The organism is uncultured Paenalcaligenes sp. (assembly GCF_947630565.1).
GTDB lineage: Bacteria > Pseudomonadota > Gammaproteobacteria > Burkholderiales > Burkholderiaceae_B > Paenalcaligenes > Paenalcaligenes faecalis.
Genome location: NZ_CANRIC010000006.1, coordinates 1 through 57,671 on the forward strand (window position 1 = coordinate 1; position 57,671 = coordinate 57,671).

At 45.0% G+C, this 57,671-nt stretch carries 54 protein-coding genes (1 of these 54 running past the window's edge); 8 read left to right on the plus strand and 46 right to left on the minus strand.

Annotated features, from left to right (window positions below; translation table 11 throughout):
• Nucleotides 1-72: 72 nt before the first annotated feature.
• Nucleotides 73-891 carry a M55 family metallopeptidase gene (locus Q0Z62_RS02240; protein ID WP_298050433.1) on the plus strand — a complete coding sequence of 273 codons (819 nt, stop codon included), beginning with the start codon at nt 73-75 and terminating at the stop codon, nt 889-891.
• 630 nt (nt 892-1,521) lie between these two features.
• On the opposite strand, the gene Q0Z62_RS02245 is transcribed toward Q0Z62_RS02240, so the two are convergent.
• The 10 genes from Q0Z62_RS02245 to Q0Z62_RS02290 all read right to left on the minus strand — a co-directional run bounded on the left by Q0Z62_RS02245 (nt 1,522) and on the right by Q0Z62_RS02290 (nt 14,931).
• Nucleotides 1,522-2,514: an Abi family protein gene (locus tag Q0Z62_RS02245; protein ID WP_298050435.1), complete on the minus strand. Its 993-nt coding sequence runs from the start codon at nt 2,512-2,514 to the stop codon at nt 1,522-1,524.
• 879 nt (nt 2,515-3,393) lie between these two features.
• On the minus strand, nt 3,394-4,392 hold the full coding sequence (locus Q0Z62_RS02250) for an Abi family protein (protein ID WP_298050437.1): 999 nt from the start codon (nt 4,390-4,392) through the stop codon (nt 3,394-3,396).
• 49 nt (nt 4,393-4,441) lie between these two features.
• Complete coding sequence (locus Q0Z62_RS02255) at nt 4,442-4,795, minus strand: hypothetical protein (RefSeq protein WP_298050439.1); 354 nt, start codon at nt 4,793-4,795, stop codon at nt 4,442-4,444.
• A gap of 23 nt (nt 4,796-4,818) precedes the next feature.
• Nucleotides 4,819-7,626 (minus strand): SIR2 family protein, encoded by a 2,808-nt coding sequence (locus Q0Z62_RS02260; protein WP_298050441.1) that lies wholly within the window; start codon nt 7,624-7,626, stop codon nt 4,819-4,821.
• Between the two features lie 107 nt (nt 7,627-7,733).
• Nucleotides 7,734-8,138, minus strand: coding sequence for a hypothetical protein (locus tag Q0Z62_RS02265; protein WP_298050443.1), 405 nt, complete (start codon nt 8,136-8,138; stop codon nt 7,734-7,736).
• A gap of 1 nt (nt 8,139) precedes the next feature.
• On the minus strand, nt 8,140-10,164 hold the full coding sequence (locus Q0Z62_RS02270) for a hypothetical protein (protein ID WP_298050445.1): 2,025 nt from the start codon (nt 10,162-10,164) through the stop codon (nt 8,140-8,142).
• Nucleotides 10,165-10,168: 4 nt separating this feature from the next.
• Nucleotides 10,169-11,719 carry a site-specific integrase gene (locus tag Q0Z62_RS02275; protein ID WP_298050447.1) on the minus strand — a complete coding sequence of 517 codons (1,551 nt, stop codon included), beginning with the start codon at nt 11,717-11,719 and terminating at the stop codon, nt 10,169-10,171.
• The gene (locus tag Q0Z62_RS02280) at nt 11,712-12,962 is read right to left on the minus strand and encodes a site-specific integrase (RefSeq protein WP_298050449.1); all 1,251 of its coding nucleotides are present in this window, start codon (nt 12,960-12,962) and stop codon (nt 11,712-11,714) included. The genes Q0Z62_RS02275 and Q0Z62_RS02280 overlap by 8 nt, the downstream gene beginning before the upstream one ends.
• Nucleotides 12,963-13,115: 153 nt before the next feature.
• Nucleotides 13,116-13,625: a single-stranded DNA-binding protein gene (gene ssb / locus Q0Z62_RS02285; RefSeq protein WP_269901052.1), complete on the minus strand. Its 510-nt coding sequence runs from the start codon at nt 13,623-13,625 to the stop codon at nt 13,116-13,118.
• A 97-nt stretch (nt 13,626-13,722) separates the two neighbouring features.
• Nucleotides 13,723-14,931, minus strand: coding sequence for an MFS transporter (locus tag Q0Z62_RS02290; protein ID WP_298050452.1), 1,209 nt, complete (start codon nt 14,929-14,931; stop codon nt 13,723-13,725).
• 111 nt (nt 14,932-15,042) lie between these two features.
• Here Q0Z62_RS02290 and uvrA point away from each other — a divergent pair, with 111 nt between their 5' ends.
• Nucleotides 15,043-17,868 (plus strand): excinuclease ABC subunit UvrA, encoded by a 2,826-nt coding sequence (gene uvrA, locus Q0Z62_RS02295; protein ID WP_298050454.1) that lies wholly within the window; start codon nt 15,043-15,045, stop codon nt 17,866-17,868.
• 31 nt (nt 17,869-17,899) lie between these two features.
• On the opposite strand, the gene Q0Z62_RS02300 is transcribed toward uvrA, so the two are convergent.
• Genes Q0Z62_RS02300 through Q0Z62_RS02315 form a run of 4 tightly spaced genes read right to left on the minus strand, consistent with a single transcriptional unit; the run spans nt 17,900 to nt 20,870 of the window.
• Entirely contained in the window at nt 17,900-18,070 is a 171-nt protein-coding gene (locus Q0Z62_RS02300) for a hypothetical protein (RefSeq protein ID WP_298050456.1), read from the minus strand.
• Nucleotides 18,071-18,079: 9 nt separating this feature from the next.
• Nucleotides 18,080-19,210: a deoxyguanosinetriphosphate triphosphohydrolase gene (locus Q0Z62_RS02305; RefSeq protein WP_298050458.1), complete on the minus strand. Its 1,131-nt coding sequence runs from the start codon at nt 19,208-19,210 to the stop codon at nt 18,080-18,082.
• Between the two features lie 8 nt (nt 19,211-19,218).
• Nucleotides 19,219-20,289, minus strand: a complete 1,071-nt coding sequence (aroB, locus tag Q0Z62_RS02310) for a 3-dehydroquinate synthase (RefSeq protein ID WP_298050460.1) — start codon at nt 20,287-20,289, stop codon at nt 19,219-19,221.
• Nucleotides 20,289-20,870, minus strand: a complete 582-nt coding sequence (locus tag Q0Z62_RS02315; protein WP_298050462.1) for a shikimate kinase — start codon at nt 20,868-20,870, stop codon at nt 20,289-20,291. Before Q0Z62_RS02315 ends, aroB begins: the two co-directional genes overlap by 1 nt.
• A gap of 144 nt (nt 20,871-21,014) precedes the next feature.
• Between Q0Z62_RS02315 and Q0Z62_RS02320 the strand changes: the two genes are divergently transcribed.
• From Q0Z62_RS02320 to Q0Z62_RS02330, 3 genes are all read left to right on the plus strand, one after another.
• On the plus strand, nt 21,015-23,474 hold the full coding sequence (locus Q0Z62_RS02320; protein WP_298050464.1) for a penicillin-binding protein 1A: 2,460 nt from the start codon (nt 21,015-21,017) through the stop codon (nt 23,472-23,474).
• 154 nt (nt 23,475-23,628) lie between these two features.
• Nucleotides 23,629-24,897, plus strand: coding sequence for a diaminopimelate decarboxylase (lysA, locus tag Q0Z62_RS02325; protein ID WP_298050466.1), 1,269 nt, complete (start codon nt 23,629-23,631; stop codon nt 24,895-24,897).
• Between the two features lie 156 nt (nt 24,898-25,053).
• Nucleotides 25,054-27,546 carry a bifunctional diguanylate cyclase/phosphodiesterase gene (locus tag Q0Z62_RS02330; protein WP_298050468.1) on the plus strand — a complete coding sequence of 831 codons (2,493 nt, stop codon included), beginning with the start codon at nt 25,054-25,056 and terminating at the stop codon, nt 27,544-27,546.
• 40 nt (nt 27,547-27,586) lie between these two features.
• On the opposite strand, the gene ccsB is transcribed toward Q0Z62_RS02330, so the two are convergent.
• The 3 genes from ccsB to Q0Z62_RS02345 form a co-directional block, all read right to left on the minus strand.
• Nucleotides 27,587-28,948, minus strand: a complete 1,362-nt coding sequence (gene ccsB / locus Q0Z62_RS02335) for a c-type cytochrome biogenesis protein CcsB (protein WP_269901042.1) — start codon at nt 28,946-28,948, stop codon at nt 27,587-27,589.
• Complete coding sequence (locus Q0Z62_RS02340; protein ID WP_298050528.1) at nt 28,941-30,944, minus strand: cytochrome c biogenesis protein ResB; 2,004 nt, start codon at nt 30,942-30,944, stop codon at nt 28,941-28,943. The genes ccsB and Q0Z62_RS02340 overlap by 8 nt, the downstream gene beginning before the upstream one ends.
• A 230-nt stretch (nt 30,945-31,174) precedes the next feature.
• On the minus strand, nt 31,175-31,870 hold the full coding sequence (locus Q0Z62_RS02345) for a c-type cytochrome (protein ID WP_298050472.1): 696 nt from the start codon (nt 31,868-31,870) through the stop codon (nt 31,175-31,177).
• A gap of 163 nt (nt 31,871-32,033) precedes the next feature.
• Between Q0Z62_RS02345 and yihA the strand changes: the two genes are divergently transcribed.
• Entirely contained in the window at nt 32,034-32,657 is a 624-nt protein-coding gene (yihA, locus tag Q0Z62_RS02350; RefSeq protein ID WP_269901040.1) for a ribosome biogenesis GTP-binding protein YihA/YsxC, read from the plus strand.
• Nucleotides 32,654-33,670: a porphobilinogen synthase gene (gene hemB / locus Q0Z62_RS02355; RefSeq protein ID WP_298050476.1), complete on the plus strand. Its 1,017-nt coding sequence runs from the start codon at nt 32,654-32,656 to the stop codon at nt 33,668-33,670. Before yihA ends, hemB begins: the two co-directional genes overlap by 4 nt.
• 73 nt (nt 33,671-33,743) lie before the next feature.
• On the opposite strand, the gene dsbD is transcribed toward hemB, so the two are convergent.
• Genes dsbD through Q0Z62_RS02390 form a run of 8 tightly spaced genes read right to left on the minus strand, consistent with a single transcriptional unit; the run spans nt 33,744 to nt 40,954 of the window.
• On the minus strand, nt 33,744-35,636 hold the full coding sequence (gene dsbD, locus Q0Z62_RS02360) for a protein-disulfide reductase DsbD (protein ID WP_298050479.1): 1,893 nt from the start codon (nt 35,634-35,636) through the stop codon (nt 33,744-33,746).
• 42 nt (nt 35,637-35,678) lie between these two features.
• On the minus strand, nt 35,679-35,780 hold the full coding sequence (gene cutA / locus Q0Z62_RS10715) for a divalent cation tolerance protein CutA (protein WP_350339539.1): 102 nt from the start codon (nt 35,778-35,780) through the stop codon (nt 35,679-35,681).
• Nucleotides 35,781-35,783: 3 nt separating this feature from the next.
• Nucleotides 35,784-36,428 (minus strand): maleylacetoacetate isomerase, encoded by a 645-nt coding sequence (maiA, locus tag Q0Z62_RS02365; RefSeq protein WP_298050482.1) that lies wholly within the window; start codon nt 36,426-36,428, stop codon nt 35,784-35,786.
• A gap of 46 nt (nt 36,429-36,474) precedes the next feature.
• Nucleotides 36,475-37,800: a TRAP transporter large permease gene (locus Q0Z62_RS02370; RefSeq protein ID WP_298050484.1), complete on the minus strand. Its 1,326-nt coding sequence runs from the start codon at nt 37,798-37,800 to the stop codon at nt 36,475-36,477.
• The gene (locus tag Q0Z62_RS02375; RefSeq protein WP_269901035.1) at nt 37,797-38,336 is read right to left on the minus strand and encodes a TRAP transporter small permease; all 540 of its coding nucleotides are present in this window, start codon (nt 38,334-38,336) and stop codon (nt 37,797-37,799) included. The genes Q0Z62_RS02370 and Q0Z62_RS02375 overlap by 4 nt, the downstream gene beginning before the upstream one ends.
• 15 nt (nt 38,337-38,351) lie before the next feature.
• A complete protein-coding gene (locus tag Q0Z62_RS02380; protein WP_269901034.1) occupies nt 38,352-39,383 on the minus strand; it encodes a TRAP transporter substrate-binding protein in 1,032 nt (343 codons plus the stop codon).
• An 18-nt stretch (nt 39,384-39,401) separates the two neighbouring features.
• Nucleotides 39,402-40,415, minus strand: coding sequence for a fumarylacetoacetate hydrolase family protein (locus tag Q0Z62_RS02385; protein WP_298050489.1), 1,014 nt, complete (start codon nt 40,413-40,415; stop codon nt 39,402-39,404).
• Nucleotides 40,412-40,954: a VOC family protein gene (locus Q0Z62_RS02390; RefSeq protein WP_269901032.1), complete on the minus strand. Its 543-nt coding sequence runs from the start codon at nt 40,952-40,954 to the stop codon at nt 40,412-40,414. Before Q0Z62_RS02390 ends, Q0Z62_RS02385 begins: the two co-directional genes overlap by 4 nt.
• Before the next feature lie 161 nt (nt 40,955-41,115).
• Here Q0Z62_RS02390 and Q0Z62_RS02395 point away from each other — a divergent pair, with 161 nt between their 5' ends.
• On the plus strand, nt 41,116-42,018 hold the full coding sequence (locus Q0Z62_RS02395; protein ID WP_298050492.1) for a LysR family transcriptional regulator: 903 nt from the start codon (nt 41,116-41,118) through the stop codon (nt 42,016-42,018).
• A 77-nt stretch (nt 42,019-42,095) separates the two neighbouring features.
• On the opposite strand, the gene rplQ is transcribed toward Q0Z62_RS02395, so the two are convergent.
• The 21 genes from rplQ to Q0Z62_RS02500 all read right to left on the minus strand — a co-directional run.
• Nucleotides 42,096-42,479, minus strand: coding sequence for a 50S ribosomal protein L17 (rplQ, locus tag Q0Z62_RS02400; RefSeq protein ID WP_269901031.1), 384 nt, complete (start codon nt 42,477-42,479; stop codon nt 42,096-42,098).
• Between the two features lie 171 nt (nt 42,480-42,650).
• Nucleotides 42,651-43,634, minus strand: a complete 984-nt coding sequence (gene rpoA / locus Q0Z62_RS02405) for a DNA-directed RNA polymerase subunit alpha (protein ID WP_269901030.1) — start codon at nt 43,632-43,634, stop codon at nt 42,651-42,653.
• Between the two features lie 151 nt (nt 43,635-43,785).
• On the minus strand, nt 43,786-44,409 hold the full coding sequence (gene rpsD / locus Q0Z62_RS02410) for a 30S ribosomal protein S4 (protein WP_269901029.1): 624 nt from the start codon (nt 44,407-44,409) through the stop codon (nt 43,786-43,788).
• 11 nt (nt 44,410-44,420) lie between these two features.
• Nucleotides 44,421-44,816 (minus strand): 30S ribosomal protein S11, encoded by a 396-nt coding sequence (gene rpsK / locus Q0Z62_RS02415; RefSeq protein ID WP_269901028.1) that lies wholly within the window; start codon nt 44,814-44,816, stop codon nt 44,421-44,423.
• 14 nt (nt 44,817-44,830) lie between these two features.
• A complete protein-coding gene (gene rpsM, locus Q0Z62_RS02420; protein ID WP_269901027.1) occupies nt 44,831-45,196 on the minus strand; it encodes a 30S ribosomal protein S13 in 366 nt (121 codons plus the stop codon).
• Between the two features lie 36 nt (nt 45,197-45,232).
• On the minus strand, nt 45,233-45,346 hold the full coding sequence (gene rpmJ, locus Q0Z62_RS02425; RefSeq protein ID WP_003805360.1) for a 50S ribosomal protein L36: 114 nt from the start codon (nt 45,344-45,346) through the stop codon (nt 45,233-45,235).
• Between the two features lie 34 nt (nt 45,347-45,380).
• The gene (gene infA, locus Q0Z62_RS02430) at nt 45,381-45,599 is read right to left on the minus strand and encodes a translation initiation factor IF-1 (protein WP_077734070.1); all 219 of its coding nucleotides are present in this window, start codon (nt 45,597-45,599) and stop codon (nt 45,381-45,383) included.
• 6 nt (nt 45,600-45,605) lie between these two features.
• Complete coding sequence (gene secY / locus Q0Z62_RS02435) at nt 45,606-46,931, minus strand: preprotein translocase subunit SecY (protein WP_269901026.1); 1,326 nt, start codon at nt 46,929-46,931, stop codon at nt 45,606-45,608.
• 11 nt (nt 46,932-46,942) lie between these two features.
• Complete coding sequence (gene rplO / locus Q0Z62_RS02440) at nt 46,943-47,386, minus strand: 50S ribosomal protein L15 (RefSeq protein WP_269901025.1); 444 nt, start codon at nt 47,384-47,386, stop codon at nt 46,943-46,945.
• A gap of 10 nt (nt 47,387-47,396) precedes the next feature.
• On the minus strand, nt 47,397-47,582 hold the full coding sequence (gene rpmD, locus Q0Z62_RS02445) for a 50S ribosomal protein L30 (protein ID WP_135864109.1): 186 nt from the start codon (nt 47,580-47,582) through the stop codon (nt 47,397-47,399).
• 3 nt (nt 47,583-47,585) lie between these two features.
• On the minus strand, nt 47,586-48,107 hold the full coding sequence (rpsE, locus tag Q0Z62_RS02450; protein ID WP_269901024.1) for a 30S ribosomal protein S5: 522 nt from the start codon (nt 48,105-48,107) through the stop codon (nt 47,586-47,588).
• A gap of 11 nt (nt 48,108-48,118) precedes the next feature.
• The gene (rplR, locus tag Q0Z62_RS02455; protein WP_269901023.1) at nt 48,119-48,472 is read right to left on the minus strand and encodes a 50S ribosomal protein L18; all 354 of its coding nucleotides are present in this window, start codon (nt 48,470-48,472) and stop codon (nt 48,119-48,121) included.
• A gap of 21 nt (nt 48,473-48,493) precedes the next feature.
• Nucleotides 48,494-49,027, minus strand: coding sequence for a 50S ribosomal protein L6 (gene rplF, locus Q0Z62_RS02460; protein WP_298050503.1), 534 nt, complete (start codon nt 49,025-49,027; stop codon nt 48,494-48,496).
• A gap of 11 nt (nt 49,028-49,038) precedes the next feature.
• A complete protein-coding gene (rpsH, locus tag Q0Z62_RS02465; RefSeq protein ID WP_269901021.1) occupies nt 49,039-49,431 on the minus strand; it encodes a 30S ribosomal protein S8 in 393 nt (130 codons plus the stop codon).
• Nucleotides 49,432-49,441: 10 nt separating this feature from the next.
• Nucleotides 49,442-49,747: a 30S ribosomal protein S14 gene (rpsN, locus tag Q0Z62_RS02470; RefSeq protein WP_269901020.1), complete on the minus strand. Its 306-nt coding sequence runs from the start codon at nt 49,745-49,747 to the stop codon at nt 49,442-49,444.
• Nucleotides 49,748-49,758: 11 nt separating this feature from the next.
• Nucleotides 49,759-50,298: a 50S ribosomal protein L5 gene (rplE, locus tag Q0Z62_RS02475; RefSeq protein WP_269901019.1), complete on the minus strand. Its 540-nt coding sequence runs from the start codon at nt 50,296-50,298 to the stop codon at nt 49,759-49,761.
• A gap of 11 nt (nt 50,299-50,309) precedes the next feature.
• Nucleotides 50,310-50,627, minus strand: a complete 318-nt coding sequence (gene rplX, locus Q0Z62_RS02480) for a 50S ribosomal protein L24 (RefSeq protein ID WP_269901018.1) — start codon at nt 50,625-50,627, stop codon at nt 50,310-50,312.
• A 12-nt stretch (nt 50,628-50,639) separates the two neighbouring features.
• Nucleotides 50,640-51,008 (minus strand): 50S ribosomal protein L14, encoded by a 369-nt coding sequence (gene rplN / locus Q0Z62_RS02485; protein ID WP_269901017.1) that lies wholly within the window; start codon nt 51,006-51,008, stop codon nt 50,640-50,642.
• Nucleotides 51,009-51,269: 261 nt separating this feature from the next.
• Nucleotides 51,270-53,231, minus strand: a complete 1,962-nt coding sequence (locus Q0Z62_RS02490) for a LapD/MoxY N-terminal periplasmic domain-containing protein (RefSeq protein WP_298050507.1) — start codon at nt 53,229-53,231, stop codon at nt 51,270-51,272.
• Between the two features lie 19 nt (nt 53,232-53,250).
• Nucleotides 53,251-53,919, minus strand: a complete 669-nt coding sequence (locus Q0Z62_RS02495) for a transglutaminase-like cysteine peptidase (RefSeq protein WP_298050509.1) — start codon at nt 53,917-53,919, stop codon at nt 53,251-53,253.
• A gap of 89 nt (nt 53,920-54,008) precedes the next feature.
• Nucleotides 54,009-57,671 carry the 3' portion of a retention module-containing protein gene (locus tag Q0Z62_RS02500; RefSeq protein ID WP_298050511.1) on the minus strand. 1,098 nt of this gene lie beyond the right edge of the window, so the window shows 3,663 of its 4,761 coding nt (coding positions 1,099-4,761); its start codon lies off the right edge, out of view; its stop codon occupies nt 54,009-54,011.

The window sequence follows — 57,671 nt, forward strand, 5'->3', positions numbered from 1 at the left end:
ACAAAGGGGGTCACTACGTGACCCGTGCTATCCCTCCCCGCCACTCATCGCGGGGTATCTCGCACAATTTAGATGAAAATTCTTATTTCTGTTGATATTGAGGGCGTCGCGGGCGTTTCTCATAGTGAGCAGGTTCGTAGTGGCAATCCTGAATACGAACAAGCAAGGCGCTGGATGACCGCCGAGGCGAATGCTGCGATAGATGGGGCCTTTGCAGGGGGCGCGACAGAAGTTCTTGTGAACGACTCGCATGGTAGTTTTAGAAACCTAATCCTACAAGACATCGACGCACGCGCCCACATCATTACCGGAAAACCGCGTTACTTGAGTATGATGTCCGGCGTAGAACAACAATGTCAGGCTGTATTCATGGTGGGCTACCATGCCAAATCCCAAGAAGCTGGCGTATTGGCCCACACCATAAATAGCTTTGCCTTTAGGCATATCCGCATCAACGGCCAAGCCCTTGGCGAAGCCGGTTTATACGGAGCCTTAGCGGGCGAATACCACACCCCTGTTGCACTAATTACCGGTGACGATCAATTTATCGCCGAAACCGCGCCTTTATTTGATCAAGTTAAAACAGCACAAACTAAAGTCGCACATGGCTTTGCTTCGTGTACCTCGTTAAGCCCCAAGGCAGCCTGTGAACGAATTCGTCAAGCCGCCTATGAGGCAATGGCCATTATCCCCAAACTACGCCCTGTGGTGATTGCCGCGCCGATAGTGTGCGAAATCGAAACCCAAACCCCAGGTCAAGCCGATTTATTTGCACAATGGCCTACGGTGGAGCGCGTCAGCTCCACCACATTACGCGTTAGCGCTGCAAGCATGTACGAAACAATTCGCATATTGAACTGCTTTTCGGCCATGAGCTTTATGTTGCGTTGATAGGCAACGATGGATTAGCCCCAAAAGAACCAGAGCAGCAAAATAATAGGGATAGGTACACCCAACAACCAAAGCAGAATGGATTTCATAACGCCTCCGTATTTATTTTATATGCAGAAATGCATTGTCTCCAGAATAACGCATGATTCACCATTCAGACGGACAATAATGAAACTTAACGTAAACGCACTCATCCTTTCTGCAATCACTCAACAAGTTTCCAAATAGGCTGACTTCGCGTACCTGTGTTATGAATACGTTTGTTACGCCTTAACTTAGTGAGCAAATTACCGATCTTGGGTACGGGTGCGGATATACTCCACTTTATTTGCCGTCACATCGGCAACTAAAGCAGACACATGCAAATTCGGTTTACGCCCCTCAATCAGTCGTGCTGCGAATCTTTCTCCAATAAACTACAAACAGCATTACTTTTCTAAGGTAATGAACCGTCTATAAAAGCCTGGTCGATTCATCTTTTTAAACTGGTAGCGACCTGAATAGTAAGGCGGTCTGAAAGGATAAGCGATTGACAAAAACCTGTACCAAAGCTTAGAATTTACTTAACACGGCCCCTTTCGGTGACTCTGCTCTAGCAGGGAAACTGCTTAGGGGTTTTTTATTACCTATTCACCAATCAGCTTCCCAGTCCTCTGAAACTCCCATACCCCCTAGGTCAAGACCAAGATGTGACAAATCAGGGAAGCTTAACAAATGGGTTTTAATTCGTTCAGGCCAACTCGAACGAGGATTCACCACAGTCAATACATGTCTAGTGATCTGTAAAAGCAAAAAGCAACGCGCTCGCATATACTCATTATCCACAAAAGGCTTCACCCATTCCAACTCACTAGCTGATGGCAGCTTAGGTTGATCAACAATATTTCTATTCCAAAGACGACTATGGTGTGCACAAACATTACGTAAATAATTCAAACTGCGTAACCATGTAGCAAACACTCTTCCATTACTTAACCCATAACGACTAGCTATAGCATCTTGATCTGCCTCACGCATACCATTAAACAATGTCGAGAGAGTGCCAAAGTCCCACACCTCACAAGCCACCCAAATAGGCAGCGGCAAGCCATATTTATTGCGATTATGTCGAACAAACTCTTCTTTAGATCGTGCAATTAACCGAGCATGCTTTCCTATCCAATCATGCTGCTGTGTGACACCTGAAGCATGACCCAGTCTCACACTAAAACTCTCGTGAAATAACTCAGGTTTTAAATAGGCAAAAGGATCTAATTGTCCTAATCTATGAGCAATCTCTGTTCGCAGAGCCACTTCTATCCGCTCTAATGCGTCCAAAACCAACAAGCGTAACCGTTTATCAAAAACATATAGTTCTACAGCATTTTGGAAAGTGCTATTAGCTAAAAAATCATCAAAAACAAGACGCTCTACCCGTACCTTTTTAAGTTTTCGACCATGCTCATCCAATACATAAACAGGCTCACTACGTTGACGAAACGCAAACCAATACCCGCTGAGACGGTAATAACCAATGCGCTCTAGATAATCCAGTGCACGCGCCCTGTTGGTGACGATTAAGCCTCGCTCTATTAGCTGATCAAGCTGATCGGCATGGCTTTTCCATGATTTAGGATATTTCACTTTTTATTCTTTATTAATTATACGGAACAGCTGCTATTTAACATCGTATTCAAATAATCAATAACGCACATACCTGCGCAATAAAACCTGCTGCTATCAACAACATCCCCCGTTGCCACCACACTCCTTCCACCTTAGCTCTTTTAACATCTAACCTTCCTCCATCGAAAAATGATCCATAAGCTGGCGTTTTTAATGAGCTAGGCCTATATTCCTTTGGTTCTGTCATTTTTTCGATATATATAAATAATTAATTATTACTAATCACATTAAGTATTTGTTGCTTTAGATCAAGTCCATATTACAAATCCAATAGTTAACTTGTGGCAAACTATCTATTGCAACAGCACATTCAAATTTATCGCCTTTTTCTTTTAGATCCTCGATAAGACTTTGGGAAAAGTAATGCTTTTTTAAACTGGTAGCGACCTGAATAGTAAGGCGGTCTGGAAGGATAATCGTTTAGTTTAAACTCATAGTAAAACTCATTACCAGAAAACCAACAATACCCAAAAAAGTAAAGCCCTCTTATAAGGGGGCTTTAACTAAAAACAAATACTATTAAATCAATAGGTTATAAATAACAATAACCAATACAACTTAACACTCTCAATCTTATATCATTTAGAACGGTTATAGGCACCATTAAGGTCTATTTTTATGCAATACATTGATTTGAAAAGAATTATTAAATCAAAAATGACAAGAAAATATGAAAAAGTTAATTATTATGGCTGATTCCAGCAAAATTATACGAATCACCCTCTTAGCAATGCTCAAAATTTGCGATTGACAAAAACTAGTCCTAAAGCTTAGAATTTACTTAACACGGCCTCTCTCGGTGACTCTGCTCTAGCAGGGAAGCTGCTGAGAGGTTTTTTATTTCTGCCAGCTTTCCACCCAGTTTACAGGTGCTCCCATACTTTCTAAGTTAAGGCCAAGATGTGAAAGATCTGGAAAAGCCATTAAATGCTCCTGAACTCTCTGAGGCCAGCTCGAACGCGGATTGACTACTGCCAACACATGCTTGGCTATTTTCAAAAGTAAAAAGCAACGTGCCCGTTTATGCTCATTACTCACAAAGGGGGCAAGCCATTCTAAATCCTCAGCCGAAGGCAGTTGTGGTTGATCTACAATATTTCGATTCCAAAGACGACTGTGATGGGCACACACATTGCGCAAGTAATTTAAGCTACGTAACCATGTGGCAAATACTCTACCATTACTCACACCATAACGGGTAGCAATAGCATCTTGATCTGCTTCATGCATCCCGCTAAATAGCGTGGATAAAGCACCAAAATCCCATACCTCAGAAGCCACCCAAATGGGTAACGGTAAACCATACTTATAGCGGTTATGTCGAATAAACTCTTCTTTAGAGCGTCCAATTAACCGAGCATGCTTACTCAGCCACTCATGGTGCTCCGTCACACCCGTTTTTTTATTTAGCTCTACACTAAACCCTTTGTAGAACAATTCAGGTTTTAAATAAGCAAAAGGATCCAGCTCTCCCAGTTTATGAGCAACCTCTGCGCGTAAAGCTATTTCAATACGCTCTAAAGCATCTAAAACCAATAAACGAAGCTGCTTATCAAAGACATATAAATCTACTGCATTTTGAAATGTACTATGAGGTAAAAAATTATCCAGCGCTATACGATCCACTCTCACCTTTTTAGGTTTGTGACCATATTTCTCTAGTAAACAAGCCGGTTGACTACGTTCACGAAAAGCAAACCAATAACCGCTAAGACGGTAATAACCGATACGCTCTAGATAATCCAGGGCACGCACCCTGTCAGTAACGATCAAACCTCGCTCCATTAGCAGGTCAAGCTGATCGGAATGGTTTTTCCATGATTTAGGATATTTCACTTTTTATTCTTCATTAATTATGTGAAGCAACTGCTAGCTAACTTCCTATTCAAACAATCAATAGCGCACATACCTGAGCGATAAAACCCGTTGCTATCAACAGCATCCCCCGCTGCCACCACACTCCTTCAACCTTAGCTCTTTTAATATTTAATTTCCCCCCATCGACAAATGACCCATACACTGGCGTTTTTAATGAGCTGAGCACACTCCCTATAATTCCAAGCTGCAACCCTAATAAAGTTAATATTTTTGGTAATGTGTGATCGCTAGAAAAAAAATAAAAAGCAGGCCATATTAAACCTGAAACTACTATTAACAAGGTATGTACACTCGTCCATTCAGGCTTTATTTGCTCATCAGTTGGGTATGGAGTAGATATATTTTTTTTAGATTCTGTCATTCCTATATCTTTTTTCTATAAAATCAAATCGATGAAGGATTAGGTCGGTTTTCATAATAAGCTATTAAGGTACTTATCTCACCATCTATCTCTTTTAACTCCTCAACACCCTTATTTTCGATTAAATACTTGGTTAAATTTTTAATTTTATATAAGGTTGATGAAAATATTTTTTTAGTGCGAAATTCCTCTAAGTAACCATCTAGATTCTGAGTTATTTCATCCTCAAAATCTTTAAATCCTACCGCAACTGACCATAAATCAAACTCTATATTATCCAAACCCTCTACCTCTCCTTTAAAAATAATCTCTTTGATATATTTCTCGATAATACTTTTAACACTATCATTGGATATAGTAAAAATTTCGTAAAGTAAAGATTTTGCAAAACTACGTTGCTCCACTAATGAGCAAGCTTGGAGTTCTGAAACTAGTTGATGGATTCTTTTTGTATCAGTATATATACCTTTTGTGATTTGAATATAACCATACAAGTTACTTATTGAGTTGTTTTGTATAGCGTGATGATCCCAGCCATGTGCATTATGTGAGGTAATTTTATCTATCAAAATATTCAGAACATTTATCAAAACTTCAGTTTCAATTTTTTGATCAAATAAATTGTACTGGTGCGATAAAAAACTATTTATAGCCTCATAAACTCCTATTGTTGTCGATCTACTAGCAATTAGCTTTGAAAAAACACCCATAATCTCTGAAACCTGATCTGCACTTAAACTTAGTACTGCAAGTATTTGCATACAGTTTTCAAATCTAGACCCATTTTCACTATCAAATAGGCTTTCATTTTTAATTAAACGATCTACTATGTTTGATAAAACTGTAGAAACAATCCACTCAGAACAATCGTTACTTACAACAAAACGAAGCTGACTACTATCATCTTTTTTAGAAAACACACTTAACTCTGCTCTCAGCTCTTTTGTGGTAAAAAATTGAATAGCAGTATAAATTTCATATTGGTTGAACTCTACAAAACTCTTTACTGACTGACGAATTATGGATATTTTTACAAAATCTCGCATCAATGCTTTATAAGGCGCATACTTATCAATCAATATATGATTTTTTAAGGTGAACATAAGTAAATTTATATGAGTATAGGTTGGTTCATCAGCATCATTGTTAAAGCTAAACCCTCCATCTTTAATATTCTTAACTATTTTAGTTAAATTAAGTATTTTTTGAGTACACTCATTGGCTTGCTGATAAACTAAGAGTAAAGATAAAAAGTCATATAAGGTTTGATTTTTTTTTATCTCTGATTTTGGAAACTTAAAAAACTCATCTTGAAGCTCTACCTCTTTCTCTTCATCTAACCGCTCTTTATAGGTTTTAAATAAAGAGTATTTTAGTGTCCATAATATTGAGTTTTTATTGAATAGAGCTATAAGCAAAACTGAGTATATTCTTTGCCTCTTACAAGCCATGATTAATTCTGTATTTTTATTAAATGCTAGTTTATGCTCCCCAAAAACATAATTCTCATAAGACTCCGATGCTAAGGATTTTATAAAATCACTGCCTTTATATTCATTATTAGAAAATGATAGATACTTCCTATCTTTCTTCTCAATTTCCTCAGGATCTCGAATCAACTCATTATAAAAGTATGAAGTATGACTATCATCCTTCGCTCTAGGTAATACAACTCCCTTAACTCTAGCTAGAGACAATACATAGAAAATATCTTTAAATTTAGAGTTTTTTTGATAAAATATCTCTTTCTCTTCATAACTAAAATTATCTATACGAACAAGAATCTTTATAAACTCATCATGTATTAACCTTGTAAGACTACTACTGTCTGTAGTCTGTACTCCATTAACTCCATATAGTTCTAATATGCTCAACCCATCACAATCGTAATGAAAACCACAATTGGTTATTGCTCTTCTTAACTGGTGGTGACTTATCGCATTTTGTGGTTTTAAATGCTTTATACAATCATAAAAAAAACTAATAACCTCCTGCTCACTATTTACATCCACAGTGTTTTCATTATGAATAATAGATTTTAAAAATGACTGCATTAGCGCAGATTTACCTCTTAGATTTTTAATATTCTTAACTGAATATCTACTACCATCTAATACTAGCGTAGTAATCCCATGGCTTTTCAAATAGTTTTCTTGCGATCTATTTGAATCAAAACTTACCAAATACATAGGTGGCGCTGAGTTTGAGTGATTTTGTACCCACTTCATCAAATACTTCAGGTTCGTATCATTATAGGAGTAACCTAAAAATAAAACCGTGTGAGTCGAAAAAATAGATTTTATATAATTCTCCATAAGTGGGAAATTATTTGAATAATTTAAATAGTCGTCCTCTTTAAAAACTATGTTATGGCTTTTAAAATCTCCGTGTATCTTTATAAATTTTCTCTGACTTGTAGATTTTACTAAATCCTGATCTGTAGATATAGTTTCATATAAATACCCCCCCTGATCAATTGCATTCTCAATAATACAATCCCAATTTGTGGTAATTATAACTTGTGGATTTAACTTTAATAATGTCCGGTGTAAATCAGAGGGCATGATATTGCTAGGGAAATATTTTTTTAGTGTTTTGGTATATTTTTGTTCACCAAACTCCAGATAATACAACTGAGCTAGTTTCAAATAATCTATTTCTTTAGTTAATGCTAAATCTGATTTTAATTCATTTATTAAATCATCCCATAAAGGTAGCTCTATATAATCACTATCAGAACTTTTTGATACACCTGCCCCAACAAATAAAGCCAGCCTATCCTCTTCATTAGCCTGCCTAATGTTTTCAATATGAGAATTTTGCAGATACATTATACAATTCCTTTCTTTATTAATAGAAATATTAAAATAACATCATAGATCTACCCAATTCCTACTGGCATATTTAAATCTACATGGTTTTTTTAATAAACAAGCATCTACCCCGTCTGCCCCCTATCAATCCCCGGCAGCCCCTGATTTAAGTCATGCTCTGACAATCCCTTAGCATGCGCGTTATATTGCCACACTACAAACTGCTCAAGCAGCTCATTATTCTCGCGCTTTAGGCGCTCATTCTCACGGGTTAGCCTTTCTATACGTTGTGCGGCTGCATTTAATGATGGAGGGATGCTTAGAGACTCAACCTCCTCTCTACCACGCTCTTTAACAGCCTTATAAGCCCCTGCGATGCGTTGAAACTTGGCTAGTGTTTGTCTGGTAGGCCTAGTGTTTATTGTCCGTTCACAAGCATCACACAGCAGCTCCCACGTTAACTTGCCTTTCCAACCATCCAAAAGCTCTACAATTCGCTCTATATCATGTTCATTTAAATGTCTGGACATACTAACCACCTCCCAACAAGCCACGCATATCTTCTAGCATTTCCTGCTGCTCACTATTTATATTCTTTTGCATCTTTGCTTCAACTGCTCTACGTAATGGGCTGAACTCCTCTGAGTTTTTTAGCTTAATGATTGCACCATTTTTAATTTCAGGATTTTCTAAAATAGCAATCAACTCCTTAGCTCGTTCTTTAGTCTGAAGCAAGTGCTCATACCATCGGTCTGCACCAGCTGAGCCATCTGCTATTTCCTGATCTGCTTTTGCTAATAATTCTTTATTTTTTTCATAAATAAAACGTACACCCTCAAGCCGTTTATCCCCTTTAATACACACTTGCTCGGTACAGTTAAGGCAGTCTAAGTGTTTTTGACAAGGAGCCATTGTGAAATCATGCACACAGAATCCATATTCCGTAATATGCGCAGTGGGCATCATCAATAAGTTGACCTCCTGGCATTTCATCGGAAGCTTAGCGGCAATTTGATCCCTTAGCTCTTCTAGAGAACCATGAGGCTCTAAAGAACCATCATGTGTCCGTAACATGCCGACAAGCTCATACTCATCCATGTGATCATAGTCACGGTTCTGCTTCATGTTTGCCCGTCCAGACCAACGTGCAATCTCAACTTGGCTTAGGCCGCCACGTTGAGCCAGCGTATTTAACAAATGCCTAAACTGATGGCTGGTTACTTTTAGTGGCTCACTATTTTCACCTGCAAATCCATTTCTAGCAAAAATACTCTCCTGAAGATAGCCCGCAGGTGTTGTTGACGTTCCTAGGTCATCATTCACCCAATTAGCACGGGGCTTCACAATTTGCACAGGACTTGTAGTGATGTCGGGTCGTAACATATGACGCTGCATACAAAATAATGCTTGTGAATACCTAACCCTTCGCTCCATGTCAAACCATGGAAACTCTTTAGGCAGTTTATCAATTACCCATTGATTAAGACTGTGCAATGTATTGTCACCATCATTTGCTGGTAGCTTTACTTGCCTTAACCCTGTTTTCGCCATTTTTCTGGGGTGATGGCCAATCCCTACGGCCTGACACGCCTGTACCGCATTTAATGGAGCAGATTCCAGCTCAGCGGGACAATCTACATGCCTATAAAATAGATCAGGGCTTGTTTCATACCAAACTGCAATATTTCTAGCCTCCTCTGTCAGCTTTTTAACTCTAGCAATAGCCTCTTTAGCCAAATCTACCATTGGCTCAGGCACCCATTTAATTTGTGGTTGAGCTCCTTTACCTGGTTGAAATCGTAACCCATAAGCCAACTCGCCATTTCGCTTTACCTCATACACCTCACAATCAATATGCAATGCTAATACCTCACTGACTCGGCTCGGTACACACATAAGTAATGCCACTACACTTGAAGTAAAAATATCTCTAGGATTAGTAGGGTTATTAGCAAAAATATCAGCTAAAGCATTAAGCGCCGTTTCATTAGGAAGGCGTTTTTCTCTTAATTTCTGTGCTTTTTTGCCTGTTCTGTTACTTTTATCCATCCTTGGATTTGGGTTTTTCCAATCCAAAAAAGCAGGGATTAATTTCTTTTCACTAAGAAATTCACTCAGTCGCTGTAACTGTAAACCCACGGAATAAGCTAATCCAGGCGAGTAATGCTCTCTGCATAGAACGGCTGCACGATCAAAAACAGACAGACTAATATCTAAAATATCCGCTTTTCCCACCTGCTCTAATAGTGCTCGCTCTATACACCTTAAGGCTTGTATTTCTGCTTTAACTTTTGTGGGTCTCAACCCTTGAACGTAACGAAAATAGGCCTTAGCAAAGTCCAGAAAAGGCATTTTCATTTTATTCTCAAGCTGAAAAATACGAGTTTTTTGATCTAAATTTCCAAACGTAACTCCTGCACTAGACCATTGATTACTCTCCCAGTCTAAATCAGCACCAAAAACTGACAGGTCTTCTCTACAAAAACGAATAAACTCCTTAAGGTTATCCTGGGTCTTTAGCTTATGACGTGGAGTAAAATGCAATATCTCTGCCATTTTCTTAGCCCTCTAGCTGTTTTTGTTTTCGTTTTTTACATAGCTGTATAACTTCAGTAACAGCGAATATCACACGATCATTCACCGCGGCCATTGTTAGATCATTCGTTTTTTTTATAATGTCCTCACGCCTAGCTAATAAGCCCTCAAGCACCTCTTCGTGTGGAGCATCAAGCCAAGGTTGAAAATTTCTACAGGTATAACAAGCTATGGGAGCAAGGGCATTACAAAAACCATAATGACCACAAGAACCCACCCCATCACCAGAAGAATCAGATCTAACTCGACTCGATAAATCATTACCTCGCTTTGCCTCCCTTTCATGATCAATCAAAACACCAGCAAATGCTTGGGCTATAGGAGCCAGTTGCTCTGCCACAGCACGATTAATCGCATCTACATGCTCAGGCACATTTTCAGTATAAACAACAGCACTCTGGGTATCCGAGTGGTCTAATAGCTCCGCAATGGTAAGAACCCCATAACCTTCACGGGCTGCTCGTGTAGCAAGGGTACGGCGTAGTCTAAGCGGAAAAACATCCAATAACTTACCTGTTCTTTCAGAGTAAATATTTAGGTTTTTTATAGTTATTTTTAGTAGTCCAGATATATGGCTAGAACGTCGATGAAACATCTCTCCCTGAACGGCACTCTCAAGCTCTTTACCTTTAAGGCTACAGTTACTATTAACCTGCTTCCAATACGGAAAAATAGCCAAATTTTTCGTTCCAATGGAATTTTTAACTTTTTTTCTAAATTTTATTTCTATACTGTGGATATGGCTTTTGAGTAATACACCTAGCTCTGGGGTTAATGCATAATCACGAAACTTTTCACGCCACAACGTTCCTCTTTGCTTACATCTAGGAATTCTCAATAAAAAAATCCGTTGCCCATCTGATGCCGCAACCTCTGTAAAATCACATATTTTCAAATCACCTAACTGAACAGGCCGTCTTCCTGTTGCAATACAGAGCATGATTAATGTGTAAGCTTCAAGATTAACTTTATCCATTTCAAAAGCATCCGTTAGCTCTTGATATAACCTTTCATACTCTAAATCAGATAAAGCTCCCTCATAAGGACAAGATATTTGAATAGCCTTGCCTTTTTCATTTCCTTTTAAACGAATTTCACTTAATGCAGTAAGTGTATCTGGTGATATACCAGCATAACCAAGATCAACCCATCGCTTATAAAATCCACTCAATACACCCAAGTAATACTCATGCTTAGCACTTAGCGATGACCTATAGCTAATCACCTGTGCTGAGGTAATCAAAGCTATTGGTTTATTTTTTTTTGCACAAAATTGTATAAATCGTCTGAAATGATTATTTAAATTTACAGTATGTGAAGCGGAGTACGATTCTGCATAAAAAAGAAGAACTTTAAGGTAAGAATCTAAAAGCTGATCCTCAAGCTCATTACCTATCCAGGACAGACTCAACACTCTATCCCTAGACAAGCGCCAGGATAACTCACTCAGCTCAAACTCAAAACCTTCTCTTGAGATTGTAAATGGAGGATTTGGCTGTGACTTTATCTTAATCATGCTTTTTCTCTCTTATTTTTAAAGAACGTTGCAATTCCAAAGCGGCTTTCTGAGCCTCTCTTTCAATATGACGACGTGTGTAAATAGCAGAGGTCCCAGAGCCTTCTTTCCAGCCCATTGAGTACGACCGCATTTTCTCTTCTCTCGCTTCATCTATTCCTTTTTCATCAGCAAGCTCAGAAAATCGATCATTCCAAGTGTGGCGGAGTAAATGTGGTGTTAAATTACTGAAAGAATCAGGTCTTGCATCTTGTATCTGCTTAAAAACCCTAGCTAGACCTCGACTTGATAAAGGCTGACCTAGATACGGCCCTACCTTATGCACAACTAACAAGAAATCATGTCTACGAGCTGGTTTTATATTGCGTCGCTCTCCCACAATATAATTAGAAATAAGCTCAGCAAGCTCTTTAGATAAAGGCAGCCTTCTATCCATAGTTTTAGCCACTGGCTGATCGCTTCTGGGATCATCAGGGTCATCATGTCTACGGGGTATGACGATCTCATTTTTAGAAAAATCAATATCCCTAATTCGAATAGAAAGCAGCTCTCCTTGCCGAACTCCTAACTGATAAAGCAAGTTCACAATTAACTCATTGCGGATTTTCAGATCCTCAGAAAATGGATTGCTCTCATGACTTGGTGTAACTAATGCGAGTAACTCAGATCTCTGCTCTTTTTCTAACCCCATACGTTTTTTATTTAAATCGTTAGCTCTAACGGGGCGACGCGCGCGTAGACTATCTGTCATACGCTTAATAAGTGCCATGCTGTCCGCATCTACATGTCGTTTATTACGCTCAACAACTCTACAGGCAAACCAATGAAGGTAGTCAGCTACATAAGATAACCTAAGATATTGAGTATTAGCAGAAACCTTGTTTATATTATATTTAAGCCTAGCTCTGGTTGACTCTTTATTACGAACTAATTGAATTTGACCCTCATTAGCTCCTAACTCAGAAACCTTAGTCTGAAGAAAACGACTTAACGACTCCACCTGCTGGGTAGTAAAAAAATCTCCTTTAGAGAAATGAGTTTCGATATCAATATTCTCCTCATCACACCAAATAAGTAACAGCCTAACTGCTGTTAAGTTAGCAACAATAGTGTTAGGCGCTTTAGCTGCATTACGTAACTGAGATGTTGCATATAAGGTGGGATACCAAAGTGGAACACCATCCTCACCTCTTAATAAAGGGTAGCGTTCTCCATTTTTAAAAACCGTGTGAACCAGTTTCATTACACTCCAAGCCTTACCCATAATATTAACAATAACTCATGGTACACCATTACCAGAAAATCAACAATATAAAATTACACATACCCAAAAAAGGAAAAGCCCTCTTTATGAGGGCTTTAGGCTAAAAATTAACAATAATCTCTTTGGTTCCCATCAGAACGGAATATCGTCATCCATATCACCCATGCTATCCATTGGATTTGCTTGGTAGTTTTGTTTTGGAGCCTGCTGCGTTGGGGCGGGCTGTTGAGGTGCTGGGCGTTGTTGTTGCTGAGGGGGGGCCTGATTAAAATCATCAGCTGGGCCACCACCAAAATCACCACCGCTATCACCACGACCACCTAGCATTTGCATCTGGTCGGCAATAATTTCTGTTGTGTAACGGTCTTGACCGTCTTGGCCTTGCCATTTACGCGTGCGTAGACGGCCTTCGATATACACAGGACGGCCCTTGCGCAAGTATTCACCGGCGATTTCAGCCAAACGGTTAAACATAACAACACGATGCCACTCTGTTTCTTCGCGGCGCTCTCCGGCCTGATCTCGGCTGTTATGAGTGGTTGCAATGGATAAATTACAAATGGCAGCGCCGTTTGCACTGTAACGCACCTCTGGATCACGCCCTAAGTTGCCTACAAGAATTACTTTATTTACCGATGCCATAATATTTTCCTATATAAAATCTGTGCTGTATGTGTTCTATTATGGGCGATTTTACACCAGTCTAATAGAGGCTAAATTTAACCAGTCGTTATAAATGTCAAAGTTGTGCGTTAAAGCGTCTAGTGCTAAGCCACCACATTACGGCCAGCCCGGCGCCCATCCATAAGGCCCACTGCACCCCCGCCGTAGAGGCTACAAAGCCACCTGCTAACCCACCGCCAAACACACCTAATGACTGCGTGGTATTGTAAAAACCCATGGCTAGGCCCTTATAGTCAGCGGGAGCGACTCGGGACACCAAGGAGGGCTGCAGGGCCTCTAGGGTATTAAACACAGCAAAAAACAGCAGTAAAAACACGACCATACCCCATAGCATGCTGCTAAATAATGGCATAAATGCCATGACTACGGCTAAGCCCAACACTAAGGCCTGCAAGACCTTTTTATGTGCTTTTCGGGTTTCGGTATAAATGACGGCAGGAATCATAAACGCAAATGAAACCAAGATAACGGGTAGATAGACTTTCCAGAGACTGCCTGAGTCAAATCCGCCAATTTGCGCTAAGACCCCTGGCACCACCACAAACAGGGTCATTAAAATAAAGTGCAATGCAAATACGCCAAAATTCAGGCGCAATAGTTCTTTGTGACCTAATACATCGCTGGCTTTGGCTTGAATAATAGGCTCTGCTCTGGGGTACTCAGGAATAGCGAAAGCGGCAATCAATAGGCAAACCAAGCCCAGACCACTAATTGCCCAAAACAATCCAGATAAACCAAACTGCCCCACCATCACCGGCGACAACACCAGTGATACGGCAAAAGACAAACCAATGGCTGATCCGACCATCGCCATCGCTCGGGTACGGACCTCTGGGCGGGTTGCATCAGCTACCCATGCCGTAATTGCTGCTGAGATAGCCCCTAACCCCTGTAACACACGCCCGACGATAATACCGTCTACACTAGTGGCTAACGCACTGACGACGCCACCAATAATGAACAACACCATTCCGCCAATAATGACGGGGCGACGACCAAACTTATCTGAAGCCATCCCAAGAGGAATTTGCATAAGGGCTTGGGTTAACCCATAGGCCCCCAATGCGATACCCACTTTCATGGCATCGTTGCCCCCCACAATGGATTGGGCCGCAACAGCAAAAATAGGAGTTAATAAAAACAACCCCAACATTCGGGTAGAAAACAACAAAGCCAGCAACATGCTGGACTTACGCTCTTGAGGGGTGAACTGCACCCGCTGAGGTTTTTTAGTAGGGATTTTCCCGCTAGTAGACTGGCTCATGCGTCACTCAAAAATTAAAGCATTACAAATCGCTAGATACTATACAGCGCTATTTGCCTTACCGCGCTATAGTAACAAGTTAGCCTTTTGAACATAGCACGACAAAAACGAATGGAATTGATACGTATTCGCGGTGCACGCACGCACAATTTAAAAAACATCTCTATTGATTTACCCAGACATCAACTTGTTGTAATCACTGGACTGTCCGGTTCGGGTAAATCATCTTTAGCCTTTGACACACTTTATGCCGAAGGACAGCGTCGCTATGTAGAAAGTCTATCAGCCTATGCGCGTCAGTTTTTACAAATCATGGATAAGCCGGATGTTGATCTTATCGAAGGCTTATCACCCGCTATTGCCATTGAACAAAAAGCGGCCGGTAATAACCCCCGCTCTACCGTTGGTACGACCACTGAAATCCATGACTACTTACGCTTGCTGTATGCCCGTGTAGGGACTCCTCATTGCCCAACCCATCATCAACCCTTATTGGCACAAACGATTAGCCAGATGGTTGATACGGTTTTGAGCTGGCCCGAGGAAACCCGCGTGGCTATTTTAGCCCCGATTATCTACGAACAAAACCAAGACCTCAAGGACTTAGCTCGTGGACTGCAATCTCAAGGCTTTGTACGTGTGCGTATCAATGGACAAATGCAAAGTCTAGAAGACGCTTGGCCCTCTGAGGTGGTTGCCCCTCAAATCGAAGTGGTTATCGATAGACTAAAGGTTCGTACCGAAAGCACACAGCGCTTGGCCGAGAGTTTTGAAACAGCCACCAACCTAAGTCACGGCAAAGCCCAAGCCCTTAATATGGACACAGACGAGCTCACCGGGTTCAGTCTGCACTTCTCTTGCCCTCACTGCGACTATCAGGTGGACGATTTAGAGCCACGCCTCTTTAGTTTTAATAATCCTGCGGGAGCCTGCCCTGAGTGCGCAGGTTTGGGTGAAACTGAGTTTTTTGATCCTGAGTTAGTTGTTGCCGTTCCAGACCTAAGTTTAGCGGGTGGCGCCATTGTTGGCTGGGATAGACGTAATGCCTTTACCTTTAATTTACTGCAAAGCTTAGCCAATTATTATGGTTTTGATATAGAGGATAGTTTTGACTCACTTGATGAGCACATCCAAAACTGCATCCTTTATGGCTCTGGCTCAGAGGAAATCCCTTTTATTTACCTAACGGAAAAAGGTCACACGACTGAAAAACACCATGTGTTTGAAGGAGTGATTCCAAACCTAATGCGTCGCTGGGAAGAAACCGATTCCAGTGCCGTCAAAGAAGAACTCGCTAAATTACGTCGTATCCATACCTGTCCAGCATGTCATGGTGCCCGTCTCAATACTGCTGCACGACACGTACTGCTGGGTGATAACGATCCTCAGCCCATCAACGCGGTTGAACATCTACCCTTAACGCAATGTTTGACCTGGTTTGAAAAGCTAGAGCTCACGGGTGCTAAAAAAGACATTGCTGAACGCATCACCGAGGAAATCCAGTCTAGACTCAGCTTTTTAAATAATGTGGGCTTAGGCTATCTCTCATTAGATCGTCGAGCCAACACGATTTCAGGGGGTGAAGCCCAACGTATACGTCTGGCCAGTCAAATCGGCTCAGGGCTAACGGGGGTCATGTATGTATTAGATGAGCCCTCTATCGGTCTACATCAACGTGATAACGACAAGCTCATTGAAACTTTGCAACAATTACGCGACCTAGGTAACAGTGTGATTGTGGTCGAGCACGATGAGGATATGATTCGTTTAGCCGACTTTATCGTGGATATGGGCCCAGGGGCAGGTGAATTAGGTGGAGAGGTGATCGCCGCCGGTAAACCCGCCGAGGTCATGAATAACCCCGACTCTGTCACAGGAAAATACCTAAGTGGTGAGCTAAAAATTGCCATTCCAGCACGACGTCCTGTACATGAGGACACCCCTTATCTAGAGTTACTCGGGGCCAGTGGCAACAATCTAAAAAACGTGGATTTACGCATTCCTGAAAAACGTTTTGTCTGTATTACAGGGGTTTCCGGTTCGGGCAAATCAACCTTAATCAATCACACACTGGCTAAAGCCGTTTCACAACGTTTACACCGTGCCCAATCCGAGCCTGCGCCCTTTCGCGCTTTAAATGGCTTAGCGCATTTTGATAAAATTATTACGGTAGATCAAAGCCCGATTGGCCGTACCCCACGCAGTAATCCTGCTACCTACACCGGCATGTTCACCCCCATCCGTGAGCTATTTGCAGGTGTGCCTGAATCTCGTATGCGGGGTTATGACCCCGGTCGTTTCTCCTTTAATGTCAAAGGTGGGCGCTGCGAGGCCTGCCAAGGTGACGGGGTCGTAAAAGTCGAGATGCATTTTTTACCTGATGTGTATGTGCCATGTGACATCTGTCATGGAGCCCGTTACAACCGGGAAACCCTAGAGGTTCACTACCGTGGCAAAAACATCAGTGAGGTTCTAGACCTAACCGTAGGTCAGGCTATGGCCTATTTTGATGCCGTCCCTGCTATCGCACGCAAACTTCAGACCTTAATGGATGTAGGCTTGTCTTATATCCGATTAGGACAAAGCGCGACCACCTTATCAGGGGGTGAAGCCCAGCGTATTAAACTGGCCCTAGAGCTATCTAAACGCAGTACGGGCAACACTCTCTATATTCTTGATGAACCCACGACTGGCTTGCACTTCCAAGACATTGCCTTGCTGCTAGATGTATTAAATCAGCTGGTAGATGCGGGCAATACTGTCGTCGTCATTGAACATAACTTAGATGTCATTAAAACCGCAGACTGGTTAGTTGACATAGGCCCCGAGGGAGGGTCTGGTGGGGGTTACATTGTGGCTGCGGGTACTCCTGAGCTTATCGCCAATACCCCTGATAGTCATACTGGCAGATACCTAAAACCCTTACTGAGCCAATAAAACAAGGGGGCAAAAACCACGCCCCCTTATTCTATTTTGGTGTGGGTAATCCCTCTTTACGCGGATATAACCATACGCCTGCGCTTAATTGATTCGCTTGACTCAGTGCCGCCTGCCCTTGCTCAGACAGCAAATAATCCGCGACTCTTTCTGCATTAAGGCGTTGCGTTTCATCTGCCCGATGACGAGGCTCTGGCGTCAACACCATCCTTTACATCACAAACAACTCTCTGTGCTCTTTAATCGCATACCGATCTGTCATGCCCGCCACATAATCCGCGATGGCACGCGCCTGCTCGTTAAAGTCCTCTCGACGGTGTTCAGCGGACAGCAAGGCGGGTTCAGAGATAAAGGCCTGAAATAAGTCTCGCACAATACGGCGCGCTTTTAGCGTCATACGCAAGACACGATCATGATGGTATAAATTTGCCCGTAAAAAACGTTTTAGCTCGTCGGCATGAGCACGCATTTCAGGGGTAAACGTGGCTAATCTAGGGCAATTACGTACCTCATCGACCGATGTGGGCTGATACTTATCTATGTTTGCTTGTGTCGCCTCTGATAAGTCCACCACAAAGGTATGAATCATACGGCGGATAATTTCACCTATCAGGCGCTTACGATGTTGGCTGTCTTTGAGATGAGGATAGCGCTGTACAACCTGTTCGTAATGATCCGCAAAAATCTTGATTTCCAATAATTGCTCTATCGTGATGAGTCCAGATCGTAAGCCATCATCAATGTCATGGTTGTTATAGGCGATTTCATCCGCCAAGTTAGCTAATTGTGCCTCTAGGGAGGGCTGCGTTTTCTCAATAAAGCGCTGCCCCACATCGCCCAACAATACGGCATGTTTTACATTACAGTGCTTTAAAATACCCTCTCGTGTCTCAAAACACAGATTGATTCCGTTAAATTCTGCATACCGTTCCTCTATGTGATCCACGATACGTAGACTTTGTAGGTTGTGCTCGAAGCCCCCCGCATCTGGGGCCAGATCACGCATACATTGATTTAATTCCTCTTGGCCAGCATGACCAAAAGGGGTATGCCCTAAATCGTGGGCCAAGGAAATCGCCTCAATCAAGTCCTCGTGTAAATGCAACCGTCGCGCAATAGAGCGCGCTATTTGCGCTACCTCTATGCTGTGCGTTAAACGAGTTCTAAAAAGATCGCCTTCGTGATTGATGAACACCTGTGTTTTATATTCAAGCAGCCTAAATGCATTGCAATGAATAATACGATCTCTGTCGCGCTGAAACTGATTACGCCCGCTAGGTGCGGACTCAGGATGCAAACGACCTCGTGATTGTTCAGGATGACACGCATAGGCTGCTAACATAAAAACTCCTAGAATTTGGCTAATACTTTTTTAACCGTTGCCACATCTACGGCTTGAACCACACTTTTTCCGAGTTCTGGTAATAAGACAAAGCGCAATTGACCGCCCTCTGTCTTTTTGTCCAGTCCCATTAAATCAATCCACCGATCATGATCCCATTTAGGTGGGGCGATAGGGCAACCAATTGCCGCAACAAGATCACGGATTTTTTGCACACTTTGTTCTGGCAAGCCACAGACTTCGGCAGAAAGCTCCGCTGCCATAATCATGCCGCAGCCTACTGCCTCGCCATGCAACCATTCACCATACCCTAAGCCCGCTTCAATCGCATGACCAAAGGTATGACCAAAGTTCAAAATAGCACGCAGCCCTGACTCACGCTCGTCCTGAGACACCACCAAGGCTTTCAATTCACACGAACGGGTCACGGCATACTGTGTCTGCGTATCCTGTAAGGAGGTCAGTCCTGCTGTATTCGCCAAGCACCAATCTAGAAAATCAGCGTCGGTAATCATGCCGTACTTAATGACCTCGGCTAGACCAGCTGAGATCTCGCGCTTAGGCAGGGTTTTCAACACATGAATATCAATTTCAACAGCGGTAGGCTGATAAAATGCACCTATCATGTTTTTACCCAGCGGATGGTTAATCGCCGTTTTACCGCCTACCGAAGAATCCACCTGAGACAACAACGTCGTGGGAACCTGGATAAATCGAATGCCTCGCATAAAACAAGCCGCAGCAAAGCCGCTGATATCACCGACTACCCCACCGCCTAACGCTACAATCACCGCCTTTCTATCCAAGCGATTTTGTAACAAAGCATCAAAAATAGCGTCTAAGGTCTGACTGTTTTTGTGTTGCTCTCCATCAGGTATTTGTACTTGAACCACTTTTTTCCCACTGGACTGTAGTGCTTTTAAGACACGCTCACCATATAAATTAAAGATGGTAGGATTAGTAATCAGTGCGATAGTAGTGGTATCGTTGGGAATCGATTCTGCGATTCGATCTAAACGGCCCGCAGTAACATGGATGGGGTAACTGCCCCCAGGGGTATTAACATGGACTACGCTCATTAAATAACCTCTTGTTCTTTTAATACGTTTAATAATTGCTTAACCGCCAAATGCACCGGCGAAGACCCCGTCTCAAAAATCACATCCGCCGTTTGCTCGTACAGCGGTTCACGTTGCTCAACTAAGTCGCTGATGCGCTGACGTGGATTTGCAGTTTGTAATAAAGGACGGGTTTTATCGCGCTCAAGACGCCTATATAATTCATTAGCACTAGCTCGTAAATAAACCACTGTGCCACGTTGACGCAAAATCTCACGGTTTTGTTCAGCAAGGATTGCCCCTCCACCCGTAGCCAGTACAATAGCGGGGCGACGTGAACAACTATCTAACTCGATGGACTCGCGCCGTCTAAAACCATCCTCGCCTTCTATGTCAAAAATAGTGGCTACTGGTACACCACAGCGCGCCTCTAACTCATGGTCAAGATCAAAAAAATCACGCTTTAGATATCGAGCTAATTGACGCCCTAGGGTGGTCTTACCTGCACCCATCATGCCAACTAAAAAAATAGGCTTTTGGCCAGGACGCAAAAGCTGCTGTAAATCAGTAGAGCTAAGAGGTGTTAAAATTTCATTTTGCATGAGGTCTGCGGATAAAAAGTCTGTCATTTGTGTATTATCTCATTAGCTACGTTTAGATATCAGCTTTGTTTAGTATTATTTACTTACATAAACCCAATGCGCAATTCTATATTTACTCTGGATTGCGCGTAAAATTGCCCCACAATGAGTTCTACTGCCCAATCTCCCAATACAGACACACCCCATAGCGGGTCGTGGTTCTTTAGCCTAATTCTTAAGACGGCTATCTTTTTCACAGGCTTGGCTGTATGTGGGGCCTTAGCTGTGTCCTTAGCTTTAGCTTTGGCCTGGCCTAATCTCCCCGATCTTAGCGCAATGACCGACTATAAACCACGGGTTCCGTTGCGTATCTATACCGCAGATAAGGTACTTATCGGTGAGTTCGGCGAGGAACGCCGTAACGTCATGCGCTTTGAAGACATCCCTGATGTCATGAAATCAGCCATCTTAGCGGCAGAGGACGATCGTTTCTATCAACACAGTGGTATTGATATGAAAGGGATTGGTCGCGCTGCTCTCGCTAACTTGGTCGCCGGTTCCAAAACGCAGGGTGCCAGTACCATTACGATGCAATTAGCACGAAACTTTTACCTTTCGTCTGAAAAAACCTACACACGTAAATTTTACGAGCTGCTCTTAACTGTCAAAATTGAGTCCATGCTTTCTAAGGATCAAATTTTAGATCTTTACATGAACCAAATTTTCTTAGGCCACAGAGCCTATGGGTTTGCTGCCGCCTCACGCGCCTACTTTGGTAAGCCTCTCACAGAGATCACATTAGCCGAGGCCGCCATACTGGCAGGTATTCCGCGCGCTCCCTCTCGCTACAACCCGATTTCCAATTACAACGAGGCCAAACGCCAACAAGTCGTCGTTCTGCGTCGTATGTTGAATCTGGGCTACATCACAGAGGCCGAGCATCAAGCCGCACTAGAACAAACCATTGAAATTAAGACAGCCGAAGGGATGCCCGCAGGGGGCTATGCCATTCATGGCGAATATGCTGCTGAACTAGCCCGCCAATTACTGCACGGTGTCTATAAAGACGGTATTTATTCTCGTGGTTTTAATGTTTACACCACGATTGACTCTAAAGACCAAGAAGCTGCCTACAAAAGCGTACGTGATGGCATTTTGCAATATACCCGTCGTGCTCGCTATCCTGGCCCTGAAGCCCGGGTCAATCTACCGGCCAACATAGAGCAAGACACCGAAGCCCTCAGTGATGTCTTAGCAGAAGTACAGCGTAAACACCCTGATGCAGGGGATTTATTAGTCGGCGTTGTTTTATCTGCCAGCCCCACCCAAATTACGGTCGCTCGGACTGCAGACCAAACCATCACGGTGGATAATAAATCTGCGCTCAATATTGTGGCCAGAGGGCTCACTCGTAATGCCAGTGACAAAGAACGTATTGACCGTGGCTCCGTGGTTTATCTATTTAATAATGGTGACTACTGGGAGGTCATTAACATGCCTTCAGTACAAGCCGCGCTCGTTTCTATGCGCCCCCAAGACGGTGCAATACGCGCTATGGTCGGTGGTTTCCATTTCTCAGATGGTAAGTTTAATCGTGTCACTCAGGCGTGGCGTCAACCTGGCTCCGCCTTTAAGCCCTTTATTTATGCCGCCGCCTTAGAAAAAGGCCTAACCCCTGAGACGCTCATTTCGGATCAACCTTTCCAGTTAACCTCATCTCAAACGGGGTCTAAACCATGGAATCCTAAAAATTACGGTGGACGCTACGAAAATATGCTGACCATGCGTAATGGGCTCTACAAATCCAAAAACATGATCTCAATCCGCATTATGCAGGCCGTAGGGCCCCAATATGTACAGGATTACGTGGTGCGCTTTGGTTTTGACCGAGCCCGTCAACCCGCAGTGCTTCCCTTAGCTCTTGGGGCAGGCAGTGTGACGCCACTACAATTGGCAACCGGATACAGCGTTTTTGCCAATGGTGGCTATAAAGTTCAACCCTATTTAATTGACCATATCACTGACGGCAGTGGTGAAGTCATTATGCGGGCCAAACCGGTGGTCGCTGGCGATAGTAATGCCCGAGCCATTGATGGCCGCACCGCTTATGTCATGAATCATATGATGCGTGGCGTAGCAACGGCTGGTACAGGTTCCCGTGCCTCTGCCACCTTAAAACGCAATGACATCGGTGGCAAAACCGGGACTACCAACGATTCGCACGATGCGTGGTTCGCTGGCTACACACCTGACTTAGTTGGTATTGCGTGGATGGGCTTTGATAAGCCGCGTTCATTGGGGGCTGGTGAAACCGGCGGTGGGCTTTCTATGCCTATCTGGATTAACTACATGAAAACCGCCCTTAAAGACGTATCGCAAAAACCATTAGGCCCCATCCCTTCTGGGTTGCAAAACAGCAATGGGAACTTCTATTTCAACGAGTTTCCTCCAGGAAAAGCCATTTTACGAGTCGGTCTGCCTTCTGCCTTGGATGACAGTCTTTATATTGAAGACGGAACAGGTGGTGTTGAAGATGGCATTGGCAATCTACTGAATCAACTAAGCAATGATGAACCAGGTGATGCACTAGATGCTCTCAATGCCCCAGGATTAGTCCCTTTTTAGGTTAAACCAATATGCTATTGACTCGATTAGGTGCGCTAAGCTGTGTGATACTTGCACTCAGCTTAGCTGGGTGTGGCTATAAGGATCGACTTGTTATGCCACCCCCTGCTGCCGATACTGTCGCTAACGATTAATTTTTTGTGGCCTTATTATTATGACCATAGCCAAGCACTTTCAACTTAAAGACGGCGTTTTACATGCCGAAAACGTGTCCCTAGCCCAATTAGCACACGACTTTGACACGCCTTTATTCGTGTATTCACGCCAAGCCCTACACGATGCATGGGAAAGCTACCATGTTGCTGCCCAAGGTCGTGATGTTTTAGTTTGCTATGGCATGAAGGCAAACTCCAATCTGGCCATCCTCAATGAGTTTGCTCGTCTGGGTACTGGATTTGATATTGTCTCTGGCGGTGAATTAGCTCGTGTGTTAGCAGCAAAAGGGGATGCCAACAAAATCGTATTCTCTGGGGTAGGAAAACAAGCCTGGGAGATCGAGGCAGCTCTAGAGGCTGGCATCAAATGCTTTAACGTAGAGTCCGAAGCAGAACTCCAGCGCATTGCTGAAATCGCCCTTAACAAAGGGGTCAAAGCCCCCGTATCACTACGCGTCAATCCAGATGTAGATGCCAAAACCCACCCTTATATTTCAACTGGTTTAAAAGGCAATAAGTTTGGCGTTGATATCAACGAAGCCCCTGCGATTTATGCACGCGCCCAACAAATGCCCAGCATCGATATTGTGGGTGTTGACTGCCATATTGGCTCACAAATCACCGAAATTAGTCCCTATTTAGATGCCTTAGATAAGCTCATAGCCCTTATTAAGCAGTTACAAGCCCAAGGCATAGAACTCAGTCATCTCGATATTGGGGGTGGACTGGGTATTCGTTATACGGATGAAACCCCTGCAACACCTACCGAGCTACTTAGCGCCGTCTTTCAAGCCTTAGATGCCGCACGTTTAAGTCATTTGCAATTGATTCTAGAGCCAGGTCGCTCATTGGTTGGCAATGCCGGTGTGCTATTAACACAGGTTGAATACCTCAAATCCAATCAAGAAAAAAACTTTGCTATTGTCGATGCTGCGATGAATGATCTGATTCGTCCTACCTTATACGACGCATGGCATGATATTGAGCCTGTCACACCCCGCTCAGAAGACGTACCATCCCACCAATATGATGTTGTTGGCCCTATCTGCGAAAGCGGTGATTGGCTAGCTAAAGATCGCCCATTACGCCTAGAGCAAGGCGATTTATTAGCCATTATGTCAGCAGGTGCTTATGCTTTTACCATGGCTAGCCAATACAATACGCGCCCTCGCGCGGCCGAGGTCATCGTGGATGATCAGTCCGTACATCTTGTTCGCCCCCGCGAAGACATACAAAAGATTTTTGAAAGTGAACGCCTTCTAGACTAAACCCCTAAACAGCCCTGAAAAGGGCTGTCTTTTTGTCCATAAAGATTGTAAGGTTATATTCGTTAATTATTGTTAAGATGTAATTATTCTTAATGATTATGTAAGATTATATTTAGGTAGCCTACACAGACTGCCTGCTGCACATAGGCTGTTTTTATGACGGGGTTAAAGGCTTTACCAATCAAGTTTATTGGACGTTGGAAGCTGCTTGCTTTCAACTACCGTTTGGCGTCCCTATATATCCCAGGGCTGATTGCAGTACTGTCTCTGCTCAGTCTACTGTTCTTAGCTCCAAACCCGTCTCTACAGGTCATCAGCTTTAGCTCATCAACCACTCAGCTCCATAACTACCACCTCATTGAGGGCGCGTTGTTAAGCTTTGCTGTTTTTACCGCCCTGCTTGCCTTTTATAAAAAAAATCGCTTTTTCCTAATTAGTGCTGCTTGGATTCTTTGTAACTTGCGTCTGGGCAGCTATATGCTTGGAATGGATGCATTTTGGATGCAACTACAAATACCGGTTTATTTGACGAGCTATATCAATCAAATCACGGTGGGCATGTACTTTATTTTAAGCCAACAACTGCTGCAATTTAGCTTAAACATATCGCCATCAAGCAACCAAAAAAACAGCATACTGGGGCTCATTGCCCTAAGTGTTTTTATCCTTTCGTTGATCCCAGCCCCAGGTCTATTTCACGCTGTGACGGCCGTTATTATACCGCTGGCCTTACTTATTGCCCTGACTCTTAGTGTGCAACGTGTCTTGATTGAGCGGGTGAATTTATATGGCTGGCAAATCATCCTACTTAGTATTCTTGTTAGCGCTCTAGCCTCATCGTTACTTAGTTTGCTTTCTATAGGCAATACAGTCCTATCACACTTCAATGCCTTAATTTTCCTCATACTCTGCAACAGCATGATCGTATTTGGGATTGCAAGCCGCATCAGTCAATTACAACAGAGTCAAAACGAGCTACGCTCTAACTACCAAAACAGCCCTTTTTCTGTTTTAAAAATCAACCATGAGGGACAAATTTTACGGTCGAATAGGGCCTTTAGACGTCTGTGCGCTAAGCTCTCCCAGCCTCGCCCTTTAGTATGGGGTATGCTTTTCCCTGACCAAAACTGGAAACACATCGTAAAACGCACTCAGGCGGGTAAATATACAGAAATCCAACTTAACTCAACTAAGTCGACGCTGGATGTACAAAAGCCTTTATTCGCCTTACATGCCAATACAATCCCAGAGGGCTATGTCTTAACCTTACAAGACATTACGCCCTACATGAACACGCTAAATCGCCTCAAAGCGATGGCAGATAACGATCCAGTCACGCAGGTCTTAAACCAGCGTGGCCTAGAAAAAGCATTGCAATATGCCATCCATAATCTAGGCCATCATCAGCCTTGTTTTATTGCCTACTTGGATGTCAATCACGTTAACCATGTGAATCGTACCTACGGTCATGCCTCTGGCGATGCACTACTTCAAGAGGTCAGTCTGCGCATCAGTGACGTACTGAAACAACGCCACTCATTTGGGCGTATTGGTAGCGATGATTTTGTCTTCTTGCTCAACAACACAACAGCGGAAAAGGCCCAAGAGCTTGCCATAGAGATCACCAGTAAACTCAATAAGACGGTTATCTCCACCCCCTTTAGAGACTACGAGCTAAATGTACACCTTGGTTTAGTTGAGATAGGTGAAGGCATGGATGAGCAAGCCGCCTTACGCACCGCTCAAAGCGCCTGTGTAGACGCCTTACGTCGCAACACTGACTTTGTTCTGTATGAGCATAACTCCAAAGAAATGCAGTACCGTGCCGAAGAACTCCAGCTATTCGAGCATCTGGAAAATGGTACAACCCGAGGCCTATTTGTTGAAATGCAGCCGTTGATGGATTTACAAAACCCATTAGCCTCATTAAATGTAGAAGTTTTACTACGTATCCGCCGAGATAATGGCGAGCTTATCCCCCTGCATACCTTTATCCCTGATGCAGAGGAAAATGGCACCATTAGTATCATTGATAAATGGGTGTTTATGGCAACGTTAGACTGGTTAAACTCAAATCAACAGCATTTAGCAAGCACCAAGCAAATCAACGTTAACCTAAGCGGTTATTCTCTAAATAATGACAAGTTTGTGACGGATCTCTTTGCCATTTTAGATAGTTATAAGCATTTGCTAAATAAGCTTTGTGTAGAGATTACAGAGGGCGTAGCCCTGCAAGACCTAACTCGTACCCGAGACTTCATGCTGCGTCTACAGCAAAAAGGGGTTCGTATTGCTTTAGATGATTTTGGAGCAGGATATACGTCTTTTTCTTATCTGCGTGAACTGCCTGCTAACTCCATTAAAATAGATGGGGCGCTCATTCAAGACATGCTGAGCAAAGAAAGCAATATTGCCATTGTCCGTACTATTGTAGAGTTAGCCCGCAACCTAGGCATGACTTGCGTTGCAGAATGGGTAGAGGACGTAGACACCCTAGCTAAACTAAAAGAAATGGGCGTGCATTACGCCCAAGGGTTTGCGGTCTCTAAACCCCGATCCCCTGAAGATATTGTGAAAGCAGATGATATTAGAGCCTTAATTAAAGACCCTACCATCATTAACTATATTCAAGAAATCACACTTAAATAGGCACTCAACAGGCGATGAAGCGTGTGTTGAGTGCCTATTATTACAGCTCGCCGTACGAGTGTAGTCCTGATAAAAACATATTTACGCCTAAAAAGGCAAAGCTAGTAATAATCAATCCCACCAAAGCCCAGTAAGCACTAAACGTACCACGCAAGCCTTTCATGAATCGCATGTGCAACCACGCGGCATAGTTCAGCCAAACGATCAGAGCCCAGGTTTCTTTAGGGTCCCACTGCCAGTAAGTACCCCACGCATCTGCCGCCCACAACGCCCCTAAAATCGTCGCGATAGTAAAGAAGGCAAAGCCAACCGCGATGGCCCGATACATAATGTCATCTAGGATCTCTAGTGATGGCAATCGTTTTGAAATCGGGCCGCGGAAAGCTAAGATCAAACCCACAATAATGGCACTGATACCAAAGTACAGCATCCATGTCGCAGAGAATTTACCTGAGCTAAAAATTAAGGGTTCGGCACATAACAACACACCCAGAATAAATACAGGCGAGAGTTTTGCCCATGATTTCGTCTCACCATTCTCTTTCACTAAATAGGCCAAGCCAACCATAGCAGAGAGCGCAAAGGTGCCATAACCGATAAAGTTAGCTGGCACGTGAATTTTCATCCACCAGCTTTTTAGGGCAGGAACGAGTGGTTGGATTTGATGTGCATCGCGGGTAAATGAATACCACAACAAAAACACCACCACCGACGACACGACCAATAAGACGAAGCCACCTAAGGCTCGCGTTGCATAGCGACGTTCGTAATACAGGTAAAACATCGCCGTCATAAGAGCAAAAAGCACAAAGACTTCGTATAAGTTACTGACAGGTATATGCCCAATATCTGGGCCTAGTAAATGCCCTTCGCGCCAACGCACCAGTAGTCCAATTGCGCCCGCATAGACAGCAGCCCATGTCAATCCGGAGCCTATCCACGCTGCCGTAGAGCTGACCATACCAATCCAGTACATGGCAGTTGCAATCACAAACAGAGCACACATCCATAAAATAGCCGATTGAGATGAAATCAGATATTTAAGGAAAAACACCGTTTCAGAGCGGTTGATATCGCCATTGGCCAAACTACCATCTGGGCTATAGAGCCAAATGGCAAATAGCGCCACCAAGCTCACTACCACCGTCATTGTCCGTAAAGGTCGCCATAACCAACCCATCCACACCAGCAAAGGCACGGTTGCCATCAGAATGATGCGTTCGTAATAGTCCATGCTGTCTGGGTACGTTTTCAGACAAAAAACAACAGCTAACGCCAATACGACAAAATAAATAGCATCACTTATGGTGGGGCGACCACGCACCCCACGAGAATCCCCACTGGGAGCGCGTAAATCCTCGCTCCACATAGAGGGCGCAGAAGAAGCGGCAGTATTAGACATTTTCGTTACCTCTGTTGGCTGACAAGCGCTGGAAAGCGGTTTGGAAGCGCTGGAATTCCTGTTGAAAATCTAAGTTACGACGTTGGGATGTCATAGCAGCAGTTAATAAACTACCTGTACCATTAGGACGTACCCACACCCAAATACGACGGTCACGAATATAAATCATGACAAAAATACCAATAACTAAAAATAAGCTACCGGTATAAACAATATACATGCCCGGGCTACGCGCAACCTGAAAAACACTGGCTTGAATCTGGTCAAAACCATCTAAGGTTAAGATAACTGGCGCGGGATACTCTGGCATATTAGCAAAAGCTAAGAGTGCAAGCTGTACCCACTGTTCTTCGCGCTCGCCCTTTTCACCGCTGTAATTAATTGGTTCTAAGCCCTGTTCTTCACGCACGATATTGCGCAATTCAAGCAAAGTCATCTGTAGCATGGGTACTGTTAGACCCAGAATACGCTCACGCTCGGCCTCGGGGACCGGCTCTATAATGCCGTTAAAGCCGCGCTGCATAAAGGTTTCAATGGTTTTAAATGAGGCTAGCTCCATTAAGGAACCCGCGTCTACCTGACCACTGCGCATCGCAAATCGTTTAGCAGCTAATTTTAGTAAGTCTGTATCTGTCGCTGCTGCGCGCAACTGCATAAACTCAGACATCGTGCTTTTTGAGTCGGCGGGAATCCGCACATAACGGAAAAAATCGGCCTGATTACGACGCATCCCTAATAAAAACACAGGGAAATCATCTAACATCATGGGAACCATGTAGTTCACGTAATCAAATGACTGACCATCATTTGTCGTTAAACGATAATGAATGCTGGGCCCTACATTCGTCAGGTGGTCATCTTTAGGTTTAACACTGGAACCCGCCACCGATGCCACATGATCCATGAGCGCTTTAGGCTGCGGCGAGCCGTCGGTTAGGTCCTCTACGTTAAAGACCCGTAATTCAGTGAACGTGGCGTTAACGCGATCACCGGTATCCTTGTTATAAACAATAGGAACGTTGGTGTCGCCTACGGTGGCCTCTAGTCGAGTTGGCTCAAAATCACTGCCGACCAAAGAATGCACGCCTAAGCGTAATTTACTGCCACCATCATCAAAACCTGACTGATAAACGGTTACGCCCCGATAACGTAACGGCTCATTCACCTCAATCACCTGAGAAAAACGTTCGCCACGCTCTTCGTCAATGACCTCTACCTCGCTTTTAAAACTGCTGGGCATTCCGGTCGAATAGTAATCAATAATAAACCGTTTTAATTCCACAATAAATGGCACAGGCTGAATCAAAACGCCTTCGCCATAACTGACAATAGCGTGAGACGTTTTGGAGCCTTCGGGCAATAGCATATTGGCACGGTAGCTAGGGTTTGACAGACTTAACCGACCTGATTCGGGAACTTGTGACACAAACATGTTTTCAGTAATGGCGGATTTGTCTCCCAGCCAAACTTGGATACGAATTGGTAGTTCGCTATCTAACAAGCCACCGATACAGATCACCACAATCGCTACGTGCCCAAAAATATAACCTAGCCGGTTTGCGCCCCCTTTTTTAGCCGCCACCATATAGCTGCCGTCCTCATCATTGCGCACTTTATATGCATATCCATGAGACTTGAGCCATGACTGAACAGGCTCTAGGTTTGCTTGGGGGTTATGGTCTGATTCGATCTCGACCCGATGAGGGAAGGCACGTAAACTGGAGCCACGTACATATTCGCGAAAGGCACTGGCGTCTTTTAGCATCTTTGGTGTGTTACGGATCACACATAAGGTGGTGGATACCACCAAAAACCCCATAATGACCAGAAACCACCAACTGTTGTAAACATTCCAGATGGTGAACTTATCAAATAGAGCTGTCCAAAAAGGGCCAAACTGATCAATGTAGGTGTTGATTGCCTGATTTTGCGCAACAACGGTTCCTATTAAGCTGGCTACACAGATAAAGACCAGCATACTGACCGCAAAACGCATGGAACCCAAGAGTTCAAATACGTCTTCGGAGCTAGCGCGACGTTGAGTGGTGGATACAGTCACAGAATTACTTTTATAAGATAAATGGGTAAATGGCTGACACCATTAGAGTAGGGATTAGATGATAAGTTCCCCACCTTTATACTAAATTTTTATAGGTCAAACACAGCAAAGCCCACCTTGTGGTTTGGCCAGACAAGGTGAGCTTTGTGTATCAATCAAAAAAGCGATTAGCGCAAACCTGCAGCGTAATCAGCCACAGCGTCGATATCAGCATCGTTCATACGATCAGCGATATCATGCATCATGATTTGATTATTACGATCGCCACTGCGGAACAAGCGAAGTTGCTCTGCAATGTAAGACGGGAACTGCCCGCTTAGTCGTGGGTATTGGCCAGGAAGACCAGCACCATTGGGTGAGTGACAGGCTGCACAGGCAGCAACGCCACGCTCAGGCAAGCCACCACGCCAAATTTTCTGTCCACGCTCTAGGGTTTCCATTTTTGTCGCTGTTGCGGCTTTGGTTGGGTCTAGAGTTTGTTGACTGAGATAATACGCCACATCGCGCATTTCCTCTGGTGTCATATTAGCAACAATACTTGCCATCACAGCAGGAACACCCCCAGCAGCTAAACGAGTCGCTGGTACGTCATCTTTTTTAGGACTAAAGTCACCTAATTGTTTGACTAGATATTCAAAAGGCTGTTGGGCCAAGTTAGGATTAGCTTCAAGGGTGCTGTTACCTGCGTCTCCGTGACAGGTTACACAGGCTAATACGCCTTTAGCTAAGTTGCCATTAAGATAGAGCTGTTCGCCTTTTTGTAGGTCGGGTTTTGCTGCATCCGCTGCATAAGCGAAATTCAGCACGGAACAACCCGCGATTAGGCTGCTTGTGATAATAAATTTTGATAGCACTCGCTTCATGTAGTCCTCGACAATCGCGATTCAACTGGAATAAGCAAAGGGGCCTACGCCGCCAAACCCGCCGCATTCTGCTAAAGAATCTTTGCCAAGAACACGACGATACTGTATTAAACTCAGTGATTATACAATAGAGCTATAAAATTAAACGGAAATTGCTGCAATCATGTCTATATTACATCGCGCCCGCTTCACAATCTCTGCAGCGCAACTGCATCAACTACCCCCGGCAGGGCCGCCAGAGGTATGTTTTGTGGGGCGTTCCAATGCGGGCAAGTCCTCCGCCATCAATGTGTTAACAAACCAACGCCGCTTGGCTTTTTCCAGTAAAACACCGGGAAGAACACGGTTAATCAATATGTTTGGTATCCCTGACCCGCTGACCGAAGACGAACAGCTTGGTTATTTAGTCGATCTACCCGGCTATGGCTATGCCGCCGTAAACCGCCAAGAAAAACAGCAGTGGGATCAAATGTTAGGCAGCTATGTACGCGACCGGACGTCACTGGCGGGCGTCGTCCTTGTGATTGATATTCGTCGTGGCCTGACAGACCTGGATTTACAACTTGCTCGTTGGATCGCCCCTACCGGGCGTCCCGTATTGGTATTATTAACTAAGGCTGATAAATTCGCATATGGCAAACGAATACAGGCCGTTGCGGCTGCTCGAAAAGAGCTCAACGAAATTGGTGCGGTGCATGCCATCCCTTTTTCTGCTACGCATCGCCTAGGCCTCGAAGACGCCACCTTACACATAGAAAACTGGATTTCACCACAATTCGTACCATGACAAAATTTCTACCTGATGTTCACTTTCCACATAGTCGCCCACGTCGTAATCGTCGAGACGACTTCACTCGACGTCTAGTGCGTGAGTCTGCCGTTAGCGTTGATGATTTTATTTACCCTGTCTTCATCCAAGAAGGGAAAAACGTCCGCGAGGCGGTCGGCTCTATGCCGGGAGTCTATCGTTACTCTCCAGATCAGTTATTAGCTGTGGCCGAGGAATGTGTAAAACTCGGTATTCCGGTTCTTTCTCTGTTCCCCTCCATCGAAGCCGAGAAAAAATGCCCTCAAGGCTTAGAGGCAGCAAATCCCGATGGTCTTGTGCCTCGTACCGTAGCCCTGCTAAAAAAAGAATTTCCAGAATTGGGGGTCTTAACGGATGTGGCATTAGATCCTTACACCAGTCACGGTCAGGACGGCATTATTGATGACGAAGGCTATGTTCTCAATGAGCCAACCGTAGAGGTGCTACGCAAACAGGCTCTGAATCAGGCCCAAGCAGGGGTAGATATTATCGCCCCCAGTGACATGATGGATGGCCGAGTCAGCGCAATCCGCACCATCTTGGATCAAAATGGCTTTATTGATGCCCGTATCATGGCTTACTCCGCCAAATACGCCAGTGCATTTTATGGTCCTTTCCGCGATGCGGTAGGCTCTGCCTCTAATTTGGGCAAGTCAGATAAAGCCTCTTATCAGATGGACCCTGCCAATCGTTTAGAGGCCATCCGTGAGGTTGCGGCTGACATCCGCGAGGGAGCTGATATGGTGATGGTTAAACCAGGTATGCCCTATTTAGACATTCTTCGCGAGGTCAAAGACGCCTTTGGCATGCCCACTTTTGTCTATCAGGTCAGTGGTGAATACGCCATGCTAAAAGCCGCTGCTCAAAATGGCTGGCTAGATCACGATAAAGTGATGATGGAGTCATTACTCGCCTTTAAACGTGCTGGGGCAGATGGTATTTTGACGTACTTCGCCATCGAGGCCGCAAAATGGATGCAGGCGAATAAATAAGCGATTTATTTTTATAAATCACGATTAAAGCGTAAAAAGGGTCAGCATTAGCTGACCCTTTTTCTTTGTTTATTTAACGCATGACTTTGTTTAATTCCTGACTAAACCTATCTGGGGGCATAAAGCCTATCACCCTTGGGTCGGGTAATTCATTGCCAGCGGCATCAAAGAAAATAATACCGGGAGGCCCAAATAAGCTAAACCGTTTTAATAGTTCGCGGTCATTAGGCGTATTTTTAGTCACATCCGCCTGAAGCAAAATCATGTTGCCCATTTTCTGAGCGACCTCTGGATCGGTAAACGTGAACTGCTCCATCTCGATGCATGACACACACCAATCCGCATAAAAATCCACCATGACAGGACGGTCCGCAGCGGCTAGCGCGGCATCTAATTCCGCCACTGAGGTAATCGGTTGAAAAGGAGGGGCCGTTACGGAAGCAACAGATCCGACGCTTGCTCCAAATCCCGCTAAAGGCTGTGTAATACTACGGCTACCAGAGGCCACCCCTACGATAAGAGCCACGGCCCACACCGCCACCAAAATGCCTAAACCCTTTAATAGCTGTTGAAATACAGAAGCATCCTCTGCGAGACGACGGAACGCACCCAACAGCGAGGCAGACCAGATGGCTAAAACCGCCCAACCTAGCATCAGCACCCATATCGGTAATACCGAATTCACCATCCACCATGCGGTCGCTAGCAATAAAATCCCAAAACCATATTTAATGCCATTCATCCAGCCCCCAGCCTTAGGCAACAACGCCCCGGAAGAAGCCCCGACGACCAATAAGAGCGCACCTGAACCCCACGCTAAAGCAAATAGCGTCGCCCCACCTAACACCACATCTCCGGTCTGAGAAATAAATAGCAAAACACCAGCAAGAGGAGCGGCCACACATGGGCCCACAATTAAAGCTGACAACATCCCCATCAAAAACACACCGCCATATTTACCGCCGGGGATTTTAGATAGGCGTCCTTGTAGAGAGGACTGCATGCTGGCTGGTACTTGTAAGTTATAGACATCAAACATAGATAACGCTAATACCGCTAATATGACGGCAAATAAGCTGAGTACCCATGGGGTTTGTAACCATGCCGCAAGACTGGCCCCAGCCAACCCTGCCGCAACACCCAAAGCGGTGTACACCAACGACATCCCTAGGACATAAGCCGCCGCTAAAGATAAACCCCGCCAGCGCGAATCAGTGGTTTTAATGCCTTGGCCTGCAATAATACTGAGCAAAATAGGCACCATCGGTAATACGCAAGGAGTAAAAGACAGTAGCAGCCCTAATACAAAGGCCAACGCCATCATCTCTATGCCAGAGGCTTGAGACAAGAAGCCAGCAATCCCCGTATCACTTAAACTAAAGGCCTCTGAGAAGCTCACAGCCTGCGCAGGAGGCTCTATCACATGGTCTAGAGGTGCAGGCACCGTATCAACCACCCATGGCCCCTGCGCCCGGTAGCCCTCATTAGCGGCCACTAACTGGATGGTCTGTGTCATTGGCGAATAACATAAGCCAGCATCGGCACAGCCTTGATAGCTAATATCAAACTTAAGGGGTAAGCCAGGCAAGCCCTTGCCGGAAGGAATCGGAACGCGAATCGTTACCTGCTCACGATACACCGCCATGTCTTCATCAAAGGTGGGATCATAAATTACTTTAGCCGGAGGAAACGCCGCATCCGTAATCCCGTTCTCATCCCCATTCAGTGAAAACGCAAATCGCGACTGATACATATAGTATTCAGGCGCGATTTTAAAATGCACATCGATTTCAGTCGGGCTATGAGTCGCTACGGCTAATTGAAAAGCCTGTTCAGGGTCTAAAAAATCGTCAAACGCCTGAGCAGGGCTATACCATAAGCCTAGGCTAAATAATAAGGTGAGAAGGAGCAGCACGCGCCTTTGTAACCACCGCCTGCATTGAGTCGCGGGTATAGAACCCAACATAGCAAATCCTTTGGTTAATTATTATGTTCGTTAACACCAAGGCTACGCTGAGGTCTGCGCCCTCTCGCTGCCTTGCCATATATACATAGACAAGGCAGGTCCCTCAAGGTTCACACAAGCTGCTAATCCTTGTTCAACGAGGATAGGTTAGTCTGCGTCAATTTGATTCGCCGGTTCGGCCTGAATAAAGGCGGGCAGCTGCGCACACGCCTGTATGGCTTTCGCTATACGCGGTAAATGATCCACACTATATCCGAAACGATTCGCATTATATACCTGAGGTACTAAGCAAATATCCGCTAGGGTAGGACTATTTCCATAACAAAAGTCACCCGGTTGATTATGCACAGCCAGTTGCTGCTCAAATGCCTCTAAGCCGACTTGAATCCAGTGCAAATACCACACCTTACGCTGTTCGGCATCTAAGCCTAAGCTATGTTCTAGGTGTTTAAGAATCCGTAAGTTATTGATAGGATGCAAATCACAGGCAATACTTTGGGCTAATGCGCGGATATGAGCTCTAGCCACCGCATCCCCTGGTAGCAATGAAACCGTAGGATACGTTTCGTCTAGGTACTCGATAATAGCTAAAGACTGCGTTAGCACTGCGCCATTATCTTCAAAAGCAGGCACTAATCCCGCAGGGTTAATGGCTTTATAAGCCTCGCTATGGTGTTGCCCGCCGTCTTGGACTAAGTGTACAGGCACCGCTTGCCAATCTAATTGCTTTAAGCCTAAAGCAATCCGCACGCGGTATGCCGCGGAACTACGAAAGTAGGTGTATAAACGCATGTTGACTCCAGAGTTGGGTGCTTAACGCACCCTCATTATTTATTATTTAATAACCCATGACATGGACTAGCCATAGCGATAGACTGGGGAACAGTACAAGAAAAACGACTCGGATAATATCAGAAGCCAAGAAAGGCAATACCCCTTTAAAGGTCTCTCCCATCGGGATGTCCTTAGCCAAACTATTAATAATAAAGACGTTCATCCCCACGGGCGGAGTAATCAACCCTATTTCCACGACCATTAACGCCAAAATCCCGAACCAAACGGCCTTATCTGTGTAATTCAATCCCCAGAAATCCAAGCCCATAATAATGGGTAAGAAAATAGGGATAGTCAGAAGAATCATGGACAAACTATCCATCACACAACCGAGCAACACATAGACCAAGATCATCGCAGCAAGAATTAATAGAGGCGACCAACCACTATTCACTGCCAAATCAGCCAACATTTGAGAAATCTGAGATAGGGCTAAAAAAGAGTTCAGTACATCAGCACCAATCAAGATCAAGAAGATCATTGCGGTGGACTCCATGGCCCCTAACACCGCATTAATAAACCCATTCAGACTAATTTCGCGCATTAGCACTGCAATCAACAAAGTCGCTAAAACCCCAATAGCGGCTGCCTCTGTGGGGGTAAAAATACCACCGTAAATCCCACCCACAACAACCAAAAACACCATCAGGATTGGCCAAACACGGCCTAAAGCCTTAATGCGCTCTGCCCAAGGCAATCGAACAGAGGCCGGGCCACTTTCAGGTTTAATGCGCACCACAATAGCAATGGCTAACATATAGCCCAACATAGCCAACACGCCTGGCACCATTGCGGCAATAAACATCACGGCTACGTTTTGCTCTGCCAAAATCGCATAGATAACTAAAGCGACAGAAGGAGGAATCAAAACCCCTAAGGTACCACCGGCTGCCAAAGCACCCGTTGCTAAAGCAGGTGAATAGTTATGCTTACGTAGTTCAGGTAATGCGACCCGCCCCATCGTCGCTGCCGTTGCTAAAGAGGACCCACAAATAGCCCCAAAGCCTGCACACGCCCCAACAGCGCTCATTGCCACCCCGCCTCGGTAGTGGCCTAAAAATGCACTGGTTGCCTGAAAAAGACGACTCGATAACCCGCCATGAGAGGCAATATTACCCATCAAAAGAAAAAGAGGTACTACGGATAAGTCATACATAGAAAACCGGCCATAGGCCAAGGTTTTAAAGTAGCTCATCAAAGGCGCCCAGCCTGATAGCAGCACATAACCAATTGACCCCGCCACCAGCATTGCAATCCCAATATGGATGCGTAACGCTAATAGGCCGATAGCTAACAGGCCAACTAAAATACCAATAATTTCGCTACTCATGCTGGCTCCTTAATCTCGTGCAGAAAACGCCACGCACTATAGAGCGAGGTCAAACTTAACAATAAAAACCCAGGGCCTAAGGTAATAAAAGACCACCATAACGGCCACCCTAAAATCATGCTGCTTTCGCCATATTGATAGGTTTCCATACCACCCACCAAACTACGCCATGCCAATACAGCTGCACAAAAAGCCAACAATAGCGCAGCAAAAACGTCTAAAACACGACACACACTACGCGGCGCTTTTAGTGTAAAAAAATCAACAATAATATGTGCTTTGCGCATTTGCGCATAAGGCAAACACGCGGCAATACTGATGGCAGCCCCCATCTGTACTAGCTCTACGTCACCCAACACAGGCGACGAAAACAACCAACGCCCTATGACACTATAAGCGGATAAACCACATACCAAAAAAAGTACCACTGCACCGCCTAATGCCGACAGCACCGACCAGCCGTATAGAAAACGGCCGATCGGATCTGTGGGTTTGGCGAAAGTGCTGGTATCAGATACTGAACTAGCCTCTGCCATCAAAACACCTTTTTATTATTTGCTGTACTTAGCAATCAATGATTTTGCTGTATCCAACATTTCTTGGCCTTTTAGGCCTTTTTTATCCATGTCTTTCACCCAGTCAGCCGCAACACGGTCGCCTGCTTTTAACCACTCATCCATTTGATCTGCCGGAATGGTGTAAAAGGCATTACCACGGTCTACTGCATGTTGACGGGCAGCGGCAACTGATTCGTCCCACTGTTTACCAATATGGGCAGAAAAATCAGCGCCCGTATTGTCATCAATAATCTTCTGTAGATCAGCAGGTAAGCCCTCGTAACGTGCTTTATTCATCGCTATCGTAAAGAGCGTTGTGTAGAGCGACGGTGACTCTGGACTCATCTCGGTATGGTATTTGGTTAGCTCATGCAAACGCATTGTTGGCACGACCTCCCAAGGCAGCACGTAGCCATCTACTACGCCTTTAGAAAGCGCATCCGCCATTTGAGGTAATGGAATCGAAACGGGTGTAGCCCCCATTTTGGCCAACATAATATTGGTTTGACGGGTTGGAGCACGCATTTTTAAACCACGCATGTCCGCAATTTTCGTCACTTCACGACGATTATTGTGAATATGCCCTGCATCATGCACATTAAATGCCAATGGTTTTACTGATGAGAATTCATCTTGGGCATAGGTCTGGTAGTACTCCCACAACGCACGGCTTGCCCCTTCGGCATCATGCGCCATAAAAGGTAACTCAAAGGCCTCTACGATAGGAAAACGACCTGCTGTATAGCCAGGTAGCGTCCATACAATATCCGCCACGCCATCGGCAGCCTGCTGAATTAATTGTTGAGGTGTGCCACCTAACTGCATAGCAGGGTAAATTTGACACTCCAATCGATTGTTCGACTGCTCTGCTAATTTTTCACACCAAGGTTCCAACACCTTTTGCTGGCTTAATGCGCCAGCAGGCCAAAAGTGAGCCACTTTCAACACGTATTTTTCAGCATTGGCAGCACCGCTAGCGAATGTTGCTGCAGCACATGCTAACGCCACAAGCGTTTTTTTAAACATAGTGATCCCCTGATTTAATTAGGCTTGAGGCTGAAAAAGCTCAACTTTATTTTCAATCACACCAAAAATGCTATTGCCATTGGCATCATTCATTTCAATGCGCACCACATCACCTGGCTGCATAAAGTGGGTGGCTGGTTGGCCTTGCTCGATGGTTTCGTACATACGAACCTCAGCTAAACAACAATAACCTACACCGCCATTATCAATGGAGGAGCCCCACAAGTTACCTTGCTTATTGGATACCGTACCCGAACCCACAATCGTGCCAGCACATACCGTACGCGTTTTAGCTACGTGTGATACGAGCTGCGCAAAGTTAAAGGTCATATCAACACCAGCGTTAGGCTTCCCAAAAGGCTTATTATTTAGATCAACCAATAAAGGAAGATGGACTTTATTATCCGCCCACTTATCACCTAGCTCATCTGGTGTGACTGCAACAGGACTAAAGGCACTAGCGGGTTTACTTTGTAAAAAGCCAAAGCCTTTCGCTAATTCAGCGGGGATCAGTGCGCGCATACTTACGTCATTAACTAGCATCACTAATCGAATTGAATCAGCCGCCTGCTCTACCGTAGCGCCCATCGGTAAGTCACCCGTGATAACGGCAACCTCAGCCTCAAAGTCAATGCCCCACGCTGGGTCTGCCACCACGTTATCCGTAGGAGCTAAGAAGCCATCGGATGCGCCCTGATACATTAAGGGATCATGGTAGAAAGAGGCTGGGACCTCTGCATTACGGGCCTTACGCACCAATTCCACATGATTGATGTACGCTGAGCCATCCGCCCACTGATACGCACGCGGTAAAGGTGAATGGAATAAATTAGCGTCAAATGCCTGCGTATTATCAGCAGAGTCGTTAATCGCGGCATACACTTTTTGAAGCTCTGGCTCGCACTGCTCCCAGTTTTCGAGCGCATATTGCATGGTAGGGGCAATGTCTGCCACCACCTTAAAACGGGTTAAATCGCGGCTCACAACCACCAAGCTGCCGTCGCGGCCTTGTTTTAAGCTGGCTAATTTCATTTAAACATCTCCTTGTAGCTGCCATCATGCAACCAAGCTGCATGTTTAGGAGCTCGTTTAGTACGGCTCCATTCCTCTAACATGTCCCATTTCACCTCGTCTAAAGCCACATCCATACCAGGTAAAGCGGTATTTACCGCAAGCTCTAAACGATGACCATTGGGATCAAAAAAGTAAATGGATTGGAATAAAGCATGATCGGTCGGTCCAATCACATCAATACCATTTTCTTGTAGACGTGCTTTAGCGGCTAAGAGCGTTTCCATTGAATCGACTTCTAGTGCTAAATGTTGCGTCCAAGTCGGTGTGTTTTCGTCACGCCCCATTTCTGGCTGGGTGGGTAGCTCGAAAAAAGCCAATACATTACCCATGCCCGCATCAAGAAAAATATGCATATAGGGGTCAGGTTCGCCTGTTGACGGTACGCGGTCTTCGGCTATCGCCAAAACCAATTTCATGTCTAAGTTTTTTTCGTACCATTTGGCTGTCGCATAAGCATCTTTACAACGGTATGCAACGTGATGAATTTTTTTAATCATAACAGCAGTCTCCTTGCTGAACATCGAAACAATAAGTCATGCAACGATAAAATGACGGTGATGAATCCATTAAAAGCGAAAATCATCTATGATTCAAATTGATTTTTTCGTTTCATTTATTAAAATAACTAATAAATAACCTCTATCTAGGGAAAACCCTAATGAATATTAGCCTACGACAATTACGTGCTTTTGTTGAGTTAGCCAAGACAGAAAGCTTTACCGTAGCGGCTCAGAACCTGTTTATTACGCAATCAGCGCTCAGTAGTTTAATCAAGCAAATGGAGCTCTCTCTGGGATTACAGCTATTTGATCGTAGTACGCGACGTGTTCACTTATCTGATGTAGGCAAAGATCTGTTTCCATTAGTTGATAAGATTTTATTAGATTTGGGTAGCGTACTGGATGAGGCCGCGAGCCTCAAAGCCTTAAAAAAGGGCTTAGTTCGTATCGCCGCACCACAACTGCTGTCCAGTACGGTGCTACCCGAAGTCATTGCTCAATTTCAACGTCAGTATCCAGACATTCAAGTCCAGCTGCATGACTGTGGGGTAGAACAAGTTGCCAACAAGGTCTTAGCCAGCGAGGTAGACTTTGGTATTGGGCCTGATCGAGACAGCAGCGCAGACATTACAGCGACTCTACTCTTTGAAAGCCCTTTTCACCTAGTATTTCCCCCAAACCACCCACTGGCACAACAACCACGCATTACCTGGCAGTGTTTACAAGAACAATCATTAATTTTACTGCAGGGACAATTCACAAAACGTCTATCCGGTGATTTAGATAGTACCGAGTATGGGCCTGAGTTGAACTTGCGCCCCGCTTATCTGGTGAGCTTTATGTCGACGGCATTAAGTATGGTGAACTCAGGTCTGGGACTTACGGTCTGCATGCCGTATGCTCGGCCTTTAGTTGATCTTTACGGACTTCAGATGCACCAATTAGACAGCCCTGCTGTCTATAGACGATTTTATGTATATGAACGCTCTGCCCGTACCCTATCCCCTGCAGCCGAACACTTTAAGCATGCTCTTTTTCATTTTATTAATCAGCACAGCTAATAAGGACTTATGGCTTTAGCCATAAAAAAAACCACTGCGTTATCTATACAGTGGTTTTTTTAGCAAACTCGACTGAATTATTCAGCGTCGTTTGTTTCAACTTCGGTGCGCTCTACTAATTCCATGTAGGCCATAGGTGCGTTATCGCCCTGACGGAAACCCATTTTCAAGATGCGTGTGTAACCACCGTTACGCTCTTGGAAACGTGGGCCTAACACGTCAAACAATTTAGTCACTGCATCACGATCGCGTAAACGGGCAAAAGCCAAACGACGGTTAGCAACAGTTGGGTTTTTAGCCAATGTGATTAAAGGCTCAAGCACACGACGCAATTCTTTGGCTTTAGGCAATGTCGTTTTGATGGCTTCGTGCTCGATCAAAGATACAGACATATTGCGGAACATAGCCAAACGATGGCTGCTTGTGCGATTTAGTTTACGTAAACCATGACGATGACGCATGATAATTATCCTATATATTAAGTGAATCTAATTTGTGTAGGCAGCAATCTGCTCTACAACCTACCCTGACTCTTCTTTCAGATGAAATCTGCGGGTCAGATCGGCAAAAGACAGAAGACTATAACACGATTTATTCGTCAGCTATAGCCATTCTGTCGTTTTTTTAGCGCATTAAGGACGCTCTAGACCTAGCGGAGGCCAGTTTTCTAGTTTCATACCTAATGTCAAACCACGTGCAGCCAATACCTCTTTGATTTCATTGAGGGATTTACGGCCCAAGTTTGGCGTTTTAAGCAATTCGTTTTCTGTACGCTGGATAAGATCACCGATGTAGTAAATATTTTCGGCTTTCAAGCAGTTTGCAGAACGAACGGTTAGCTCTAGATCGTCAACAGGGCGTAACAACACAGGATCAATTTGTGGTGTTGCACGTTCAGTTGTCTCAAAGGTGTCTTCTTCGTTTTCCAAGGCAGCAAAAACAGAGATTTGATCCATCAGAATACGAGCAGCTTGGCGCACGGCTTCTTCGGGAGTCAACACACCATTGGTTTCGATGTCTAAAACCAATTTATCTAAGTCAGTACGCTGCTCTACACGCGCGTTTTCAACGGCGTAGCTAACGCGACGAACAGGACTGTAAGATGCATCAAGAATAATACGGCCAATCGTATGTTGACGATCTTCAGTCAAAGCACGTACGTTACCTGGTACATAGCCACGACCTTGCTCAACCTTAATCTGCATCTCCAATTTGCCTTCGTCAGTTAACGTGGCTAAATGGTGATCCGGGTTAATGATCTCTACGTCGTGCGGTAATTCGATATCGCGAGCATAAACCTCGCCCGCACCGGTTTTATTCACAGTCAGAGTGACTTCATCGCGACCGTGTAGTTTGAAAATCACGCCTTTGAGGTTCAGCATGATATCTACTACGTCATCACGTACACCAGAAATGGTGGAGTACTCGTGAACAACGCCTGTGATTTGAACTTCGGTTGGAGCATAACCTGTCATGGAGGACAGCAAAATGCGACGTAACGCATTACCCAAAGTGTGACCATAACCGCGCTCAAAAGGCTCCATGATGACTTTGGCGTGGTTTTTAGTAATGGCCTCGACTTCGATAGAGCGTGGCTTTAGAAAGGCTTGAGACATAGATTTTCCTTTTCAATACCCTCGGCTCGTTACACCGATAAGGCTGATGGAATGATAGAAATCCGTATAACGGTAAGAGACCACAAGGCCCACCATCTATAAAGAAAGTGGGCCGAGTGATATAACAAAAAATCCGAAGATTTTTTATTAATTAGCGTGAGTACAATTCAACAACTAGCGACTCATTCACATCACGGGCCACGTCGGCACGATCAGGAACTTGTTTGAAAACACCGCTTAGTTTGCTTGCATCGACTTCTACCCATTGTGGCATACCAACGCTAGAAGCTAATTCTAAAGACTCTTTAATACGAGTTTGTGAACGAGCTTTTTCACGAATAGTAATAACGTCACCAGGTTTAACTGCCATGGAAGCGATATCAGCGGTACGACCGTTGATTTCGATTGCACGGTGAGTTACCAACTGACGTGCTTCGGCGCGTGTAGAGCCGAAACCCATGCGGTAGACTACGTTGTCTAGGCGTGATTCAAGTAATTGAATCAAAAGTTCACCAGTGTTACCACGGCGACGATCTGCCTCTACGAAGTAGCGACGGAATTGTTTCTCTAGAACACCGTACATACGCTTTAGTTTTTGCTTTTCGCGCAACTGTAAGCCGTAATCAGATGTACGGGAACCAGAGGTACGACCGTGCTGACCTGGACGAGAATCCAATTTACATTTGGAGTCCAAGGAGCGACGAGCGCTTTTTAAGAATAGATCTGTACCCTCACGACGTGAGAGTTTACATTTAGGTCCAGTATAACGAGCCACGTATCTTCCCCTTAGATGCGACGACGCTTGGGAGGACGGCAACCGTTATGCGGGATCGGCGTAATATCAGAAATGCTGGTAACTTTAATACCTAGAGCATTCAACGCGCGAACCGACGAATCACGGCCAGGGCCAGGGCCCTTAATGCGAACTTCCAAGTTTTTAATACCGTATTCCATTGCAGTGCGGCCAGCCATTTCGGCGGCTACCTGTGCAGCGAACGGTGTGGATTTACGCGAGCCTTTAAAGCCTGCGCCACCCGATGTCGCCCAAGACAATGTATTGCCCTGACGATCGGTGATAGTGATGATTGTGTTGTTAAAGGTCGCCTGAACGTGCGCAATGCCGTCGGAGACGCTCTTTCTGATTCTCTTACGAGCGCGCGATGCGCCAGAAGCTTTAGCCATCTTCTATTCCTCGATTATTTCTTCAGAGATTGCGCTGCACGACGTGGTCCCTTACGGGTACGTGCGTTGGTGCGTGTACGCTGACCGCGCACAGGCAGTCCTCGACGGTGGCGCATCCCACGATAACAGCCCATGTCGATCAAACGTTTGATTGACAGTTGGACTTCACGACGTAAATCGCCTTCAACGTTGAACTCCGAAATCTGTTCGCGAATTACTTCTAGTTCGGCGTCGGTAAGATCTTTGATCTTTTTGGAGTATTCAATGCTCGCTGCGTCACAAATCTGACGCGCGCGAGTACGACCGATACCGAAAATCGCGGTTAGACCGATTTCGGCGTGTTGATGCGGCGGAATATTAATGCCAGCAATACGGGCCATGGTAGTTCCTTGTTAAATCGGTTGCGTTTCGGCGTATCAGCCTTGACGCTGCTTGTGACGGGGATCAGTGCAGATTACACGTACCACGCCATGACGTTTAATGATTTTGCAGTTGCGGCAAATCCGCTTAACTGATGCCATTACCTTCATGGTTGACTCCTAGTTTTCTTAAACCGGCCGCTGCTTATTTAGAGCGGAATACAATTCTGGCTCGGCTAAGATCATAGGGCGTGAGCTCCACTGTGACCTTGTCGCCCGGCAGAATCCGGATGTAATGCATACGCATCTTGCCCGAAACGTAGCCCAACACCATATGGCCATTTTCTAGCTTGATACGAAAAGTTGCGTTAGGGAGGTTTTCTACGACCTCACCTTGCATTTGTATAACGTCGTCCTTTGCCATTTTCTTCTATCGCATAGGCAAACCCGTGCCTTTAAAGTTAGCCTTTTTGAGCAACGAGTCATATTGTTGAGACATCACGTAGGCTTGCGCCTGTGACATGAAGTCCATAGTAACTACAACAATAATTAGCAAGGATGTACCACCAAAATAGAACGGTACATTCCAGCGCATCTGCAGAAACTCCGGAACCAAACAAACTATAGTGATATAAATCGAGCCTGCCAAAGTTAAGCGGGACAAGATGCGATCAATATAGCGAGCTGTTTGTTCTCCGGGACGTATACCAGGTACAAATGCACCGCTTTTTTTCAAATTGTCTGCTGTCTCGCGGCTATTGAAAACCAACGCCGTGTAGAAAAAACAGAACAATATAATCAAAGCTGAAAGTAGCGTGATGTACAAAGGCTGACGAGGTGAAAGCGCAGCTTCCAAATCACGTAACCAGCCCAGACCCGGTGTAGTGGAGAACCAACTGGCAATTGTAGCTGGAAGTAGAATAATTGACGATGCAAAAATAGGAGGGATTACCCCAGCCATATTCAACTTCAGCGGCAAGTGCGAGCTTTGTCCGCCATAGATACGGTTACCTACCTGACGTTTCGCGTAGTTGACCGTGATACGACGTTGACCACGCTCGACAAATACAACAAAGTACGTTACAGCGATTACTAGTGCAATGATAAACAATGCCGAAATAATGGACATTGCGTCAGTGCGCACTAAGTCTAACAGACCGCCTAAAGCGCCTGGTAGTCCTGCAACAATACCAGCAAAAATGATAATGGAAATACCGTTACCAATACCACGCTCGGTGATTTGTTCACCTAGCCACATTAAGAACATTGTACCTGTAACTAATGTGACGACCGTAGTAAAGCGGAATAACATCCCTGCATCTATGACTAGACCGGGTTGTGATTCCAATGCAACAGAGATACCAATTGCTTGGAAAAGTGCAAGAAATACAGTGCCATAACGAGTGTATTGGGTGATCTTACGACGACCCGCTTCACCTTCTTTCTTGATTGCCTCGAGCGTAGGCACAACCACCGACATAAGCTGCATGATAATTGATGCAGAAATGTAGGGCATGATCCCCAGTGCGAACACTGAGAAACGCTGCAACGCACCACCAGAGAACATATTGAACAAACCCAAAATACCACTTTGGTTTTGTTGGAACAGTTCAGATAGTGCGTCTGGATTGATCCCTGGTACAGGAATATGTGTACCCAAGCGGTAAACAACCAGCGCGAGCAACAGGAATACAATACGCCGTTTTAAATCGGCGTAACCGGAACCTGACTTACCCTTTGCCTGTGCTTTAGCCACCGTGACCCCTTTTATTCAGCCAAAGACCCGCCAGCGGCTTCAATAGCAGCACGGGCACCAGCTGTTGCACGCAAGCCTTTCAATACGACTTTGCGGGACAGCTCGCCGGATTTGATGACTTTAGCGTAACGCACGAGCTGACCAACTACGCCAGCTTGCTTTAATACCTGAATGTCGATTTCCTCAACGTCCAAGCGTTGTAGATCAGACAAACGGATCTCTGCGTGCAAGTGACCACCAGGAGCAGTAAAACCGCGCTTAGGTAGACGACGCTGCAAAGGCATTTGACCGCCTTCAAAGCCAACTTTGTGGTAACCGCCAGAACGAGATTTCTGACCTTTGTGACCACGACCTGCTGTTTTACCGAAACCGGAGCCTGGGCCGCGACCAACGCGGCGGGCAGCGTGTTTAGCGCCATCAGCAGGTTTTAATGTGTTTAATTGCATTTGCGACATGCCGATTCCTTTAGGCTTCCGAAACAGTGACTAAGTAATCCACTTTACGGATCATGCCACGAACTTCGGGAGTGTCAACCAGAACGCGGCTGCTGTTAACACGGCGTAGACCTAGACCACGAACGGTGTCGCGGTGGTCTTGCTTAGTACCGATAACAGAGCGCACGAGTGTAACCTTGATTTGCTTCTGTGCCATGATTTACCCCAGAATCTCTTCAACTGTTTTGCCACGTTTAGCAGCAATCTCAGCCGGTGTGGAGCAAGCGCGCAAGCCGTTTAGCGTTGCACGAACCATGTTGTACGGGTTGCTGGAACCTAGGCTCTTAGCTACGACGTTACGTATACCCATTACTTCGAAGATAGCACGCATTGGACCACCGGCGATCACACCAGTACCTTCTGCGGCTGGAGAGATAAGAACAGTGGAGGCACCGTGCTTACCAACTACGGAGTGATGTAGTGTACCGTCTTTAAGAGCAACTTGGAATAAACCACGACGGGCCTGTTCCATGGCTTTTTGTACAGCAACGGGTACTTCACGGGCTTTACCTTTGCCCATCCCGATACGGCCATCACCATCGCCTACTACTGCTAGTGCAGCGAAGCTCATGGTGCGACCACCCTTGACGACTTTACTGACGCGGTTAACCGCGATCATTTTTTCACGCAGGCCGTCGTCGCGTTCCTGATCGGCATTTTGTCTGCCTTGTGCTTTAGCCATTTGACAATTCCTTAGAATTTCAAGCCGGCTTCACGCGCGGCGTCGGCCAACGCTTTCACGCGGCCATGATAACGGAAGCCCGAACGATCGAAAGCGACTGTTTCGATACCAGCAGCTTTGGCTTTCTCGGCAACACGTTTGCCGATAATTGCAGCTGCCGCAACGTTGCCACCATTGGCCAACTCTTTGCGTAGTTCTGGTTCCACCGAGGAGGCACTGACCAAAATGCGGTCGCCTTCGGGAGAGATGATGTTGGCGTAAATGTGCAGATTGGTGCGGTGTACCGCCAGGCGATGTACGCGTAACTCGGCAATTTTCTTGCGAGTTGCCACTGCACGACGCAAACGAGATTGTTTCTTGTCCATAATTCGTCCTTGCCTGTGCGATTATTTCTTCTTGGTTTCTTTCAAGGCTACATGCTCTTCGGCGTAGCGTACACCTTTACCCTTGTAGGGTTCAGGGCGACGGTAAGCGCGAATTTCAGCAGCACACTGACCAACAACCTGTTTGTCTGCACCGGTCAACAGAATTTCTGTTGGGGTTGGACATTCAGCTGTTACACCAGCGGGCAATTCATGCACGATGTCGTGAGAGTAACCTAATTGGAGCTTAACAGCACTGCCTTGGAGTTGAGCACGGAAACCCACACCAACTAATAATAGTTTGCGTGTGAAACCAGCGCTTACGCCAGTTACCATGTTGTTCACTAAGGAACGTACGGTACCAGACATTGCGTTAGCATGACGGCTGTCATTGGCAGCAACAAAAGTTAACTGACCATCGACTAGCTCGATAGTTACATCGCCAGTCAAAGGCTGAACTAAAGTACCACGAGGGCCTTTAACAGTGATTTGATCTTCTGCGATGGTTGTTTCTACGCCTGTAGGCAGTGCGACTGGGTATTTAGCAATACGTGACATTGTACTTCTCCTTATGCCACGTAGCAGAGGACTTCGCCGCCCACGCCGGTAGCGCGTGCTTTGCGATCAGTCATAACACCATGAGAGGTGGACACGATCGCAACACCTAGGCCGTTCATGACCTGAGGAATGCTGTTGCTGCCTTTGTAGATGCGTAGACCAGGACGCGACACGCGATCGATGCGCTCGATTACGGGTTGTCCAGCGTAATATTTTAGGGTGATTTCCAATACTGGTTTTTTATCGCCAGAAACTTGGAATTCTTCGATATAGCCTTCGTCTTTTAGCACAGCTGCAATAGCAGCTTTAAGCTTCGAGGAGGGCATGGATACCGACTTTTTGCTGACCATTTGTGCGTTACGAACGCGGGTCAACATGTCGGCGATTGGATCGCTCATGCTCATGTGATTTCTCCTACCAGCTAGCCTTGGTCATACCGGGAATTTCGCCACTTAGGGCCATTTCACGGATCTTATGACGAGTTAAACCGAATTGTTTGTAAACACCGCGAGAACGCCCAGTCACAACGCAGCGATTACGCAAACGTGTTGGGTTGGCATTGCGAGGAAGTTGTTGTAGATCCAAGCGTGCCTGATAACGTTCTTCGTCGGACTTAGACTGATCGTCGATAATCGCTTTTAGCGCAGCGCGCTTAGCGGAGTATTTTTCAACCAGTTTTGCGCGTTTTAGATCGCGATTGATGAGTGATAGTTTTGCCACGTCATCGCCCCTTAGTTACGGAACGGGAAGCTGAAAGCGGTTAGTAGCGCTTTGGCTTCTTCGTCGGTCTTGGCAGTAGTGGTAATACTGATGTTCAAACCACGAACTGCGTCAATTTTATCGTATTCAATTTCAGGGAAAATGATTTGCTCTTTTACCCCTAAGTTGAAGTTACCGCGGCCATCAAATGCACGTGCAGGAATACCACGGAAGTCGCGAACGCGTGGTAGAGCCACAGCGATCAAGCGATCTAGGAATTCGTACATACGGCGACCACGCAATGTGACTTTACAGCCAATTGGGTAATCTTCGCGGATTTTAAAACCAGCAATAGCTTTGCGAGTTTTAGTGATGATCGGTTTTTGACCTGCAATCTTTGCCATGTCTTCGGTGGCGTGTTCGATCGCTTTACGATCGGCTACGGCCTCAGACACACCCATGTTTAGGGTGATTTTGGTGATGCGAGGTACCTGCATGATGCTTTCGTAGTTGAACTCTTTTTGTAAGTCAGCTACTACGTTATCACGGTAGAATTTTTGTAAACGTGCCATGATGTCGTCCCTTATGCCTTAGCGCCAACGACTTTACCGTTGGAGCGATATACACGCACTTTGCGGCCGTCAACAACATCAAAACCAACGCGTTCAGCTTTATTGGTTTCGGGGTTAACTAAAGCAATGTTAGAGATGTGAATAGGCATGGTTTTATCTACGATGCCACCTTGTACGCCAGCCATAGGGTTTGGACGAACGTGTTTTTTAGCAACATTAATGCCTTCGACCACAACTAGGTCGCCATTAACATTTAACACGGTGCCACGTCGACGTTTGTCGCGACCGGTAAGTACAATGACTTCGTCGCCTTTACGGATTTTTTGCATATCCCAGGCTCCTTATAGTACTTCGGGTGCCAACGACACGATCTTCATGAACTTTTCGGTACGCAATTCGCGCGTAACCGGTCCGAAGATACGAGTGCCGATGGGTTCGAGTTTTGCATTAAGCAAAACGGCAGCATTGCCACCAAATTTAATCAACGAACCGTCTTTACGGCGAACACCTTTGGCAGTACGAACTACCACAGCGTTGTAAATTTCGCCCTTTTTGACGCGTCCGCGCGGGGCCGCTTCTTTAACAGTGACTTTAATAATGTCACCGATAGCGGCATAACGGCGCTTGGAGCCACCTAACACCTTGATGCACATTACGGAGCGCGCACCAGTGTTATCGGCCACATCCAGCGTGGTCTGCATTTGAATCATGATTTTTCCTGTTCCAACTTAACTGCACAACCTGGTACGACATATATCTACCAAGCAACGCAACCAGTTTTGGTCCCGTCAGATTCGACGTTGTAACCACACCAATTAGTTGTAGTAGCCTTGCGCCGAACCCTGGGTTGAAATCTTGCGAGAAACAAAACGTGTGTTTTAATTTACTTGTTTGTCTAGTAAAAACTATTTTTAAATCAAGTAAGCCACCTATTTTAGCAAATTAAATAGATTAAGCAAGCTTAAAAACACTTATTCTGCACCTATGCCGTATTCCTGCAACATTTGACGTGTAGTTGCTGAAAGTTCGGCGCTATTACCCAGTAGCACAAAAGTAACCCCCGCCTGTTTGGCGATATCTAAAGCGCTGCGGAGCATAATATTACCACCTGTTTTTTGCGTGATTTCAAGTAACTCTGAAACCTGTGTGCGTAAATAAGCGGCTTTGTACATAGTTAAATCCAGAAGTACACGGGGCAAACTGAGCGCCCTACGCACACCTAGCTTAACGTGATATTCATCTACCATCACCCCAAAGGATGATACGGCCACCGGCTCACTAACTAATGAGTACGCGTCTAACTCTATATATAGTCGTTGTGTGTTTTCTAGGCCAGCTATAGCAAACTGTTTTGCGACTTGCTCGCTAAAACTATCCTGAGTAATGGAAGAGAGCGAAACACGCATAATCAAACGCTCAGAAGGATGCTTCGCCAACCAGTCTAAGGCAAGCTCGAATGCTCTTAGGTCACAGACACCAGATAAACCCAATCGTGTTGCAACCGGCATAAACTGATAGCCTAACAGCAGATCATTTTGTGTAGGAGTAGACTGTAACTGTAACGTCGCCTCGTGCCACTGTTGCTGTTTAAAGGCCGTTGTCTGCAAGTGCAGGCTAAACCGATTATGGATTAGCCCCTCTTGAATAATTGCCCGCCACTGTGTCTCTCCCCCTTTAGGTTGATCTGCACTGTCAGCAACCTGATCACTCGTTAACTGCTCGACCAAGTTATGCCCTGCACTTTCGGCACGCATCAACGCCTGATCCAATCGACCTAACACATGAGCTAAAAACTGACCGGACTTAAAGTCGGTTTGCGCCATCGCCCAACGACAAAAGGCACCATCAGAAAATTGAATCCGTTGCTGACGTAAAATAGTCTGGACCTCTTTGACGAGTTGCTGCATAACTGCAGCCTCAACATCCGTACCCAAGATCACAAAATCAGATCCATTTAAACGAGCTAAGGTAAACTGACTTGGCTCTGAGCCATAACGCTGCAATACGACTTGTAGCTGCTCACTGAGACTACGCAACCACTCATCTACATTCGATCTGGCCATAATACGGTTAATTTCAGCTAAATCACGCTGTCTAAACAAAAATAGCCAACCTCCCTTAGATTGGGCGTTTTCCAACTGTCTTCGTAGCTCGTTGACAAAGTATTTACGGTTAACCAAACCAGTGACAGCATCTTGATTCAACTCAATTTCTAAAGACTCAATTTTGGCATGCTGCTCTTCGGTTGTGAGTAATATACTTTCTCGAGCAGAAGCGATGGCCTGCGTGACTTCGGACAGCTCAGAAAAGGTGGATTTTTTATGCGACTTATGAGTTGACTGTACTGAACTGGGGTCATGGTGGGTTAAGGCTTTGAGCTGCAAGGTCACATCATCATGTAACATTCGACGTAGCCAACGTATCAAAAACAAAACAAACACCGCCCAAACCACTCCGGCCCCTAACACCCAGACCACCAAACGGGTAAAACTATGCCATAACGTATCACGAGCATAAGTCGCATCGGCCTGCAAGTACACCTGCCCAACCTGACGCCAGCCATCACTGACCTGAGCGGCACTCTCGGCAACCAGTACGGGCAACAGACGAGTGAACCACTGGGGAGCATCCCCCTTAGAGTCGCCCTCTGTCTGACGATTGAGTAGTGAAACCCCTGCGGGATCATGTAGCGCAATCCGGCTAAACTGCCCCGAATCAAACTGAGCCATAATAATTAACTCTTGTGTCACCGGGTCCTGATTAGAAGGCTGAGACAAGGTAAGTGCCAATGACGTCGCTGCGGAGTCAGTCTGGGCTTGTAGCTGAGTATTTAAATAACTACGCGCAGAGTCTACACTCAGCCAAAGCGTTCCGCCTAAAATAATCAAAATAGCCAGACTGACACTAAGAAGTAGCTGTTTTAATAATGACATGGTTTTATGACCTTATGGTTTAGGGCGTAAAGCCCTCATTGCGCATTTTATCTAAAAGGCCTCGCCAACGACTAATGCGATCAACAGAGCTAGGCGCGCTACCACTGACGTAGACACCTTCAGAGTTAAAACTAAAAACGGGAGTTAAATCAGGACGCTGACTGGCTGGGCGTATCAATCCCGTTAAATTATCTAACAGTAAAGGTTCTGCATTGGGCTGCGGATAATAACCCAATACCATGTGAGCAATGCTGCTTCCTGCTACATTAGCACGCACATAAATCAGCCGTAGTTTATCAGCAGGCACACCCAAGCGTATTAGGGAAAAATATTTACCTATGACGTAATCTTCACAGTCTGCCTGCGCTCGGCCTAAGGTTTCTAAAGGGGAGGCCCAATAATCTTCCACGCCCCAAATATCAATGTCTTCACCACCTAGAGCAATTCTATTCCAGAAGCTGTTAATTTCTTTCAACTGCTGCTCTTCGGGCAGACTTTGTAGACTCACCATTTTAGTGAGCCATTTATCCACATTTTGCACACCCTTCGCGCCGTATTTGCGCTGGGCGGTTTGTTTGATTTGTTGTTCGTTAAGATCTAATGCACTGGCTAAAGGCACAAGCAAAAAAGCGATGAGCAGCAGCAGGGCTGTCATCGTCTTGAGGATTGGGCGTTTAAATAGTTGCATAGAAAACAGTTAAAAAAACCACACAGCCTTGTATATTACTATAGTTGGCTGGGTGGTTTTAGGAAGGTTAACAGATTAGAGGGGAAAGATTAGATATCGCTGCCGTTGATATTAATCTTACCGCTTTCGATCATATTTTTAATCATGTCATCGGAAGTACCGCCATCGGTTAAGTCTGATAAGGCAACGTCTTTTAGAGTAACGGTTTGCTTAGTAACCCCGTCTTGACCTTTAACATCAATCACCGTATCAGCACCACTTTCTTTAATACTGAGGAACTCAGTGATATCAGCATTCTCATCAACATCACTTAGTAAGGCAGAGAAGTCCAACTTATCTCCACCATTAGCATCTCCCTCTTTACCAGTACCAAAGTTAAGAATGGTATCCGTACCTGTATGTCCTTCTCCCCAAACGAAGATGTCATCATTCTCAGTTCCCACCAGATCTTCAAAGCCTGAGTCTTTCTCACTGAAAACCTTATTTAAAACTGAACTGTCCATCGTTTTTTCATTTTCACCTAAGAACATCATAGGCTCAACAGCAGGGGCAAAATTAATGTCATTACCATCAACGACAGCATTTACTGGCTTGACAAAGAACCCAGCATCACTCGCATTGCCACTACCCTTAGCATCAAAAGCCACATACATGAACTCAGCGCCATCTTTAGCGGTAACGGTAACGTGACCAGTAGCTGATCCATTACCATCACTCTTTATTTGAAACGTTGCCTCAGATACGGTACTTGATAATTTCAGGACTAAAGTTTCATTACTATCAAGACCTTGGCTATCAGACTTACCCCCATTTCCATTGTTTAGATTTCCATGAATACCAAAGCCTTCTTTTTGTATCGTCACCCTTTGGCTCGGACTATCAAGCTTAAGCTCAGGATTTCCGTTTTGTATGTTTCCCTTGTTGAAAAAGTCATTCCCATTAAAACCATGGTGAGATGCAATTTCAATTGACTTCTCAGGTGAGGAATTCTCTTCGCTAGCATCATTGCTAATACCGCTATCATCACCTTTAACAAAACCCGTTACTACCTCAGAGTTTACAAAATCAGAGCTCACACCATCTTGGGCGGTAGCAGTCACTTCAACTGTTAGATCCTGATCTACCGGTAAGGTAACAGTAACACCCTCTATCTTTATCCCTCTAACCACCCCATCTATTTCAGTAGGTGTGACGGTATAACCTTGATTACTCTGTAGCGGCAACTCATAATAATCAAAGCCTTCCGTATCACCCTTTCTTGGGGCAAGCAAAGTACCATGAGAAATCTCAGCGCCTTTAGGCACGCCAACCACCACAGCAGTGATGCTTTCAGAGCCATCGGTATCGCCGGTAGTAGCTGTGATGGCTACGGGGTAGGTCGATTTGCTAGGTACGGTGTAAGAAATCTCATGAATAACGTAATCATCATCCTTACCCGGGGAAGTAAACTCTACGCGACCAATTTCCTGTCCTGGAAACTCATCAGAGATTTTGTGGATTGGATCAATTTTATCAGTCTGCCCCTTAATAGTACGGCTACCTAGCTCATTACCAGCCTTATCGAACACCGTATATTTGGCATCCTCATTAGCAGCTAACCAAGAAAACTTAACCGCTAGGTCAGTCACAGGCTTGTCAAAAGTAATTACTATTTTTTCATTGGAGTCTATTTCAGCTTTTGCTTCACTATTATTATCCGCATTCGCTTTCCCTGCGACGCCAAAGCCATTCACTTCACCCTTCGCTACGCTTTCATCAAACTCAATAATCGAAAGCTCAGCAGACTTCCACTCACTATCAGCAGACTTCCTATTCATGGCTTCGATTTTGAAATTCTGAAGCTTGTTGCCCACATTTATTGTGCTGACATCTATTTTCTGCACCTGACCTTCAGGCGTACCGATCTCTACCGTTGCCACAGGAATGTCTGTGACGGCTTTGATGGTAATAGACGTAGTGTAATCCTCGGTAAAGTTACCATTGCCATTGCTCACGCTGAAAGTAAACTCACCACTATCGCTGGTATCAAGATGGGGTTTGAAAATCACATTGCCATTTTTAACACCCGCAATATCAACGATGTCCCCTTTACTCAACTGAACAAAAACCTTACCGGTGCTATCATCAGTGTATTCAGCCTTATCATTCATTGCCCCTTCATATTGTGTTTTAACAATATAAAGCCCACCGTTTTGTGGCATATCACCGAATTTAATTTGGGCTACATTTTTGTTATCATCACCAAAATCATCTGGCTTTAAAACGTAATCGATATCTTCAGTAACATTGATGTTGTCATCACTAGCTTCTGCAGTGAGATGGCCTTTTATAGATACAGAACTCTGATCATAATTCACCGCCTCAAAGTTACCTTTAACATCAGTTACCGTGGCCGTTAAATCAACAGTACCATCGGTTCTCACGGTAACGGTCGCTTTCCCCCTTTCATCAAGAGTAACCAAGGCGCCAAATACTTCTTTGCCGGTGGAGTCTTTGATCTCCACGTACGCTGTTGGCGTATTACCTGCTGCTATCCAATCTGGGTCAGGAGCATGAGATGTTTCAATCTGAAAGGCCACTTCGTTACTGCCCACAATGGTGGTGCTATCGCCATCCAAAATCTCTTGATATTTAATGGAGTGAATGAGGTAATCACTGCCTTGGCCCTCAGCGCTAAATATGGCTTTGTTAAAAGCCACATCACTCGCTGGCTTAAAGGTGTAAACCAGGTCCACATCATCCGTGCCACCTTGAACAGCCTCACTGTGTTTTAACACACCTTTTTCATCAAAATACTCCACAACAGCCTCTGTATTTGTGCCACCTCCTTTCACCAGAGCATGTCCTACAAAGGTCTCGCCATCGTAAAAATCCACGCGGGCTGTTTCACCGTTATGGCGCCATGCAAAAGCCACATCTAAAGTGCTAATGTGATTAGCAAAATCAACTTCTATGGACTCACTTAGCCATCCGCCCTTACCATCGCTAACAACACCTATCTCACTGGTGTGACCGCTGTGCACTTTATCTGTTTGGCCTATATGTCCTAGCTCATCCTTACTCAATACGCCAAAGCCTGAAGGACTACTATGCGTAGAAATCTTAGCATCCTTACCATCCGGGTCTTTAGCCTTAACGGTAAATCCAGCATTATTTTCTAAATTGTCCTTGTTGACTACTGTTTCAGTGGTTTCGGCTGCTTTAATGGTGACTCCAACTGGGTCAACATCATCATTAATAATAATTGCTGCTTCACCCTTGATAGTGATATTGCCACTTTCAGGCTCTTGAGCTGTAACGGTAATTTCCTCTTTGGTCTCGCCCTGCTTGTAATAATCATCCTTTCGAGAGGTTTCAACAGCAACAGTTACTGAGGACTCACCTGCAGAAATAGTGACTTCCTGAGTTTTTCCGGTGGTTTCATTTTTCAAACTTAAAGTGATGTCGTTGCTAGCTGGCTTGTCTAGTTTAATGGTTACTTGACCCATAACCACATCACCGGTGGATGTTCCGGTTTTAATCTCACTCACCTCACTACCAGTGATAGTGATGGTAATTTCTTCACCATCGGAGTCACTGTCGGAGTCAGCATCGGCATCTGCATCAGCATCAGCATCGGCATCGGCATCCGCATCGGCATCAGCATCCGCATCAGCATCAGCATCGGCGTCGGCGTCGGCATCGGCATCGGCATCCGCATCGGCGTCAGCATCAGCATCGGCGTCCGCATCAGCATCCGCATCAGCATCAGC

Coding starts and splice junctions, on each gene's coding strand:
- Q0Z62_RS02240 (WP_298050433.1), top strand. CDS start 73: ATGAAAATTCTTATTTCTGTTGATATTGAGGGCGTCGCGGGCGTTTCT.
- Q0Z62_RS02255 (WP_298050439.1), bottom strand. CDS start 4,795: ATGACAGAATCTAAAAAAAATATATCTACTCCATACCCAACTGATGAG.
- Q0Z62_RS02260 (WP_298050441.1), bottom strand. CDS start 7,626: ATGTATCTGCAAAATTCTCATATTGAAAACATTAGGCAGGCTAATGAA.
- Q0Z62_RS02265 (WP_298050443.1), bottom strand. CDS start 8,138: ATGTCCAGACATTTAAATGAACATGATATAGAGCGAATTGTAGAGCTT.
- Q0Z62_RS02270 (WP_298050445.1), bottom strand. CDS start 10,164: ATGGCAGAGATATTGCATTTTACTCCACGTCATAAGCTAAAGACCCAG.
- Q0Z62_RS02275 (WP_298050447.1), bottom strand. CDS start 11,719: ATGATTAAGATAAAGTCACAGCCAAATCCTCCATTTACAATCTCAAGA.
- Q0Z62_RS02280 (WP_298050449.1), bottom strand. CDS start 12,962: ATGAAACTGGTTCACACGGTTTTTAAAAATGGAGAACGCTACCCTTTA.
- ssb (WP_269901052.1), bottom strand. CDS start 13,625: ATGGCATCGGTAAATAAAGTAATTCTTGTAGGCAACTTAGGGCGTGAT.
- Q0Z62_RS02290 (WP_298050452.1), bottom strand. CDS start 14,931: ATGAGCCAGTCTACTAGCGGGAAAATCCCTACTAAAAAACCTCAGCGG.
- uvrA (WP_298050454.1), top strand. CDS start 15,043: ATGGAATTGATACGTATTCGCGGTGCACGCACGCACAATTTAAAAAAC.
- Q0Z62_RS02305 (WP_298050458.1), bottom strand. CDS start 19,210: ATGTTAGCAGCCTATGCGTGTCATCCTGAACAATCACGAGGTCGTTTG.
- aroB (WP_298050460.1), bottom strand. CDS start 20,289: ATGAGCGTAGTCCATGTTAATACCCCTGGGGGCAGTTACCCCATCCAT.
- Q0Z62_RS02315 (WP_298050462.1), bottom strand. CDS start 20,870: ATGCAAAATGAAATTTTAACACCTCTTAGCTCTACTGATTTACAGCAG.
- Q0Z62_RS02320 (WP_298050464.1), top strand. CDS start 21,015: ATGAGTTCTACTGCCCAATCTCCCAATACAGACACACCCCATAGCGGG.
- lysA (WP_298050466.1), top strand. CDS start 23,629: ATGACCATAGCCAAGCACTTTCAACTTAAAGACGGCGTTTTACATGCC.
- Q0Z62_RS02330 (WP_298050468.1), top strand. CDS start 25,054: ATGACGGGGTTAAAGGCTTTACCAATCAAGTTTATTGGACGTTGGAAG.
- ccsB (WP_269901042.1), bottom strand. CDS start 28,948: ATGTCTAATACTGCCGCTTCTTCTGCGCCCTCTATGTGGAGCGAGGAT.
- Q0Z62_RS02340 (WP_298050528.1), bottom strand. CDS start 30,944: ATGCGTTTTGCGGTCAGTATGCTGGTCTTTATCTGTGTAGCCAGCTTA.
- Q0Z62_RS02345 (WP_298050472.1), bottom strand. CDS start 31,870: ATGAAGCGAGTGCTATCAAAATTTATTATCACAAGCAGCCTAATCGCG.
- yihA (WP_269901040.1), top strand. CDS start 32,034: ATGTCTATATTACATCGCGCCCGCTTCACAATCTCTGCAGCGCAACTG.
- hemB (WP_298050476.1), top strand. CDS start 32,654: ATGACAAAATTTCTACCTGATGTTCACTTTCCACATAGTCGCCCACGT.
- dsbD (WP_298050479.1), bottom strand. CDS start 35,636: ATGTTGGGTTCTATACCCGCGACTCAATGCAGGCGGTGGTTACAAAGG.
- maiA (WP_298050482.1), bottom strand. CDS start 36,428: ATGCGTTTATACACCTACTTTCGTAGTTCCGCGGCATACCGCGTGCGG.
- Q0Z62_RS02370 (WP_298050484.1), bottom strand. CDS start 37,800: ATGAGTAGCGAAATTATTGGTATTTTAGTTGGCCTGTTAGCTATCGGC.
- Q0Z62_RS02375 (WP_269901035.1), bottom strand. CDS start 38,336: ATGGCAGAGGCTAGTTCAGTATCTGATACCAGCACTTTCGCCAAACCC.
- Q0Z62_RS02380 (WP_269901034.1), bottom strand. CDS start 39,383: ATGTTTAAAAAAACGCTTGTGGCGTTAGCATGTGCTGCAGCAACATTC.
- Q0Z62_RS02385 (WP_298050489.1), bottom strand. CDS start 40,415: ATGAAATTAGCCAGCTTAAAACAAGGCCGCGACGGCAGCTTGGTGGTT.
- Q0Z62_RS02390 (WP_269901032.1), bottom strand. CDS start 40,954: ATGATTAAAAAAATTCATCACGTTGCATACCGTTGTAAAGATGCTTAT.
- Q0Z62_RS02395 (WP_298050492.1), top strand. CDS start 41,116: ATGAATATTAGCCTACGACAATTACGTGCTTTTGTTGAGTTAGCCAAG.
- rplQ (WP_269901031.1), bottom strand. CDS start 42,479: ATGCGTCATCGTCATGGTTTACGTAAACTAAATCGCACAAGCAGCCAT.
- rpoA (WP_269901030.1), bottom strand. CDS start 43,634: ATGTCTCAAGCCTTTCTAAAGCCACGCTCTATCGAAGTCGAGGCCATT.
- rpsK (WP_269901028.1), bottom strand. CDS start 44,816: ATGGCTAAAGCTTCTGGCGCATCGCGCGCTCGTAAGAGAATCAGAAAG.
- rpsM (WP_269901027.1), bottom strand. CDS start 45,196: ATGGCCCGTATTGCTGGCATTAATATTCCGCCGCATCAACACGCCGAA.
- rpmJ (WP_003805360.1), bottom strand. CDS start 45,346: ATGAAGGTAATGGCATCAGTTAAGCGGATTTGCCGCAACTGCAAAATC.
- infA (WP_077734070.1), bottom strand. CDS start 45,599: ATGGCAAAGGACGACGTTATACAAATGCAAGGTGAGGTCGTAGAAAAC.
- rplO (WP_269901025.1), bottom strand. CDS start 47,386: ATGTCGCAAATGCAATTAAACACATTAAAACCTGCTGATGGCGCTAAA.
- rpmD (WP_135864109.1), bottom strand. CDS start 47,582: ATGGCACAGAAGCAAATCAAGGTTACACTCGTGCGCTCTGTTATCGGT.
- rpsE (WP_269901024.1), bottom strand. CDS start 48,107: ATGGCTAAAGCACAAGGCAGACAAAATGCCGATCAGGAACGCGACGAC.
- rplR (WP_269901023.1), bottom strand. CDS start 48,472: ATGGACAAGAAACAATCTCGTTTGCGTCGTGCAGTGGCAACTCGCAAG.
- rplF (WP_298050503.1), bottom strand. CDS start 49,027: ATGTCACGTATTGCTAAATACCCAGTCGCACTGCCTACAGGCGTAGAA.
- rpsH (WP_269901021.1), bottom strand. CDS start 49,431: ATGAGCATGAGCGATCCAATCGCCGACATGTTGACCCGCGTTCGTAAC.
- rplE (WP_269901019.1), bottom strand. CDS start 50,298: ATGGCACGTTTACAAAAATTCTACCGTGATAACGTAGTAGCTGACTTA.
- rplX (WP_269901018.1), bottom strand. CDS start 50,627: ATGCAAAAAATCCGTAAAGGCGACGAAGTCATTGTACTTACCGGTCGC.
- rplN (WP_269901017.1), bottom strand. CDS start 51,008: ATGATTCAAATGCAGACCACGCTGGATGTGGCCGATAACACTGGTGCG.
- Q0Z62_RS02490 (WP_298050507.1), bottom strand. CDS start 53,231: ATGTCATTATTAAAACAGCTACTTCTTAGTGTCAGTCTGGCTATTTTG.
- Q0Z62_RS02495 (WP_298050509.1), bottom strand. CDS start 53,919: ATGCAACTATTTAAACGCCCAATCCTCAAGACGATGACAGCCCTGCTG.